The organism is Streptomyces sp. CRCS-T-1, from assembly GCF_024442335.1.
Classification (GTDB): Bacteria; Actinomycetota; Actinomycetes; order Streptomycetales; family Streptomycetaceae; genus Streptomyces; species Streptomyces koelreuteriae.
In genome coordinates this window covers 8,510,347-8,568,017 of sequence record NZ_CP101651.1, presented here as the reverse complement: position 1 = coordinate 8,568,017, position 57,671 = coordinate 8,510,347, and the positions used below count along the sequence as shown (strand labels likewise).

40 protein-coding genes (2 of these 40 only partly in view) are annotated in these 57,671 nt (G+C 71.6%); 7 read left to right on the top strand and 33 right to left on the bottom strand.

The window, feature by feature from the left end:
* Both yidD and NNW99_RS38715 read left to right on the top strand, forming a co-directional pair.
* On the top strand, nt 1–52 hold the end of the coding sequence (gene yidD / locus NNW99_RS38720) for a membrane protein insertion efficiency factor YidD (protein ID WP_215116509.1). It extends 194 nt beyond the left edge of the window; the window shows 52 of its 246 coding nt (coding positions 195–246); the start codon falls outside the window, past its left edge; it ends in the stop codon at nt 50–52.
* Between the two features lie 119 nt (nt 53–171).
* Nucleotides 172–783: a hypothetical protein gene (locus tag NNW99_RS38715; protein WP_215116510.1), complete on the top strand. Its 612-nt coding sequence runs from the start codon at nt 172–174 to the stop codon at nt 781–783.
* Between the two features lie 381 nt (nt 784–1,164).
* On the opposite strand, the gene NNW99_RS38710 is transcribed toward NNW99_RS38715, so the two are convergent.
* The 5 genes from NNW99_RS38710 to NNW99_RS38690 form a co-directional block, all read right to left on the bottom strand.
* Nucleotides 1,165–1,968, bottom strand: coding sequence for a hypothetical protein (locus NNW99_RS38710; RefSeq protein ID WP_215124074.1), 804 nt, complete (start codon nt 1,966–1,968; stop codon nt 1,165–1,167).
* Between the two features lie 855 nt (nt 1,969–2,823).
* Nucleotides 2,824–3,402, bottom strand: a complete 579-nt coding sequence (locus tag NNW99_RS38705) for a dihydrofolate reductase family protein (RefSeq protein WP_215124073.1) — start codon at nt 3,400–3,402, stop codon at nt 2,824–2,826.
* Between the two features lie 87 nt (nt 3,403–3,489).
* Nucleotides 3,490–4,077, bottom strand: coding sequence for a GtrA family protein (locus NNW99_RS38700; RefSeq protein ID WP_370869188.1), 588 nt, complete (start codon nt 4,075–4,077; stop codon nt 3,490–3,492).
* Nucleotides 4,078–4,309: 232 nt separating this feature from the next.
* Entirely contained in the window at nt 4,310–6,271 is a 1,962-nt protein-coding gene (locus tag NNW99_RS38695) for a spermidine synthase (protein WP_251058058.1), read from the bottom strand.
* A gap of 107 nt (nt 6,272–6,378) precedes the next feature.
* Nucleotides 6,379–7,257: an oxygenase MpaB family protein gene (locus tag NNW99_RS38690; RefSeq protein WP_215124071.1), complete on the bottom strand. Its 879-nt coding sequence runs from the start codon at nt 7,255–7,257 to the stop codon at nt 6,379–6,381.
* Between the two features lie 204 nt (nt 7,258–7,461).
* Between NNW99_RS38690 and NNW99_RS38685 the strand changes: the two genes are divergently transcribed.
* Together NNW99_RS38685 and NNW99_RS38680 are read left to right on the top strand one after the other, a co-directional pair.
* Entirely contained in the window at nt 7,462–9,990 is a 2,529-nt protein-coding gene (locus NNW99_RS38685) for a SpoIIE family protein phosphatase (protein ID WP_215124070.1), read from the top strand.
* Between the two features lie 123 nt (nt 9,991–10,113).
* Nucleotides 10,114–10,536: a DUF350 domain-containing protein gene (locus tag NNW99_RS38680; RefSeq protein WP_184598941.1), complete on the top strand. Its 423-nt coding sequence runs from the start codon at nt 10,114–10,116 to the stop codon at nt 10,534–10,536.
* A gap of 70 nt (nt 10,537–10,606) precedes the next feature.
* On the opposite strand, the gene NNW99_RS38675 is transcribed toward NNW99_RS38680, so the two are convergent.
* The 20 genes from NNW99_RS38675 to NNW99_RS38580 all read right to left on the bottom strand — a co-directional run bounded on the left by NNW99_RS38675 (nt 10,607) and on the right by NNW99_RS38580 (nt 47,181).
* Complete coding sequence (locus NNW99_RS38675; protein WP_215124069.1) at nt 10,607–11,662, bottom strand: NAD(P)/FAD-dependent oxidoreductase; 1,056 nt, start codon at nt 11,660–11,662, stop codon at nt 10,607–10,609.
* Between the two features lie 10 nt (nt 11,663–11,672).
* Complete coding sequence (locus tag NNW99_RS38670; RefSeq protein ID WP_215124068.1) at nt 11,673–12,191, bottom strand: isoprenylcysteine carboxyl methyltransferase family protein; 519 nt, start codon at nt 12,189–12,191, stop codon at nt 11,673–11,675.
* Nucleotides 12,188–13,276: a type III polyketide synthase gene (locus NNW99_RS38665; protein ID WP_215124067.1), complete on the bottom strand. Its 1,089-nt coding sequence runs from the start codon at nt 13,274–13,276 to the stop codon at nt 12,188–12,190. The genes NNW99_RS38670 and NNW99_RS38665 overlap by 4 nt, the downstream gene beginning before the upstream one ends.
* A 106-nt stretch (nt 13,277–13,382) precedes the next feature.
* Nucleotides 13,383–14,234 (bottom strand): UbiA family prenyltransferase, encoded by an 852-nt coding sequence (locus tag NNW99_RS38660; protein ID WP_251058057.1) that lies wholly within the window; start codon nt 14,232–14,234, stop codon nt 13,383–13,385.
* Nucleotides 14,231–14,401, bottom strand: coding sequence for a hypothetical protein (locus NNW99_RS38655; protein WP_215124066.1), 171 nt, complete (start codon nt 14,399–14,401; stop codon nt 14,231–14,233). Before NNW99_RS38655 ends, NNW99_RS38660 begins: the two co-directional genes overlap by 4 nt.
* Nucleotides 14,402–14,476: 75 nt before the next feature.
* Nucleotides 14,477–15,031 (bottom strand): hypothetical protein, encoded by a 555-nt coding sequence (locus NNW99_RS38650; protein ID WP_215124065.1) that lies wholly within the window; start codon nt 15,029–15,031, stop codon nt 14,477–14,479.
* Between the two features lie 46 nt (nt 15,032–15,077).
* Entirely contained in the window at nt 15,078–18,035 is a 2,958-nt protein-coding gene (locus NNW99_RS38645; protein WP_215124064.1) for a hypothetical protein, read from the bottom strand.
* A gap of 2 nt (nt 18,036–18,037) precedes the next feature.
* Nucleotides 18,038–19,876: an HSP90 family protein gene (locus NNW99_RS38640; protein WP_215124063.1), complete on the bottom strand. Its 1,839-nt coding sequence runs from the start codon at nt 19,874–19,876 to the stop codon at nt 18,038–18,040.
* An 87-nt stretch (nt 19,877–19,963) separates the two neighbouring features.
* Nucleotides 19,964–20,956 (bottom strand): hypothetical protein, encoded by a 993-nt coding sequence (locus NNW99_RS38635; RefSeq protein WP_215124062.1) that lies wholly within the window; start codon nt 20,954–20,956, stop codon nt 19,964–19,966.
* Nucleotides 20,957–21,109: 153 nt separating this feature from the next.
* A complete protein-coding gene (locus NNW99_RS38630) occupies nt 21,110–21,775 on the bottom strand; it encodes a hypothetical protein (RefSeq protein WP_251058055.1) in 666 nt (221 codons plus the stop codon).
* A 183-nt stretch (nt 21,776–21,958) separates the two neighbouring features.
* On the bottom strand, nt 21,959–23,164 hold the full coding sequence (locus NNW99_RS38625) for a glycoside hydrolase family 64 protein (protein WP_215124060.1): 1,206 nt from the start codon (nt 23,162–23,164) through the stop codon (nt 21,959–21,961).
* A 169-nt stretch (nt 23,165–23,333) separates the two neighbouring features.
* The gene (locus NNW99_RS38620; RefSeq protein WP_251058054.1) at nt 23,334–30,707 is read right to left on the bottom strand and encodes a MupA/Atu3671 family FMN-dependent luciferase-like monooxygenase; all 7,374 of its coding nucleotides are present in this window, start codon (nt 30,705–30,707) and stop codon (nt 23,334–23,336) included.
* Entirely contained in the window at nt 30,704–34,003 is a 3,300-nt protein-coding gene (locus tag NNW99_RS38615; RefSeq protein ID WP_215124059.1) for a type I polyketide synthase, read from the bottom strand. The genes NNW99_RS38620 and NNW99_RS38615 overlap by 4 nt, the downstream gene beginning before the upstream one ends.
* Entirely contained in the window at nt 34,003–35,265 is a 1,263-nt protein-coding gene (locus NNW99_RS38610) for an MFS transporter (RefSeq protein ID WP_215124058.1), read from the bottom strand. Before NNW99_RS38610 ends, NNW99_RS38615 begins: the two co-directional genes overlap by 1 nt.
* Nucleotides 35,266–35,603: 338 nt before the next feature.
* Nucleotides 35,604–37,775 carry a glycoside hydrolase family 127 protein gene (locus tag NNW99_RS38605; protein WP_215124057.1) on the bottom strand — a complete coding sequence of 724 codons (2,172 nt, stop codon included), beginning with the start codon at nt 37,773–37,775 and terminating at the stop codon, nt 35,604–35,606.
* Nucleotides 37,776–37,816: 41 nt separating this feature from the next.
* Complete coding sequence (locus tag NNW99_RS38600; RefSeq protein WP_215124056.1) at nt 37,817–41,986, bottom strand: Ig-like domain-containing protein; 4,170 nt, start codon at nt 41,984–41,986, stop codon at nt 37,817–37,819.
* Between the two features lie 2 nt (nt 41,987–41,988).
* A complete protein-coding gene (locus NNW99_RS38595; RefSeq protein WP_215124055.1) occupies nt 41,989–43,923 on the bottom strand; it encodes a glycoside hydrolase family 127 protein in 1,935 nt (644 codons plus the stop codon).
* Between the two features lie 76 nt (nt 43,924–43,999).
* Nucleotides 44,000–44,821 carry a carbohydrate ABC transporter permease gene (locus NNW99_RS38590; RefSeq protein ID WP_215124615.1) on the bottom strand — a complete coding sequence of 274 codons (822 nt, stop codon included), beginning with the start codon at nt 44,819–44,821 and terminating at the stop codon, nt 44,000–44,002.
* Between the two features lie 31 nt (nt 44,822–44,852).
* Nucleotides 44,853–45,806 (bottom strand): carbohydrate ABC transporter permease, encoded by a 954-nt coding sequence (locus NNW99_RS38585; RefSeq protein WP_215124054.1) that lies wholly within the window; start codon nt 45,804–45,806, stop codon nt 44,853–44,855.
* A gap of 52 nt (nt 45,807–45,858) precedes the next feature.
* The gene (locus tag NNW99_RS38580; RefSeq protein WP_215124053.1) at nt 45,859–47,181 is read right to left on the bottom strand and encodes a sugar ABC transporter substrate-binding protein; all 1,323 of its coding nucleotides are present in this window, start codon (nt 47,179–47,181) and stop codon (nt 45,859–45,861) included.
* A 267-nt stretch (nt 47,182–47,448) separates the two neighbouring features.
* Between NNW99_RS38580 and NNW99_RS38575 the strand changes: the two genes are divergently transcribed.
* Complete coding sequence (locus NNW99_RS38575) at nt 47,449–48,480, top strand: LacI family DNA-binding transcriptional regulator (RefSeq protein ID WP_215124052.1); 1,032 nt, start codon at nt 47,449–47,451, stop codon at nt 48,478–48,480.
* A gap of 21 nt (nt 48,481–48,501) precedes the next feature.
* Here NNW99_RS38575 and NNW99_RS38570 read toward each other — a convergent pair whose 3' ends face one another.
* Both NNW99_RS38570 and NNW99_RS38565 read right to left on the bottom strand, forming a co-directional pair.
* A complete protein-coding gene (locus NNW99_RS38570; protein ID WP_251058052.1) occupies nt 48,502–49,743 on the bottom strand; it encodes a glycosyltransferase in 1,242 nt (413 codons plus the stop codon).
* Between the two features lie 102 nt (nt 49,744–49,845).
* On the bottom strand, nt 49,846–51,348 hold the full coding sequence (locus NNW99_RS38565; protein WP_215124051.1) for a HEAT repeat domain-containing protein: 1,503 nt from the start codon (nt 51,346–51,348) through the stop codon (nt 49,846–49,848).
* Between the two features lie 143 nt (nt 51,349–51,491).
* Between NNW99_RS38565 and NNW99_RS38560 the strand changes: the two genes are divergently transcribed.
* On the top strand, nt 51,492–51,746 hold the full coding sequence (locus NNW99_RS38560) for an EF-hand domain-containing protein (RefSeq protein WP_215124050.1): 255 nt from the start codon (nt 51,492–51,494) through the stop codon (nt 51,744–51,746).
* 157 nt (nt 51,747–51,903) lie between these two features.
* Here the strand turns inward: NNW99_RS38560 and NNW99_RS38555 are convergent, their stop codons facing one another.
* From NNW99_RS38555 to NNW99_RS38535, 5 genes are all read right to left on the bottom strand, one after another.
* On the bottom strand, nt 51,904–52,911 hold the full coding sequence (locus tag NNW99_RS38555; protein WP_215124049.1) for a serine protease: 1,008 nt from the start codon (nt 52,909–52,911) through the stop codon (nt 51,904–51,906).
* 224 nt (nt 52,912–53,135) lie between these two features.
* Nucleotides 53,136–53,612 (bottom strand): SRPBCC family protein, encoded by a 477-nt coding sequence (locus NNW99_RS38550; RefSeq protein ID WP_215124048.1) that lies wholly within the window; start codon nt 53,610–53,612, stop codon nt 53,136–53,138.
* A gap of 127 nt (nt 53,613–53,739) precedes the next feature.
* Nucleotides 53,740–54,030, bottom strand: coding sequence for a zinc-ribbon domain-containing protein (locus NNW99_RS38545; protein ID WP_215124047.1), 291 nt, complete (start codon nt 54,028–54,030; stop codon nt 53,740–53,742).
* 122 nt (nt 54,031–54,152) lie between these two features.
* Entirely contained in the window at nt 54,153–55,793 is a 1,641-nt protein-coding gene (pgm, locus tag NNW99_RS38540; RefSeq protein WP_215124046.1) for a phosphoglucomutase (alpha-D-glucose-1,6-bisphosphate-dependent), read from the bottom strand.
* Nucleotides 55,794–56,041: 248 nt separating this feature from the next.
* A complete protein-coding gene (locus NNW99_RS38535) occupies nt 56,042–56,470 on the bottom strand; it encodes a hypothetical protein (protein ID WP_215124045.1) in 429 nt (142 codons plus the stop codon).
* A gap of 140 nt (nt 56,471–56,610) precedes the next feature.
* Between NNW99_RS38535 and NNW99_RS38530 the strand changes: the two genes are divergently transcribed.
* Nucleotides 56,611–56,757: a hypothetical protein gene (locus NNW99_RS38530; RefSeq protein WP_193482844.1), complete on the top strand. Its 147-nt coding sequence runs from the start codon at nt 56,611–56,613 to the stop codon at nt 56,755–56,757.
* A gap of 163 nt (nt 56,758–56,920) precedes the next feature.
* Here NNW99_RS38530 and NNW99_RS38525 read toward each other — a convergent pair whose 3' ends face one another.
* Nucleotides 56,921–57,671, bottom strand: partial view of a DUF1731 domain-containing protein gene (locus NNW99_RS38525; protein WP_215124044.1) — the 3' portion only. It continues 197 nt past the right edge of the window; the window shows 751 of its 948 coding nt (coding positions 198–948); its start codon lies beyond the right edge, outside the window; the stop codon is at nt 56,921–56,923.

Below are 57,671 nucleotides of genomic sequence, written 5' to 3'. Positions count from 1 at the left end.
CCCGGTGCCGCCGGGGCCGCAGCGGACTGCGCGCAGCCGCCCCGGAATCTGAGGCCCGAGAGCGCAGACGTCCCCGGTGGGCGCGGAACGGCTCGGGGGCCGGCGACGTCGCGGTGGTCGGGCCGCGGCCGCGCACAACGGGGCGCCCCCCGGTCCTGCTTGGATGAACGCGTGATCGACTCTGAAGACCGTGAGCAGCAGGCGGCGGTCAGCCGCCTGCTGCTGTACTACCTCAACGGCCCCCTGGCCGAGGGCTGCCGGCTTCGCGGGGTTCTGCCCGCGCCCGGCGCCGTCCGGATTGCCGTCCATGCCGGGGACGACGAGGACGGCGTCACCCTCCTGTACGAGATCCCCCACGACACCGTTGCCCCGTACTACATCCCGGGCATCCTGCGCACGGTGCTGGCGGGCACTCAGATCTACGGGACGAGCGACATCAGCGAAGCCATGGGGATGACCGTCATCCGCCTCCACCCCGAGGAGATCACCCCCGATCCGGAAAGCGAGTACGGCCAGACCCTCACCGTCGTACGCGCCCTGTCCGGCCCCGGCGACGAGGAGAACCCCTTCCTCATTGGATTCCTGATGCGGGGCCACCACCTGCTGCGCCTGTACGTGCAGCGTCCCGGCCGCCCAGGAGTCATCGGCGTCGACGTTCGCCTCACCGACATGACCACCGCCCTGATCGCTTCCCTTCCGAGCCTCATCGAAGAAACGCAGCACCAGAAGCCCTCTCCGGACGACCCACTCTGCGACCTCCTCGTGGACCTGACCAACTGGTAGAACACCTGCCTCCCAACCCGGTCGGCGAGGCGGGCGCGGAAAGACGGCGTCCCGCCGAGGAAGAACCCCGGCGGGACGCATCAGCCACCGGCTCGTGCCAGCTGCCGCCTGCGGTGGCCGACTTCAACACAGCGCACTCGGAATCCCACCACGGAATATCCTTGCGGATTTCTGTCAGCCGGCGGCCCGAACACACCTGAGGGGCGTCGGGCTCGCCGGCCTGGACTCGGACTCGGCTGGGCAACGTGACGTCGCTGTGCGATCACTCCCCCGCTGGCGGCGCCGTGGAAGGGGCCAGGTCGCGGTGCCAGGTCGTGCGTCGGCGTGAGTGGTGCTGGTTCTATCGGCGGCAGAATGATCGGATGCAGCAGCGCGCCGGCCTCACAGTGCGGCAACCACGTGAGCGACGAGGAGGATGCCCATCACCGCCACGAACGCCGGGATCGCCAGTAGGAAGACCATGATGAGCGTGTTCAGGAGGCTGACGCCCGCCCTTGCGTCCCCGGGCCGCGCAGGGTCGTAGGTGACCTCGATCGGGTCCGTGCCACTGCCGGCTGTCTGATACGTGTGGCTCTGGCCGGTGGCTGTCGCGTACGTGTACACCCGCCGCTTGTTGGTGTAGTGCGAGAACTGGGCCACTACCGTGATGCCACGCCGTTTCAGTCGCCAGTCGTCCACGTTCGCCCGGGCCCCGGCATAGACCATGAAACACCCGGCGTACAGCGCGACCGAACCGCCGAGCAGTGCGGCCACCTGTCCCCCGCCCCCGAAGACGCCCACGGCCGCCACCAGCCCGGCATAGAACAGGGCAGCCACCGCGGTGAGTGTTCTGCGCCCCGAGGCATGCCACCCCCTGTTCCGGCCGGGCAGCAAACGCACGTCCACCAGTGACGGACCGTCCACGGGTTCGGCGTCACCGTCAGGCTCCGGCAGCAGCCGGGCGACCGTCTGCCCGAACGCGGCAGCGCCAGCCTCGGAGACCCCCTCCAGACGGTAGACCACCGGCTCGGCACCGCCCAGCAGTTCGATCTCGACAGCGCGTCCCTCCGCCCGTACCGCCGCCATCGCTTCCACCGGTATACGCAGCTCTTCGGTGGGCCTCCGCAGCACCACGACCCGGCCCTCCAGGCGGAGCGCCGTACGACGCCTTCCCCGCAGAACCAGCGCGGCAGCCGTCGTCGCCATCCCCGTAACTCCCCACCCTCGACCGGCCAGTCCCGAAGCGCGGCACATCCTAGTCGGGCTGACCGGCCGTCGACCGGAAGGCGCATGGACGCGGCCGCGGGGGCGTTCGCCATCGCTGACCCAGCGCTGCGGGTGTGAGAGGGACGCCCCACCCACGCCCCGGCAGGACATTGACCAACCTGTCGGAGGGGCCAGGCGGGTCTCGTCTGCTCGGAGCACTCTGGCCGGACGGACTGCGGGATCGGGTCTGCGGCCCGTCTCCTGCAGCAGGCTTCTCTCACTTTCGCGTGGTGGCGCAGGAACCGGTCGTGGGGTACGGCGGGAGGCGGTGGCCGGGCCGGGGGTGTCTGGTCCGTGCTTGTCAGGGACAGGGCGGTGGCGGCTTGCGCCCTCAGCCGGGCGGCGTCCACCCGCTGGTGGGGCACGGGGGGCGAGTGGTCGTTGTCGGCGGGGGGCGGCTCGGCCATATCGTGGGGCCGGGTGTTGGGGTGGTTGGGGCCATGGACGCATGTCTGATCGGCCGGTACCTCCTGGAGCGCCACTGCTGCCCCAGAGCCAGATCACTCGCCTCCCCCACCAGTGCGCGAGGTCGGCGCGTGCGCTGAGAGCGCTGGGGTGGGTTGGGCTGAGATGGCTGCTTGGGGCCTCCGGCACGGCTCCCTGCTCGTCCGTACGACGCCCCCATCCACGAAGCGGGCCAGCGAGTCTGACTTCCCGGTTCAGGAACTGCTCGCTGTCCGGTGCGTGATCGGTGACGGGCGGACCGCTGCGCTGCTTTCTGGAGCTGCGCCGACCCCCGGCGCGTAGACCGAGGCCCGCCGCTGCTCGCCGCTCCGTGCCGTCCTGCCGTCGCGCTCAGGCATGCAGGGTGGGTCGGTAGGTGAGCTCTTGGATGTGGCCGTCGAGGGTGCGGCTCTCGATCAGTTCGAGGTCGAAGTCGGCGGCTTCCCGGAAGATCGGGTCCAGCCCAGTGCGGCCGGTGATCACGGGGAAGAGCGTCACCTGGAGGCGGTCGACCAGGCCGGCGGCCATCAGGGCCCGGTTCATCGACAGGCTGCCGTGGGAGCGCAACGGCAGGTCGGACTCCTTCTTGAGGCGGGCGACGATGTCGACGGCGTCGCCGCTCATGACGTTCGCGTTCGGCCAGTCGAGGGGGGCTTTCAGCGTCGTCGACACCACCGTTGTCGGCAGGTTCCGCATACGGGTGACCCATGGGTCACGCACGTCGGAATCCTCGGTGCTCTCGGCCAGCATGCGCGCGAACGCCCGGTACGTGTGGGCTCCGAAGACCATTCGCTGTTCCTCGTCGTACAGGGCGAGGCGGCGGTCGAGGAGTTCGGGGCCCTGCTTGCCCCAGTACCCCGTCCAGTCGCCGCCGGCGGCGCCGAAGCCGTCGAGGCTGGAGAAGACGTCGAACGTGTAGGCGGCGGTCATGATTCTCTCCTCGGGTGCGGTTTGAACGCGTGGTGGAGATATAGACCTGCGACCGCGCCGAGAATCATCGCCCCCGGGCGCTTGGAGTCAGGCGGTCCGGCAGAGCGCCTCCTGGTCGGCGGGTGCTGTGGGGCGGGCCACGGTGGCGTGCACGGGGCGGGCCGCTGCCGCGAGTTGCGGGGCGGGGCGGGCGAAGACAAGGAGGCGGAGCACCGCGAAACGCGCGACACCGGCGAGGGCGCAGGCGGAGAGGTAGACGAGCTGTTCGAGTACCGCGCCGGGGGTTGCCATCCAGTGGTGCAGGACGAGCATCGCCATGCAGGTCACCGCGTATGCGGCCGCCGCTGAGCCGGCCGACTGCGCGTGTTCGTGCCATGTCGTGCGACGGCCGATGCCGAAGGTGAAGCGGGCGTGCAGTTCGGTTGCGATGAGCGTGGAGATCGCGGTGATCAGGGCGTTGGCCAGAAGCCACGGAATGAGGGAGGCGAGCGCTGCCACGGCGAAGCTGGAGGCCAGCCCTACTCCGCCGCCGCAGAGTACGAAACGGGCGAAGGCGGTTAAGACGCCGGGGGCCGATTGTGGCCGGTTCTTCCCTGCCGTCCGACCCCCTTGATCGCATGCCCCTCGACCTTCGGATCTCTCTACCCGTGCAGCCTTCCACCCATGGTTTCTCATGCATGAAACGCTACGTTGCGTTTATATTTTAGGCAACGTCTCACCTGTGCACAGCTTTCATTTATGCAGGCTAGAGCCTCAATATTGTTGCAATGACTTGATTTTAATGCAACGACGCATATGTCATTCGTTGCAATGGGATGAATGTGAACGCTCCGGTAGCACGCCAACCTCGCCGAGGCGGCCGAGGTGGCCCACAGTTGCCGCAGGGCTCGTACGGATTCGGAGTGGTTCAGGTCTTGGGAGCGGGTGTGCCGGTGTCGGTCACGCGCATGGCGACGCCTGCTCCCAGGTACAGCAGGGCTACTACCAGCAGCAGGGTCTGATAGCCCGTCATCAGGGCCAGGTATTCGAGGGCGCCTCCGGTCAGGGCGCCCAGGAGGTTGGCGCCGAAGGCGGAGGTCGGGTCCGGGGCGAGTGCTAGGCGGTCCGAGAAGATGAGGTTGGCGCAGAAGATGGGGGCGAAGGCGAGGGCGATGGCGGAGGCGAGGCGGGCGGGGAACGGCAGGGCGAGGACGGCTTGGGCCGGGACCAGCCAGGCTGCCGCGAGGGAGCCGAAGAGGAGGAGCTGCAGCAGGATCTGGTTGACGTGGCGTAGTTTGCGGCGGACTTCGACAGCCGCCAGGACCGCCAGGAGTACGCCGATGAAGACGAGGGCGTTGACCAGCCAGGTGGTGCCGAAGTAGAGCGCGAATCCGATGACGTTCTTGGTTTCGAGGAGGAGGAAGGCCGCGCCCAGGAGGAACATGTCGGTGTAGCGGATCGTCTTTTTGATGCGTACGCCGGCCAGGCGGACCGACAGGAGTGTCACCAGCAGCATGGTGCCGAGCGCGCCCAGGTAGAGGGTGGGGATGCCGCGGTGGAGGAGGTAGGGGAAGGGGTGGTCGTCGGTCGCGGCCGCCGGGACCTTGCCGCTGGGGCGCCAGGTCTGGGCGCAGGACTGGTCTGCGGGGGTCATTCCGGTCACCAGTACGGCCGCGTTGCGTTTGAACGTCGTCAGGCAGGGGGCGTGGCCGTAGACGTCGTCGAGGGTGCCGGCGAAGCGGTCGACCAGCCAGCTTTTCCGGTAGTAGTTGTACATGGCGAAGGCGCCGTCGGGGGTGAGATGGTCGCGCGCGGCCTCGAATGCCTCCCGGGTGAACAGGTAGCTCTCCAGGCGCAGATTGCTCGCGCCGGCCACCAGGGTCAGGGAGTCCGGCAGGGCCAGGACGATGAGGTCGTATTTGGTGTCCGTCCGCTCCAGGAAGGCGCGGCCGTCGTCGATGTGGACGTGCACCCTGGGGTCGTCGTAGGGCTTCGCGGGGTGCAGTTGGGCGCCGATCTGCTGCAGTCGGGGGTCGATCTCGACCGCGTCCACGTGCTCCGCTCCGTATGCCAGTGCGACCGCGACGTCGTTGCCGTTGCCGGCCCCGATGACCAGCACGCGTTTGTGGGGGTTGTGGGGCGTCTGTTCGTAGGCCTCCCGGTAGGGGGAGTTCTCGCGCATCAGCACCGGGAGGGGTGCGGTGCTCTGGTGCGGGACGCCGTTGGCGGAGATGTAGTAGGTCCGGGTCGTGGTCGGTGAGCGTTCGAGCTGGATCTTGTAGTAGGGCGACCAGGTGATGCCGGTGGTCGTCGACTCCAGGAACAGCACGGCGACCATCGCCGTCAGGGGGATGCCGTACACCAGGGTGTTGCGGCGGCCGCCGAGGATCAGCAGGGCCACGGCGGCGAGGACGCCCCAGACGACCGAGGGGGCGCGCAGCCAGGACAGTACGGCGAAGGAGATCGAGCCGGTGAGGCTGCCGAGCAGGTCGTAGCGGTAGGCGTTGAGCGAGGGGAGCTGACGGAAGAGGTCGGCGGTGATCTTGCCGATGCCGGCCATGATCGCCGCGGTCAGCAAGAAGATGACGGGCAGCGTCACCCACTCAGGCAGGCCGGTGGTCTTCACGGCCGTGAAGTAGATGACCTGGCCGCTGCTCTGACGCACCTGCACCGGAAACTCGCGGACCAGGACGACGAGGAGCACCAGCGGGACCGGTGTCCAGCGTTTGAGCCATTGTCCGCGCTCGGCCGCGATCAGGAACCCGATGCCGATACCGAGGAACGATCCCAGCAGGATGAAGTTCGAGAAGTAGCTGAGGTGGACGACGTTGGCGCCCGCCCATCTGATCAGTGCCAGCTCGACGAAGAGCATGGTGCTGCTGGCCAGCATGAGCCTCAAGCGCACCGAGCTGCCCTTTTGCCCGGTTTCGTCCAGCTTCATGCGTATGCACAGTGCCAGCTTCGGAGCGGCGAGTCGAGGTGCCTTGCCGGTGAGTGCTAGGCCGCGTCGCGAGGCGGTGTCATGGCCCAGCGGATGCCCGCGGTCACGGCCGTGCCGAGCGGGCGGATGCAGGGGCCTTCGGCGGCGGGGAGGCGGGGCAGCCGTAGTTCGTGCGAGGCCCAGAGGGGCAGGAGGGAGACGGCGTTGGCGGCGATGACGCCGTACGGGAGGCGGGCGAGGAACGGGACGGGCGGGTTCAGCAGCAGGAAGCGGGCCGAGTCGCGTGCCTCGTCGGTGGCGCGCAGCTCGGCGCGGTAGGCGGCCAGGCGCGCGGCGAGTTCGGCGGCGTTCACCGGCGGGTCCGGGACGCCGAGCGCCCTGGCGATGCGGGCCATGTCGGCGACGTAGGCGTCTCGTCCCTCGTCGTCGAGCGGGTGCGCCCCGTAGCGCTGGTGGGCGCGCAGGAAGCTGTCGACCTCGGCGATGTGCACCCAGCACAGCAGGTGCGGGTCGGCGGCGGAGTAGGGCCGGCCGTCGGTGGTCGTGCCGCGCACCGTGTCGTGGACGGCTCGTACGCGGTCGCAGGCTTCCTGGGCGCTGCGGGCGGTTCCGTAGGTGGTGACGGCCAGAAAGGTGCTGGTCCGCTGCAGCCGTCCCCAGGGGTCCCCGCGGAAGCCCGAGTGCCCGGCCACGGCGGCCATGGCCAGGGGATGGAGCGACTGGAGCAGCAGGGCCGACAGACCGCCGATGAACATCGAGGCGTCCCCGTGCACCCTCCTGACGGGGCGCTCGGGGCCGAACCAGCGGGGGCCGGGTGTGCCGTGGATGCGGGCGCGGTTGTCCGGGCCCTCGGGGCCCGCCACGCGGGAGAAGATCTCCCTGCCGAGCCGGTCACGCAGCGAGAGCCCGCCTTCCGGGAGGAGTCTCCTGGGCATCGCGTCCTCCTGACCAGGGCGACGGACGGATCGGTTCCCCTATGACTTCTTCTGCCCCGGTTCCCCTTTCGGAGGCCTCTCGCGGGCGCGGCAGCCGGGTGCGGTGGGTGACCGGCTCTACTAGCCTGGACACTGCTCGACGAACGTTCTGCACGGAACCTGTGCGTCCACCGCCGGCGGTCGGACGACCTAGGTGGGCGGATCATGAGGACACGGCCCGGGGGCGGGAGCGGACGACTGGGGCTGACGAGCACCTCGGTCCTGGCGAGCGGCTTCCTGGCGGTGCTGATCGGTGTCGCGTTCGCCGTCCTGCTGCAGGTCATCGGTGACGCTCGCGGTTTCACGGCCGACGCGCGGGCCTCTCGCGAGGCCATCACCGACGCCAGCGTCCTGGAACAGCATCTGATCGACCTGGAGACCGGGCAGCGAGGCTTCGTCATCACCCGGGACGAGGCCTTCCTTCAACCCTGGCAAGCGGCGCGGGAGTCCTATCCGGCCGAGGCCAGGCGGTTCCTCGCGTCGGCGACCTCGCCGGAGCAGCGCCGTCTCGCGGGACAGATCAACAGGGACATCGGCTCCTTCATCACGGACTACTCGGTGCCGCTGGTCGAGGCGGTCCGGCGGGACGACCCCTCGGCCTCGAGTCCGGCGGAGACGGCTGAGGGAAAGCGGCGGGTGGACGCGCTGCGGGCCTCGTTCACCACGTACATCACCGATGAGCGGGCCAAGCTCCAGGATCGTCAGGACGCCACGGACTCCAGCGCCCAGCGTGCGGTGGTCGTGGCGTGCGCCGGGCTCGCCGGACTGACCGGGCTGATCGTCACGCTCACCGTGTTCCAGCACCGGGCCATCGTGCGTCCGCTGCGGCGCGCGGCAGCGGCGGCCGGGCGGCTGGCGAAGGGCGACCTGGAGGTACGGGTGCCCTCCAGCAGGGTGGAGGAGGTCGCGGCGCTGGCGGCGTCCTTCAACACCATGGCGGAATCGTTGCAGGACAGCCGTGCGCGAACCGAGGAAGCGCGTGAGCGTCTGGAGTTCCTCTACAAGCGGCTGGAGCTGCTGTACGGGGCGAGTGTGTCGGTGGGCACCGGGCTGGATGTGGAGCAGACGGCGCGCGAGCTGGCTCGGGTGGCGGTTCCCGGGTTCGCCGACTTCACCACCGTCGACCTGCTGGAACCGGTCCTGCGCGGCGACGAGCCGGCCGCCGGAGCCGGCGCGCGGCTGCGCCGGGTGGCCGCGGACGGCATCCGTGACGATGCGCCCTTGGCGGGTCCGGCCGACCTGCCCGACCTGTCCTCGCCCCCGCCCGCGGCGCGGGCGCCGCTCTCCGGGCAGGCCCGGCTCGACGCGGACCTGCGGCACAGCACCGAGTGGGCGGCGGAGCAGCCGGAGGCGGCGGCGCGTGTCCTCGCGTACGGCATCCACTCCAGGATCAGGACACCGTTGCAGGCCAGAGGGGTGACTCTGGGCACGGTGGACTTCTGGCGCCAACGGCCCGATCCGTTCGGGCCGGACGATGTCGCCTTCGCCGAGGAGCTGGCCGCCAAGGCGGCGGTCGCCGTCGACAACGCGCGCCGCTTCACCCGGGAGCGGTCCACCGCGCTGGCCCTGCAGCGTCACCTGCTGCCGCAGCGGCTGCCCTACCAGACGGCCGTGGAGGTGGCCTCCCGCTATCTGCCCGCCTGGACGCGGACCGGGGTCGGCGGTGACTGGTACGACGTGATCCCGCTGTCGGGCAGCCGGGTCGCCCTGGTCGTCGGGGACGTCGTCGGACACGGCCTGCAGGCCTCCGCGGCGATGGGCCGTCTGCGCACCGCCGTGCGCACGCTGGCCGATGTCGACCTGCCGCCGGATGAGCTGCTCACCCACCTCGACGACCTCATCCTGCACCTCTGCGAAGGCGAGCCCGTGTCCGGCGGCCCCGGAGACGACGAGGGGGCGGACGGCTGGTTCTCCTCGGCGGACCTCGGCGCCACCTGCCTGTACGCGGTGTACGACCCGGTCTCGCGCCGGTGCACGCTGGCCACGGCCGGGCACCCGATGCCCGCCGTCCTGGGTCCGGACGGCACGGCGCACATCGTCTCCGGCCATGTCGGACCCCCGCTGGGGGTCGGTGGTCTCCCCTTCGAGGCCACGGATCTGGACCTGGACGCCGGGAGTGTGCTCGCGCTGTACACCGACGGCCTCGTGGAGGCGCGTCACCGGGACATCGACGTCGGGCTGGCCGAGCTGTGCCTGGCCCTGGCGCGGCCCGCGGACTCGCTCGAAGAGGCCTGTGACACCGTGATCGGCTCCCTGCTCACCGACCGTGCGGCCGACGACGTGGCCCTGCTGCTGGCCCGTACCCGCGCGCTGCCGGCCGGCCATGTCGCGACGTGGCAGATCCCGGCGGAAACGGTCCAGGTGGAGCGTGCTCGCAAGCTGGTCGTCGAGCAGCTCGACGCGTGGGGGCTGACGGAGGCGACGTTCGTCATCGAGCTGGTGGTGAGCGAGCTGGTCACCAACGCCATCCGGTACGGGCAACCGCCGATCCAGCTGCGGCTCATCCGCGATCACACGCTGATCTGCGAGGTGTCCGACACCAGCAGCACCGCGCCGCACCTCAGGCGTGCCCGGGCCTTCGACGAGGGCGGGCGCGGGCTGCTCCTCGTCGCCCAGCTCACCCAGGGCTGGGGCACCCGGCAGACGACCACGGGCAAGACCATCTGGTGCGAGCAGGCGCTGCCCGCGTCGTGACGGCCCCTTGGGCCGGCGGTCCGGGCGAGGGGGGCCGGTCGGGGCGCCCAACTGGTGCGTTACATTTTGCTGTTCCTTGACCGCGATCATTCACGATCTCTCACGCTACGGAGCCGCCCACCCATGAGCGACATCGTCAACGGACTTGGCAGGGCCACCGCTTACGGCGGACTGGGACTGGTTCTGCTGGTCCTCGGCATCGTCCTGGTCGACGTGCTCACGCCCGGCAAGCTCGGCCGGCAGATCTGGGAGCAGCGCAACCGCAACGCCGCGATGGTGCTCAGCTCCGCGCTGCTCGGTATCGGCGGCATCGTGTTCACGTCCATCTGGACGACCTACGAGGACTTCGGCAAGGGCCTGGTCTCGACCGCCGCGTTCGGCCTGCTGGGTCTGGTGATGATGGCCGTGGCGTTCCTGGTGGTGGACCTGATCACGCCGGGGCGCCTGGGCGCGGCGCTGGTCGAGCCGGAGCCGCACCCCGCGGTCTGGGTGACGGCGTCCTGCAACCTCGCCGTGTCGGCCATCCTGTCGGCGTCCATAGCCTGACCCGGATTTCCTGACGAGTGGTTCTGTCGGCCCCCTGCCGGACGTCGAGCGTCCGGCAGGGGGCCGACCGCTATCCGGTCGGACGGCCGGATCCGGGCCGCTCCCCCGCCGGACGCGCCAGTGTGCCGACGGCGGCCGAGAACAGCCACGGCAGGCGCTGGGCGAGGGGTACCAGCGCCGCGCGGGCCGGGGGCGGTCGCGTAGCGCCGAGGAGCGCGTGCGTCAGCCACCGGTAGCGCCGGGTGAGCCGGCGCCACTCCCGCTCGTAGGCCGTCAGGTCGCCGTCGGTGACGGCCCGGACGGCGGCGGACGCCTGCGCGAGCGCCAGGGCGATGCCCTCGCCGGTCAGCGCGTCGACGTAGCCGGAGGCGTCGCCGACGAGCAGCACTCGGCCGGCGATGCGCGTGCTCGCGGTCTGGCGGAAGGGGCCCGCGCCCCGTACCGGTCCGGCGGGGCCGGCCCCGGCCAGCCGTTCCCGCAGCTCGGGGAAGGCGGCGAGGTGGTCGTCGTAGGGGCGGCGGGTGGTGGTGAGGATCGCGACGCCCACGAGGTCGTCGGCCACCGGGGTCACGTAGGCCTCGGCTTCGCGGGACCAGTGCACCTCGACGTGGTCGCTCCAGGGGGCGAGTGTGTAGTGGCGCCGCAGCCCGTGCCGGGGACGGGTCCGGTGCGGCCGGTTGAGCCCGAGGGCGCGGCGGATCGGTGAGTGCAGGCCGTCGGCCGCCACGAGGTGGTGGGCGCGGGTGCCGTCGACCAGCACCCCGTCCCGGTCCTGCTCGACGTGGCGGGCGGTGCGCTGCTCCACGCGTACGCCCGCCGCCAGCACGGCCTCGCGCAGCAGCGCGTGCAGCGTCGTACGGCGTACTCCGCGCCCGGGGGCGGAGGTGAAGTCGGCGTCGATGCGGCGGGGGCCCGCGACGTAGCGGATTCCGCGCAGGTCGCGCCCGGGCGGGTGTACGCCCAGTGCCGCCAGGGCGGCGACGGCGCCCGGCATCAAGCCCTCGCCGCACGCCTTGTCGACGATGCCGGCGCGCTGCTCCCAGACGCGGACGTCGAGCCCCGCCCGGGCCGCGTGCAGGGCCGTGGCGAGGCCCGCGGGTCCGCCGCCGACGACGAGCAGATCCATGGGTGCCTCCTCAGGCCAGCCGTGCCAGGGCGGCGTCCTCGGCGCGGATGCGGGTGGCGAGCAGGGTGGCGTTCAGCGCGGTGAAGACGATCGCCGTGGCCCAGGCCGCGTGGACGAGGGGCAGCGCGAGCCCTTCGAGGACGACGGCGACGTAGTTCGGGTGCGGGATCCAGCGGTAGGGTCCGCCGGTCACGCGCGCGGCGCCCGGTACGACGATCACCCGGGTGTTCCACTGCCGGCCGAGGGTGGCGACGCACCACCAGCGCAGCCCCTGCGAGACCGTGACGAGGGCGAGCATGGCCCACGTCAGGACGGGGACGACGTCCGGGCGGCGGATCCACACCTCCGCGAGCGCGCCGATGAGCAGGCCCGTGTGCAGCACCACCATGAACGGGTAGTGCCCCCGGCCGGACTCCACGCCGCCGCGCGCGAGGCTCCAGGCGGCGTTGCGGCGGGAGACGGCCAGTTCGGCCACCCGCTCCAGGCCTACGGCCAGCACCAGGATCGTGAACAGGATCTCGCCGGTCACCGCCCACCGCCCGGGGCGCGCAGGAGCACGAGTTCGGAGCAGAAGCCCGGGCCCATGGCGAGCATGAGTCCGTAGGAGCCGGGCGGGGGCGGCCGGTTCGCGAGTGTGTCCGCCATGACGTGCAGCACCGAGGAGGAGGACAGATTGCCGATCCGGCGCAGCGAGTCCCAGGTCACGCTCAACGCCTCGCGCTCGACGCCGAGGGCGTCCTGCAAAGCTTCGAGGACTTTGGGGCCGCCGGGGTGCGCGACGTACCAGTCGATGTCGCCGCGGGTCAGGCCGTGATCGGCGAGGAAGCCGCGGACGTCGTCGCCGACGTACCGGCGCACCAGGTCGGGGACCGCGGAGTCGAGCACGACTCTGAAGCCGCCGGAGCCGATCTCCCAGCCCATCATGTGTTCCGAGTCGGGGTAGAGGCGGCTGCGTGAGGCGAGTACTTCGGGGGCGGCCGGGTCGTCGGACTGAGCGAGGGGGTGCTCGTGCCCGACGGCGACGACGGCAGCGGCGCCGTCCCCGAACAGGCCGCTGGCCACGAAGTTGGCGACCGAGGTGTCGTCGCGCTGCAGCGTGAGGGAGCACAGCTCGACCGACATCAGGACCGCCACCGCGTCCGGGCGGCCGCGCAGCAGGTCGTGCAGTCGGGCGATGCCGGCCGCGCCGGCGACGCAGCCGAGGCCGACGAGGGGCAGGCGCACCACGTCGGGGCGCAGGCCGATCTCCGCCGCGACGCGGGCCTCCAGGGAGGGCACGGCCAGGCCGGTCACCGTGCAGGAGACGATGAAGTCGACGTCGGCGGGTGTGAGGTCGACGCTCTTGAGCGCGTCGACGACCGCGCGGCCGCCGAGTTCGACGCCGGCCCGGATGAAGACGTCGTTCGACTGGCCGAAGTCCTCGATCCGGCCGTACTCCTCCAGCGGGAGCACGGTGTGCCGGGTCTCTACGCCCACGTTGCGGTGGAACCGTTCGACGACGCGGCGATCGACGGTGTCCCCGACCAGGGTGGTGGTGACGGACTCGGTGATCTCCTCCTGGCGGTGGCAGTGCTCGGGCAGGGCGCCGCGGACGCTGAGGACGCGCATGGTCATGCTGGCTCCAGGGATCGGGCGGTGAGGGGCGACGGGCACCCGGCTGACGCGGTCGAGCGGGGCGGCCGGGGCGCTCGCGCTGTCTGCCACGACGTCTGGCGTGCCATCAGCCGGCCGTCAGCAGCGCGACGTCGAGCAGGGCGATGGTCACCGCGGCGCGGAAGGGAGCGCGTCCGCGGGCGCACAGCGTGAGCACCGCGAGTACGGCCACCAGGGCCAGGGCCATCCAGGTCCACGCGGGAGGGGATCCCGCGGGACCGGCCACGGCGAGCACCGAGGCGGCGGTGAGCAGCACGGCGGCCAGGACGCGTGAGCGGTGTTCGCCGATCCGGTGCGGCAGGCCGCGGACACCGGTGCGTTCGTCGTCGGCGAGGTCGGGCAGCACGTTGAGCAGATGCGCTCCGACGCCGAGCGCGGCGCCGGCACCGGTCATCCACCACGGTGCCCAGCCCGGGGCCGGGCCGGCGAGGGTGACGACCGAGGGCAGCGTCCCGAAGCCGCACGCGTACGGCGCCCAGGACCACCGGGTCGCCTTGAGCCCGTGGTTGTAGGCGTGGCCCGCGCCGGTGGCGAGGACGATGTTGACCAGCGCGCTGCGCCAGCCGACGAGCGCGGACAGTACGAAGCAGGAGACCGCCGCCACGGCCAGGGCGCGTGCCACCCATCCGGCCGGGAGGGAGCCGACGGCCAGCGGCTTGTCGGCTCGGCCCACGGCGCGGTCGCGCGCGAGGTCGAGCAGGTCGTTGCCCCAGCCGATCGTGAGCTGGCCGGTGAACACCGCCGCCGTGACGGCGATGGCATGGAACGGCTGCAGGCCGCCGCGGAGCGCCAGCAGGGCCGTGATGACGGTGACCGCCAGGGCGGGCCCGCCGTGGGCGGCAGTGAGCAGCGCGAGCGTCCGGGGCGGTCTGCGGCCCGCCGGGGTCGGATCGGCCGTGTCGGTGGCGTCGGCGGTCACCGGAATCGCCGTGCCGCTTCAGGTACCTGAGGCGTCTGGCAGGTCGCCGCGTCGAATGCGTCGGGCAGCCGCCGCGCCCCCGCGCCGAGGGTGTGTGTGCCCTCGGCGCGGGGGCGGTGTCCGGCGGAGTCGGCGTGTCCGGTCGGCCCGGTGAGCACGATGCGCATGGAGCATCGGTCCCACATTGCCCGTCCGCTCACACGAAGCGGTCCGGCATCCGGTGGAATCGGCGTGCCCGGGCGCTAGGCGGCATCGTGGATGACGAGCTTGAACTCGGCGAGGGTCAGGAGGCGGGAGGCGGCGTCGTTGTGCGTGACGCGGAGCGCGACCGGGGTGCCCGGGGCGACGAAGATGCCGTGGCTCTTGACGTAGTACTGGCCTCCGGGTGTCGGGGTGCGGTGCTCGGTCGCCGTGGTGTCGTTGGGGTTGGGCGTCAGGCCCAGCGGGTCACGGACGTACTGGTCGCGCAGTTCGGTGTAGCCGCCCGAGCCACTGGCGGCTTCCCACTGGATCATCGCGTACAGATGGCCCCAGCCGGCTTTGGACGGCCAGATCAGACCGCTGCGGTCGTCCGTCGCCCAGTTGCTCACCACGTAGCCGTCCGGCTGGGTGGCCTGGTGCATCTGGAATGTGTCCGTCGGCTCCGCCGCGCCGAAGGGGAACCGCACTATCTTGTACGTGGTTCCCGGCGCGATGAGCTGAGGGGTGTCGACCTTGAGTGAGCAGACGTGAACTCCGGGCACAACGCCACCTTTCCTAGATCTGGTTGAGCACTGCCCGCCGTCGGCGGACAGCATGCCCGCGCGTGCGGCCCGCCCGGGGCCGCACGCTCTTCCTGTTGGGTCACTCCTCGTCGCGCAGTCGGGCCGCCAGCGACGCCAGCGACTCGGCCTCCTCGGTGTGGCCCAGGGCGGTCAGGCGGGAGACCGCCGCGTCGAGGCGGGTGAGGGCGGGAGCGGGGCGTTCCAGGTAGAGGCCTTCCACGGCACCCGCGAGGCGGACGCACTCGGCCCATTCCCCGGCGCGGTCGTCCTCCGGCCCCGGCTCGCCGAGCAGGGCGAGCGCCTTGTCCAGGGCGGCCAGTGCGTCCTCGTACTCGCCGGCGTAGGCGTTGACCCGTCCGTATTCGTAGGCCAGGGCGGTGTCCAGGGAGCGGCCGCCCGACTCGTACCCGGCGGTGCGGGCCTCCTCGGCGATCCGGCCCGCGTCGGTGAGCAGGGCGAGGGCGTCGGCGAGGCCGTCGGGGCCCTGCTGCTGGGCCTGGAGGCGGGCGAGTTCGCGCAGGCAGTTGCTGAGCTGCTCGTAGCGCGGGGCCCGGGCATGGGCGGCGCGTGCCTGGTCGGCGGCTTCGCGGGCCCGGCCGAACTCGCCGGACTCGCCGAGGAGTACGGCGGTCTCGGCGGCGATCATGGCGTGGCTGCCGGGGTCGTCGTCCCAGCCCGCCGACTCGGCCGCGAGGGCGACGAACTCCGCCGTGGCGGCCTTGAGGTCCTCCCCCGCGTGCAGTGCGCGGGCGCGGGTCAGGCGGAGCTGGGCGAGGAGGCGGTCGTCCAGCTCTCCGGCGGCGGACTCCGGGTCGGCGAGCAGGGAGTCGAGGAGGGCGATGCAGTCCTCGACGCGGCCCAGGTCGAGGCTGAGCTGGGCCGCGTTGCCGTAGGCGCAGAAGGCGTCCGTGCGGTTGCCGCGGCGGAGCTCCAGTTCCGCGGAGCGCGTCAGGTGCCGCAGTGCCTCCTCGGGGCGGCCCAGGTGCATGCACACCTCGGCCAGATCGCCGTGGAGGCGGGTGGTGTCGACCGTGTCGGCCGGCCAGTCGGCGGCCCGTCGCAGGCCCTCGGTCAGGTCCGCGTGCGCGGCCTGGGTGTCCTGGAGGCCGAGTTGGAGCCGGCCGCGCAGTCCGAGGGTGCGGGGCAGGTGCCAGGCGGGGCCCTGCGCCTTCAGCCGGTCGAGGAGCGCGTCGATCTCGGTGACCGCGGTGGGCAGGTCGCCGGAGATGGCGTGTGCGCTGACCCGCAGCAGCAGGGCGCCGGAGATCTGCCCGGCGAGGTCGTGCCGGGTGGCGAACGCGTGCAGCAGCTCCACCTCGGCGAAGACCGGTGCGATGTGCTCGTCGCTTCTCGAGGTCTGCAGCCGCAGGGCGAGGGCGGTGGCCCGCAGTCGCAGCAGGCGGGCCTCCAGGTACGGGGTGAGGCCGGGGGTCTCCTCGTGCAGGCGGACCATGGAGGTGTGGGCGGCGGTGAGCGCGGCGGCCTTCGCCGCCGCTCCGTCGGCGTCTTCCGCGTCCTCGGTGTTTTCCGCGGGGAGTTCGGCCGTGGCGAGCAGGGCACAGGCGCGGGCGAGCGCCGCGTGGTCCGGCGCTCCGGCGTCGTCGTACAGGGCCGCGGCCTCCTCGTGGAGGGCGGCGGCGTCGGCGAACTCGTCCTTCTCGCCCGCCAGGTTGGCCTCTTCGGCGAGCAGGTCCGCGCGCAGCCGTACGAGCGGGCCCACGGCCGGGTCTTCGGGGTGGGTGTAGTCGCGGGCAGCGACGAGCGTACGCAGTCGCGCCCAGCAGGCGTGGGCGTCCGGGTGCCCCTGCTCGTCCAACGTCCGTGCCCGGAGGATGAGTTCGGGCAGCGAGTCGGGGACGGCGGCGGCCGTGCGGGCGGTGGGCTCGGTCGCCGGGGCGGCCGGGGCGACGTCGTCGAGGCTGCGGGGGCGCAGGGTCAGTTCCAGCGACTCCAGCAGCGGGGCACGGTCGAGGCGGGCCCGGCGGCGGTCGGTGTGGGCCGTGGTTCCGTTGCGGGTGTCGAAGCGGGCGGCGAGGTCATCGGCGCGGCTCCGCACCTCGGCGCGCAGGCCGGTCACCGTCCAGGTGCGGCCCGCGTAGCCGGGGGCGGGCAGTTCGCCGTGGCCGATGAGTTCGACCCGCTGGAGGAGGACCTCCACGCCGGTGAGGAAGCCGAGCAGGTCCAGCGGCGAGTCCACCTCGTCGAACAGGCCCCGGTTCTCGGCGAGCAGTTCCAGGCCGCGTGCCTCGTTGCCGGTCAGGGCGCAGAACTCCAGGTGTCTGCCGACCTCCTGGGCCATCGAGGGGTTGCGGCGGCAGCCGCGGTAGCCCGCGAGGTGCAGTTCGCGGGCCCGGTCGGTGCGGCCGGTGCGCAGCAGGGGCAGCAGGGCGTAGGAGACGGAGCGGGCCGGTTCCTCCTGGCAGGACTCCTTCCCGGCGAGGACGGGTTCCCAGGCGCGCAGCGCCCGCTCGTCGTCGCCGGCCGTGAGGTGGTACAGGGCGCGCTCGCAGGTTTCGCAGGCCTCGCAGTCGCTGAGCGGGGTGCGGGTGCGGCTCGCCCACAGCTCGTGGGCGAGGGCGGTGTCCTCACCGACGTGGACCGCGAGCTGGTAGGCCTGTCCGTAGTAGGGCTGCAGGCCGAGCCCGGCCTTCTCGTACCGGTCGCGCATCTCCTGCTGCCACTGGCGCAGGCTGGCCAGGGGAATCTCGGGCAGTGCGCGCAGGGCGTTGGCGACCCACTTGAACCGCCAGAACAGCATGTGGCGCAGGCGTTCGTCGAAGACGTCGGGCTGCTCGTCGAACAGGGTGAGCAGCCGGGCGAAGACGACGGGGGACTTCCGGGGTTCGGAGCCGTAGGTGTACGCCTCCTGCAGTTCGAGGAGCGCGTGGACGAGGGGGACGGGCTCGGCGAACTGCTCGGCGGCGTCGACGAGTTCCTCGGCGGTGACGGTGCGGGTGCGGCCGTAGGGGCGCCGGTCGTTCTCCTGGAGCGCCTGGTAGAGCTCGTCCGTGTTCTGGGGGTGGGGTGCGGTCGGCATCGTCAGCTGTCCTTGCGGAGGGCGTGGGCGAGGAGGTCGAGGAAGGAGCGGTTGATGAGGCTCGACTCGGCGGGCCTGAGCGGGCGCCGGGACAGCATCGCGGCCTGCCCGTAGAGGGCTTCGGCGCTGGTGCGGGCCAGTTCGGGCTCGTCGATGGTGACGGCGGTGCGCACCAGCGGGTTGAGCTGGTTGAGGATCAGCTGGGCTCGCGGGGCCTCCTGGCGCAGGGCGCCGAGGATGTCGCCCCACACTCCGCCTTCCTGCTCGCGGGCGAGCTGGGAGCGGGTGCGTTCGTGCCGGGCCTCGCGGCTGTCGACGAGGAGGGCGGGGGCGGAGGCGGGCTGGAAGGTGCGCAGCGCGACATCGCAGTCGAAGACGGCGAGGGCGTCACGGGCCCGGGCGAGGTAGGCCGCGGCGGCCAGTTCCGTCTCCCGGTCTACAGGGTCGAGGTGGGCGGTGAGGGTCGCCGGGTCGAGGTCGGCTACGGCGGCCTCGGGCCTGATCTCGGGCAGTCGGTGGACCAGCTCGCGGTCGTAGGTGTAGCCGCCGTTGACGACGCCGAGCCCGGCGGCCGAGGCGATCGCGGCGACCTGACGGAACTCCTCCACGCTCGAGGTCACGAGCACCGTGCGGTGGGTGCGGGCGAACTCGTCGAGGGTGGTGTGACCGTCGGTGGTCTCGAACGGCAGCCAGGGCAGCAGCATCCGAAGGATCTCGTCGTCGTGCACGGCGAGGGACTTCACGGCCAGGTGGTGGGCCTGGAGGAAGCGGCCGAGCAGGTCCGGGTCGCTGGCGGCGGCCCGGGCGATCCAGGCGCGCAGCCGCTCGGCGAGGGCGTCGCGGACGGCGGCGAGGGTGTCGTCCTCGTACAGGGATTCGCGGGACGCGGTCGGGCGCAGGCTCTCGGCGTCGACGACGCAGCGGACGAAGAACGCCCACTCGGGCAGGATCTCCTCGGCCTGCTCGGACAGCAGCATGCCCTTGACGTGCACGCGGTGGCCGTGGCGGCGTCCGGCCGGGACCGTCTCGGGCAGCACGCAGGCGATGCCCTTCAGGCCCACGGCCGGCAGGTCGAGTTCGATGGTGTCCAGCGGGGTGAATCCGAAGACCTCTTCGCCGTACGCGGCGAGCGCGCGGGAGCGGGCTCCCGGGGTGGGGTACGTCCGCGACCAGGGCGCGGGCTCGGGGTTGACCGGCGCGCCCGGGCCGCCGGTGCCGTCGTCGAAGGTCACGGGATGGCGCAGCAGGGAGCCGAAGTGCCGGGCCAGGGAGTGCACCTGTGCCGGGCGGGTCCACTCGCCGGCGTCGGCGCGCGGTGTCAGGGTGACGGTGGTGCCGGGGCGGGAGCGGGCGGAGGCGGGCAGGGTGCGGACGGTGTAGCTGCCGTCGCCGCGGCCGCGCCATTCCACGGCGGGGGCGTCGGGGGTGCGTGCGGAGCGGCTGAGGACGTGGATCTCGTCCGCGACGAGGAAGCAGGAGAGCAGGCCGATGCCGAACTGGCCGATGAAGTCGGCGCGTTGTTCGGCGACCTGCTCGGCGCGCTTGCTGCTGCGGCCGATGGTGGCGAGGAAGGTGTGCACATCGGCCTCGGTGAGACCGACGCCGTCGTCCTCGACGCGGACGATCGAGCCGTCGGCGTACAGGCGGATGCCGAAGGCGCCGTGAGGCTCGACGGCGTGCCGTGCGGTGAGGGCGTCGACCGCGTTCTGCATGAGTTCGCGCAGGTAGACGCGGGGGCTGGAGTAGAGGTGGTGGGAGAGGAGGTCCACCAGGCCGCGGAGGTCGACCTGGAAGGTGCGGTCGGCGGCGGCGTGGTCGGCGGTGTTGTCGCGCAGGGGCATGGGTCAGTCCGGGGTGAAGAGAACGGCAGGAGTGGGCGGTGGTCCGCGGGACCGGCCGAAGACGGGTGGGACGGTGCGGCCGGTGGCTCAGAAGGCCTTACGGAAGCGCGCGTACGCTTTGTCCGGGTCCGCCATGAAGGTCCACGGCCACTCGGTGATCACACCGTCCAGCTCGCGGAAGACGTTGGAAGCCGTGCTGCTGCCCGCCAGCGAGAGGGCCATGGCGAACATGTTGTAGTCGCCCTGCCAGCCCAGACGGCGCTCGTAGGCGTGGTGCAGGATGCTGCGCTCCGCGGCCTCTCTCAACTCGGCGCGGATCTGCGGCTGCTGGAGGCAGTCGCGCTCGTCGGACTCCACCCAGTCCTCGATGTGCGCCATGGCGACGACACAGCCGAGCGGGTGTCCGTCGGGTGCGGCGGCGAAGGCCTTCCGGGCGAACTCCAGGGCCTGGCCCCGCTCTCCGCCCCAGCGCGGCTGGAGGTGGGACACCCACTCCAGATGGATGTCCGGGTTCAGCGGATCACGGCGCAGACCCGCCGCGAGCCGGGCGTCCTGGACGCTGTCGTCGACGGACATGCCGCGTCCCGAGGTGAGCAGATGACGCCAGGGCGTGACCCAGTCGGGCCGCAGCTCTGCGGCCTCGAGCAGGTGCTCCTCGGCGATGCGCAGCCGCTCGTAGAAGGTCTGCCACTGGTCCCGGCTGACGTCCACGGCACGGGCGGAGGTGCGCGCCTCCCAGCCCCAGGAGACATGGCGCGCACCCGATATCAGCAGTGCGGTCGCCCGGAGTTCCTTGTCGTCCTTGTCCTCCTCGGCGGCCCGGACGGCCCACTCCTCCACGCCGTCCACATCGGTGAGCTGCCCCAGGATCGCCTGCTCCCGGCCGAGGTCGAAGGGGGCCAGCGCCGCCTTGACGGCCCCCCAGTCCCCCGCGTCGGCCGCCTCCATCAGAGCGAGCACACGCGCGTCCCCGAGCGCGCGCAGCCTGTACGTGCCGTTCTTCTGTCTGCGCGGGACGGGAAGGGCGTGCGGATCCGCCCCCGGTCTCTCCGCACCCCTCCCGAACAGCTTGCCGAACATGCCGCGCCCTCCCCTGGTCCCGCGTGATCGTCCGGAGCAGCATAGACCGCACCACTGACACCGCTTCCACAGGGTTTTCACCGGTACTTCACGAGGCCGGTGCACCGCACGGAGGGCGATCGCGTCATGGACCCGCGAGCGACGCCGGCACACTCATGACCTGGTGAAGACCTTGTCCTCGGTATCGCCGGTGGAGCACAGTTTCTTCTCGTCGGTCGTCATCTTGCGGGACTTGACCACGACCGCGCTGTGTTTGCCGTCCGTGCCGTTCGGGGCGGGGCCGGTGACCACGTCGGGGACGAACCAGTAGTAGTGGTCCCACTTGGGGTCGTCGTAATGGGTCTGCCAGGTGCCGGATATGCGCTGCATCACCTGGGCGCGGGAGATCCAGCCGACTTCTCCCGGCTTCACGTTCACGGTGAAGGAACTCGTCTCCGTGTGGGAGCTCTGCCAGGTGTAGTTGTACGTCGCGGTGACGCTTGCCGTGATGATGCCCTCGATTCCGCCGCCCACGGTGACCGAGCCTCCCACCGAGTGGGAGGAACCGACGGTGTCGGCCCAGGACATCGACTGGGAGGCGGGCGAGTCGGTGCAGTTGAAGAGCAGTTCGGACACCTGGCGCGGCTCACCCAGGTAGGCCTTGCCGAGTTCCGGGGAGTTGAAGGAGCACTTGCCCTCTCCGGAAGCGCAGTCGGCCATGATCTGTTCCGCGGTGGGCTGTTCCTCGGCCGCGGCGGGCACGGCCGCCGTCGCGATCACCCCGAGGGCCGTCGCGGTCAAGGCCATGGTGCGGCCGCTGTACCGCAGGGTGCGATTCATCGTCATTTCGTTGGTGCCTCTCACCATCGCATGGGGGACAGTGACCAGACCCCTCCTGTGACGGGAGGGGCCTGCAGTCACCGCGTGGTGTCAATGAGGCTCACGTAAACCGCAGTTCATCTACACCAAGGAACAGTAAAGTTGTATTTGATTTTCAGAATTGCTGAACCGTCAACTTCGCTGTCAGTTGAACGGGTCGAGGGTGAGATAGGCCTGGCGCGGATTGCCGTCGTGGACGAGTGACTCGTGGTGGCCCACGTCGTCGAAGGCGAACGCGTAGGCCTTGCCGTCGACCGTCTGCGCGTGGATCTTGCGGGCGTAGTGGTTGGTGACGCCGTCCTTGTAGAAGGCGTCGGCGCCGGAGTCCGGCTGGTTGGGGTTGACCAGCAGCGTGGAGCGGTTGAAGCCGGCGCACAGGGTGCGTGAGATCGGACCGCGGACCAGGTCGTTCGGCGCGTCCAGTTTCCGGTGGCAGCCGAAGACCGAGGAGGCGTCCGGCTTCTCGAAGCGGGTGACGGTGGCACCGGCGCTGTTGGTGAAGTTCATGACGCCGCCGGAGACCCGGCCGTAGTATTTGGTGCCGGGCTGGTCGGCGAACGGCGTGACCGTCAGGGTCGAGGTGGAGTACTTCTGCCAGACGCGGTTGATGTAGTCGTCCATGACGCCGGCCGGCAGCGCGCCGGTCTCCAGTCCGTACAGCGGCGACAGGGCGCGCAGGACGGTGCCGTCGGAGCGGGTCTGGATCAGGTTGGCCCAGCCTCCGGGCTGTCCCCTGAGGGCGCTGAAGAAGCCGTTGTATCCGCCGGGCTTGAGCCGGCCGGTGCTCGCGGTGCTGCCGTCGGCTCGCTGCACTCCCACCGCGTAGGGCGCGGAGAACATGTCGACCTGTGTGCTGTTGATCCACAGGCCCGAGTCGTTGAGGGTGTACTCCGACCAGTTGAAGAGGATGTTGCGGTTGGGGTCGGTCGGGTTCTGCACGGCGGGCTGGACCAGGCCGCCGGTGGTCAGCTTGAACACCAACTTCTGGCCGTAGGAGAAGTACACGCGGCCGGAGAACTTCGGCATCCGGACCGTCGTCGACTGCCCCGCGGCCGGGCCCGGGATCGACGCGTCGGGGGCGGGGGTCGGCGGGTTGCCGCCGGCCGGCCAGGGGTGGAAGGTGCCGTTCGCGTCGGCCCAGCCCTGCCGTCCGGTCGACAGCTCCGTGCCGAGGTTGTAGATGTACACCTGCTCGCCACGGGCCGAGTTGTTGGTGATCTTCAGGGGGATCGTCGCCGGGACTGCGGCCTGGGCCGGAGCGGCGGCCCCGGTGGCGAGCAGTGAGCCGCCGAGGAGCGCCGCGAGGGACAGTCCGACGGCCGTGGCCCGGCGTCTGAGGGTCCGTAACATGCTCATTCTCCGTTCGGGCAGGGGACCGATGCGGGAAGCTTTGAGAGCGCTCTCAGAGCGTGGCGTGTTGGTACGGACCTGTCAATGAGTCGGGACGCACGGGTCTGGCGCGCGTGGTCGACGGGGTGGTCCGTGCCGCCGCCCCGAGGGGCGGCGGCACGGACCGGGGTCAGTCCCCGAGCGCGCTGCCGGTCTCGTCGCGCAGGAGGGCGACGTAGTCCCGGGTCCAGCCCTCGATCGTGGTGCGGTCCCAGAGGTCGGCCGAGTACTCGACGAAGCCCTGGAGCCGGTCCCCGGCCGGGACGAGGCCGAAGGTGAGTTCCGTGCGGGACGCGGCGGGAGCGAGATCCTCGATGGCCGTGGTCAGGCCGGGCAGTTCGATCTCGGCGTCCAGGGAGCTCTGGTAGGCGAAGCCGACGTCCAGCCGGTCCGGCACGGCCACGCCCGTGTGTTCCTGCAGCGCGGGGGCGATCAGACGTACCGGCATGGCCCGGTCCATGCACTCCACCGCCGTGCGGGCGATACGGTCCGTCAGGCCGGTGAAGGAACCCGCCGCTCCGTCGTGCACGGGCAGCGCGAAGCCGGTGATCGTGCAGGCCAGCAGGGATTCGAACGCGCGGCGTTCACGGTTGGCGTAGGAGATGTTGAACACGACGTCGCTCTGCCCGGACGTGCGCGCGAGCAGCCGGCCCAGGGCCGCCGCCGTGACCACGAAGGGCGTGGTGCCCCGCTGTCGCGCCAGACGTTCGACGGCGTTCCGCACCTCGGCCGGCACGGTGAACATCACGGCACCGCCCCGGCCGCTCGGCTTCTCGGGCCGGGGCCGGTCCAGGGGCAGGTCGACGCTGAACGGCACTCCGTCGAGTTCGCGCAGCCAGAACCGCAGGTTGCGTTCATCGGCGGCCTTGTCCGCCTGACCCTGCTGCCAGTGGGCGTACTCCGCCGGCTGGCACTCCACGGGAGGCAGGGCGTGGGGTTCGCCCCGTACGGCGGCGCCGTAGAGCGCGGCCAGTTCCTTCAGCAGCAGGCTGACGGACCAGCCGTCGCAGGCGGAGTGGTGCAGGACGAGGAGCAGGACCCAGGTGCTCTCCCCGGTGCGCAGGAGACGTACGGCCATCGGCGCGTCGTGGGCGGGGTCGATCGGTGTCTCGGTGGCCTCCGTGCTCGCCCGGTCCAGGGCCGGCTGCCGCTCCCCTGCGGGGCGGGCGGTGAGGTCCTCGACCGGCAGCTCCACCGCGCCGGGCCGGAGCACGTGCTGCTCCCAGCCGTCGCCGCTCGGGACCAGACGGGTCCGCAGTCCCTCGTGCCGCTCGACGAGACCGGTCAGCGCTGTGCGCAGGGCAGCCGCGTCCAGGTCTCCGGAGAGGGTGATGCGCAGGGCGACGTTGAAGACCTGGGGCAGGAGGTGTTCGGCGTGCACCTTGGCGAAACGGGACTGCTGGGCGGAGGCGGGTGCGCGGCGTACCACCGGGCCGGGGCCTGCGTCGGACGAGCCGGGCCCTTCGTCGGACGAGCCGGTTCTTTCGTCGGACCCGGATCCCGAGGCTGACGGCATCTCGCCGATGTCCAGGGTCAGTTGGGCCGTCATGGCCCGCAGGGTCGGCTCCTGGTAGAAGTTCAGCATCGGGTAGTCGGTGCCGAACTCCTCCCGGACCTGGTTGACCAGCCGCATCGCGGTGATGGAGTGGCCGCCCAGGTCGAAGAACGAGGCGTCGGCCGCGATGCCGTCCGCGTCGATGCCGAACTCGTCCGCCCACAGCTGCCGTACGCGCCGTTCGACGTCCGTGCGGTGACCGGCCTCCGGGGTATCGCCGAGGGTGGTGACCGGCCTGGAGGCCGGGGCCGTGGTGACGAGGTCGGGCGCCAGCAGCGCGGAACGGTCCAGCTTGCCGTTGCCCGTCAGGGGAAGGTCCGGCAGGACCCGCCAGGCACGCGGTACCAGGTACTCCGGCAGCCGGTCCGCCAGTTCCTCTGCCACGAGGTCGGCGAACGCCTGCCGGTCGTCGGCTTCCGTGCCGATCGGGTCGGCGGGGACGGCGTAGGCCGCGAGGTAGGCATCGCCGCGGTCGTTGCGTCGGGCCAGCACGGCCGCCTCGCGCACTCCGTCCAGGGCGTTGAGCACGCGGGAGACCTCCTCCGGCTCGACCCGGAAGCCCCGGATCTTCACCTGGTCGTCGGCCCGGCCGCAGAACTCCAGCGTCCCGTCAGCCCTGAAGCGGACCACGTCGCCGGTGCGGTAGCGGCGGGCGTCGGGGCCGCCGAGCGGGTCCGGCAGGAAGCGCTCCTCGGTGAGTTCGGCGCGGTGCAGATAGCCGAGGGCCACGCCGGGGCCGCCGACGTACAACTCCCCCGCCGTGCCGACGGGCACCGGGGTGCCGGACGCGTCGAGGACGCTCAGCGTCACGTTGTCGACCGGGCGCCCGAGCGCGATCGCGGCGGTGGGGTCCTCGTCCTGTGCGGGCACGGTGTGCGTGGTGCACAGCACGGTGACCTCGGTGGGCCCGTACACGTTCACCGTCTCGTACGGCGCCTCCGGGCGCGGCCGGGTGCGCAGCACATCGCCGCCGAGCAGCAGGTGCCGCAGGGGCGGCTGGTCGGCCGGGGGCAGGCGGAGCACTTGCTCGCCGAGGGCGGTGGGCAGGATGGAGAAGGTGATGCCCTGCTCGGCGTACCAACGGGCCAGGGACCGCGGGTCCCTGCGCAGTTCCTCGTCGGCGATGACGACCGACGCTCCCGCGGTCAGCGCCGGCCAGATCTCCAGGAGCGAGGCGTCGAAGCTCTGGCTGCACACGACGGCACTGCGATCGGCCGGGGTGAAGGCGAAGCGGCGGTGCTGCCACGCGCAGAGGTCGACGACGCCGCGGTGGGCCACCACGACGCCCTTGGGGGTGCCGGTGCTGCCCGAGGTGTAGAGGACGCAGCACGGGGACCGGTCGTCGGGGGCGGACGGAGCTATGCCTTGGCCGCGTTGTGCGGTCGCGTCCGGCGGCACGACGGTCACGTGCCCGGGGAGCTTCAGGGCCGACGCTTCCTCGCGCGTCGACACCAGCGTCCGGGCCCCACACTCGGCGATGATCTGCTCGGCGCGTGCCCGGCCGAGGGAGGGGTCGAGCGGGACGTAGGCGCGGCCCGTCTTCAGGACGGCGAGCATGGCGACGACGAGGTCGACGGAGCGCGGCAGCCAGAGGGCCACCGTCCCCGCCTCGTCGGCGCCCGTCGAGTGCCGCGCCTGCAGGGCGGAGGCCAACTGCTGGGCGCGGTCGTCCAGTTCACGGTAGGTGAGCCGGGAGTCGCCGCTGATCACCGCCGTGCTGTTCGGCTGCGCGGCTGCCTGCCGGGCGAAGAGGGCGTGGACGGTGGTGTCCGCGGGCGGGCGGGAGGGGCCGTGCTGCCAGGACCGCGGTACGGGGTCGCCCTCGGCCGCTGTGGCGACGGCGGTGACGGCGAGCCGTGACAGCGGTGCCCCGGGGGTGTCGACCGCGGCCGTGAGCAGGTCCTGGAAGGTGGCGAAGAACCGGTCGACGGTGTGCTGGTCGAACAGGTCGGTGTTGTACTCCAGATGGCAGCGGATGCCGTGCGGCTGGTCGGTGAAGTAGACGGTGAGGTCGGTGAGGGACTTGTCGGGGCCGGCGTCCAGCGGGGTCGCCTCGACGCCGGGCAGGTCGAAGCGGAACGGTTCGGCGCGCTGGAACTCGGCGAAGGCCTGGAACACCGGCGTCCGGTCGACCGCCCTGGTCGGGGCGAGTTCGCGCACCACCGTCTCGAAGGGCACCCGCGCGTGGTCGTACGCGTCCAGGGCGACCGTGCGCACGCGCTCCAGCAGTGTGGAGAACGCGGGGTCTCCGGAGAGGTCGAGGCGCAGCGCGAGGGTGTTCACGAAGAAGCCGAGCAGGTGCTCGGCCCGCTCGGGGCGGTCCGAGATCGGGGTGCCGACGACGAGGTCCGTCTGGCCGGTGATCCGGTGCAGCATCGTCGCGTATCCGGCGAGCAGGGTCATGAACAGGGTGCTGCGGCTCGTGCGGCTCAACTCGCGCAGGTGGCCGGAGAGTTCCGGGTCGAGGGTGCGGAAGACGGCCCGGCCGTTGGAGGTCATCGTCGCGGGGCGCGGCCGGTCGGTGGGCAGGGCGAGGACGGGCAGCTCGCCGCCGAGGGTGCGGCGCCAGTAGGCCAGGTCCTCCTCGGCCTCGGGGCTGTTCGCGGACGCCGCCAGTTCCCGGGCGTGGTCGGCGTAGCTCCAGGTCAGGGCCGGGAGGTCAGGGGTGGTGGACTCGCGTGCGGCCCGGTAGAGGGCGGACAGGTCGCGGGCGAGAACGGTGGCGGAGGCCGCGTCGACCACGATGTGGTGCAGGGACAGCACGAGGACGTGCTCCGCCTCGGCGAGCCTGACCAGGCGGGTGACGAACAGCGGGCCGTCCGCCAGGTCGAAGCGGCGTGCGCTCTCGGCCGACAGGATCTGCCGCAGGGTGCTCTGAGGACTGCCGGTGGCGTCCACGAGCTCGAAGTCGGGCTCGGCGGAGGCCCGTACCATCTGCCGGGGCTCGCCGCCGCTCTCCCGGAAGACCGTGCGCAGGCCCTCGTGGCGGGCGACGAGACCGCGCAGCGCCGTACGCAGGGCGGGGACGTCGAGGCGGCCGTCGAGGCGGATCGCCTTGATCTCGTTGTACGCGGTGCGGCCCGGGAGCAGGCGCTCCAGGAACCAGATGCGTTCCTGGCCGGGCGACAAGGGTGCGTCGGCGAGGGTGGGTTCGGTGGCTGAAGAGGGGGCCGGGGTGTCCGGCGCCGGGTCGGGTGCGGCGGTCGACCGACCGTACGCGCGGCGCAGGGCGTCCAGGCGCGGCAGACCCCCGCGCAGCGCGTCCTCCGTGACGCCGAAGTCGACGAGGGCGACGATCTCGTCGGCGCCGGACTCGGTCACCGCGTCCACCACCGGCCGTACGGTGTCCGCCGTGCCGATCAGGGCGCGCTGGTCGCAGTAGCGGCCGTAGGCGCGGCGGAACACGGCGTCCAGGTCGTCCTCGCTGAGTTCGGCCAGGTCGATGCTGTGCCCGAGGCTGTTGGTGACGCCGCTGAACACGGACAGGGACGCGCGCATATAGCGGGACAGCGGTTCGTACGCCTCGGTCCGCGCGGTGTCGTGATCGTCCGCGAGGTAGGTGTGCAGCAGGACGGCCACTCGCCCGGCGTCGGGGTCCAGGCCGTGTGCGGCCCGGGTGCGGCGGTAGAGGGCGATGTTGTCCCGGAGCTGTTCGACGGTCTGGGTCATCAGGTTGGTGACGATGCCCAGGTCGTGGCGGGCGGCGAGTTCGTACGAGGCGGGGTTGCCGACCACCGCGGTGTACAGGGGCGGGGCGTCCTGTACCGGCCGGGGGAAGAGCCGTACCTCGGCCTCGCCGTCCCCGCTGGTCCGGCGCAGGGCATCCCCGCGCCAGAACTTCCGTACCTCTTCGAGCTGTTCGTACATCAGCTCTCTGTGCCGGCCGAAGCGGTCGGGGAAGAAGACGAAGTCGTTGGCGCTCCAGCCGCTGGCGACACCGATGCCGACGCGGCCGCCGGAGAGGTTGTCGACCATCGACCACTCCTCGGCGACCCGGATGGGGTCGTGGAGGGGCAGGACGACGGAGCCCGCGTTGAGCCGGATGCGTTCGGTCTCGCGGGACAGCGCGGCGGCGAGCACCGCCGGGTTGGGGAAGAGGCCGCCGAAGGAGTGGAAGTGCCGCTCGGGCATCCACAGCGAGTGGAAGCCGTGCCGGTCGGCGAACCGGGCGACGTCCATGAGGAGTTCGTACTGACCCTGGCGGGGTGCGGAGATGTCCTGCGGGTAGTCGCCGAAGAAGTAGACGCTGAAGTCGGGCGTGCGTGGGGCTACTTCTTTCGCGGGTGCCGTGCGAGGTGCGGTGACCGCGGCGGTGTTCCAGGCCATGGAGGCGACGGGGGCGGGAGCGGGTGCGGGAGTGGCCGGTGCCGGTTTCGGGGGTTCCGTCTTCGGCGGTGTCGTCCTCGGCGCCGTGGGCCGGGTTCCCGGGAAGAAGCCCGCCGACCGCAGTTCGCGCAGCGAATCCCGTACGGCGTCGGCGATGAACTCGATGTCGCCGTCCGAGTGGGCGGTGGACAGGAAGAAGTTGCGCCACTCCCAGACGTGCACACCGCGCAGCATCAGGTGGTGGTAGAGCAGCTCCATGTCGGCGCGGTGTTCGAAGCGGAACTGGGAGCCGAAGTGGCTCATCCGCAGCGGGTACTCCTCGGCCTCGAAGAAGCCGTTCAGTGTCGCGGCCAGTTCGGCGGTACGCGCGTTGAGCCGCTCCTGGAGGTGCGGGCTGTTCTCCTTGAGGTGGGTCAGGACGGCGCGGGCGGCGACCATCGACACCGGGTGCTGGATGTACGTACCGCCGAAGAAGGTGGTGTCGGCGGGCGGGTAGCTGTCGTCGCCGTAGGACCAGTGGCCGCCGTCGACGCCGTCCATGATGTCGGCGCGGCCCGCGATGGCGCCGATGGGGAAGCCGCCGCCGAGGAGCTTGCCGTAGGTGGCGAGGTCCGGGGTCACGCCGTACAGCTCCTGCGCGCCGCGCGGGGCGGGGCGGAAGCCGGTGAGCATCTCGTCGAAGAGCAGCACGATGCCGTGGCGGCGGGTCAGCTCCCTGAGGCGGCGCACGAACTCGACGGGCTGGAGCTCGGGGTGCCGGCTCTGCACCGGCTCCACGACGACCGCGGCGATGTCGCCGGCGTTCCGGGCGATCGCCTCCAGGGCGGCCTCGCTGCCGTAGTCGAGGACCATCAGGTCGGAGACGGCGGCCTGCGGGATGCCCCGGGAGACGGGCACGGTGATCTGGCCGGTGGCGCTGTGCGAGGACCGGCCGAGGACGTTGTCGGCGTGGCCGTGGTAGGCGCCCAGGAACGAGACGATCTTGTCGCGGCCGGTGGCGGCGCGGGCGAGGCGGATGGCCGCCGAGTTCGCCTCCGTGCCGGAGTTGGCGAAGGCCACCCGCTCCAGTCCGGTGAGACCGGCGAGGAGTTCCGCCGCCTCGCCGGTCTCGATGGTGCGGGGGCCGAGCTGGATACCACGGGACAGGTGCTCGCGCACGGCCTCGGAGACGAAGTCGGGCTCGTGGCCGAAGAGCAGGACGCCGAAGCCCATCGTGATGTCGACGTACTCGTTGCCGTCGACGTCCTCGAGCCGTGCCCCGCTCGCCCGGCGGCCGGCGATGGGGTACAGCATCTCCTTCGTGGCGCTGCGGAAGCCGACGACGGCGCGGCTGTCGGCCAGGACACGGCGGTAGCGCTGGGCGATCCGCTTGGACGTCGGCGTCTTGGCGGTGTAGCGGCGAACCAGGTCGGTCAGGTGCTCCTGCTGGGTGTGCGGCGAGACGTCCTGGACCATGCCGGAGGATTTCGCGACCGTCACGCGGGGTCCGTGGACCCGAGGCGACTGTTGCGGGGCTTCCGGAGTGGGGGCTTCGCCCATCTGCTCGGCGATGCGCCGCGACAGTTCGGTCATCGCCGCCAGGTCCTGGTCCAGCGCCGCGGAGATGCCGTTCAGCCCGGTCACTTGGCCACCTTGCCGTTGAGCCGGTCCGGCACCGAGGCGGTCTGGAGGGCGAGGAGCTGGGAGAGCTGGGACATCATCTGCAGCTGTATCTGGGACATCTGCTGGATCTTGTGGGCGAGGTCCTCCAGTTCCTCGCGGGTCGCGTACTCGGGTGCGGAGGGAGCGGGGGGCGTGGGGGCGGGAGGCGTGGGAGCGGGAGCGGGCTCCGGAGTCGGTGCCGGTGCTACGGGAGTGGGTGCCGGTGCCGGTGCCACAGGCTGCGTCGGTTCGGCCCTCTGGACCGGGGACTCGGTCGGTGATGTCCCGGTCGCGTCTTCCGGCATGCGGGCGACGATGAACTCCGCCAGCCGGCGCGGCGTGCCCGTCTCCTCGAGCAGCTGTCTCATCGTCACCTTGACGTGATGGGCCTGCTCCAGCTCCCGCAGCACGCTGATCATCTGCAGCGAGTCGGCGCCGAGGTCGAAGAAGTTCGCGTCGCCGACGATCGCCGACGGTTCCGCTCCGAGGTGCCGGGCGGTGGCCTCGACGATGCTCTGGAGTACCCGTGCGACCGCTGCTTCTTGCTGCACCACTTCGGTTCCCTTTCTCGCTGCTGTTCTCGTACTCAGGGGCGTCGAGCGTTGCCCCGTCCAGTGGTCCTTGTGCTGGAATCGGTATCCGGGAAGCGGGACGCGTCGGCCGCCGCTGCCCGCCAGGAGGGCGTCCCAGCCGACGTCCGCTCCGGCGCAGTGCAGTCCCGCCGCCGCACCCCACAGGGCGCCGAGTCCGGTGCCGCGCCGCAGGGACGGCAGCGCCGGTACGTCGGGCAGGGCCCGGCGGGCCAGACCGCTGAGGGTGGTGTGCGGCCCGATCTCGAGCAGGACACCGGGCGACTCGGTGCCGATGCCGCGCAACGCCTCGTCGTAGCGGACGGGTTCGCGGGTATGGCGGAGGAAGTAGTCCGTATCGGGCGTCCAGCCGGGCGGGCGGGTCGCGCCGTCCAGGGCGCTGACGAAGGGGACGCGCACCGGCCGGAGGTCCACGTCGTCGAGGACCTTCTCGAACTCGGCCAGCATCGGTTCCATCAAGGCGGTGTGGAAGGCGCGGTTCACCGGCAGCCGCTGCCCCGGTGTGCCGCGTTCGTCCAGCAGCGCGTACGCCCGCTCGACGGCGGCGACGGGTCCGGCGAGCACCTGGGTCCGTTCGCCGTTGGTCACGGCCGGCTCCAGTCCGGGGATCTCGGCGGCCAGGGCGAGGGCGGCGGCCCGGTCGATGGGCGCCGCGACCATCGCGCCGGGTGTGCAGCGCTGCTGCATCAGCCGGCCTCGTTCGGTGGTGAGGCGCAGCCCGTCCTCCAGGGACAGGGCTCCGGCCGCGTACAGCGCGGCGTACTCCCCGACGCTGTGGCCGGTCACGGCGTACGGTTCGACGCCCGCGTCGCGCCACAGCCGGACGAGGGCGCACTGCAGGGCGAACAGCGCGGGCTGCGCGGTGTCCGTGTCCCCGAGCGGCCCCTCCCCCGGTGCGTCCGCCGGGTCCGGCGTGCGCAGTGCGTGGAGCAGGGAGTCGCCGGTGAGGTCGCGGTAGTGCCGCTCGCAGGTGTCGAGCACGTCGCGTACCGCCGGGTAACGCGCGTAGAGGGCGTCGGCCATTCCGGGGTATTGGCTGCCCTGACCGGTGAACTGGAACGCCACGCGCGGGGTGCCCTGCCCGGATGCCGTCCCCGTGGTGACCGCCGCCGGGGCGGTGCCGGCGAGCCAGGTGTCGAGGGCGTCGGCCAGGGCTGTCGGGGTGGTGCCTCGGACCGCGAGGCGGTGACGGCCGTGGGCGCGGCCGAGGGCGGCGGTGGTGACGAGGTCCGCGAGGTGCGGTGCGGGCGGCTGGCGTAACCGGTCGCGGAAGGCGCGGGCGTTGTCCGCGAGGGCCTCCCGGCTGCTCCCCGAGACCAGCAGCACGTCCGGGGGCGTGGCGTCGCCGGTCCTGGGCGCCGGGTCGGGGGCCTGTTCCAGGATCAGATGGACGTTGGTGCCGCCCACGCCGAGTGAGGTGAGGCCCGCGCGCCGGGGTACGTCGCTCTCCGGCCAGGGCCGGGCGGCCCGGGGAACGTAGAAGGGGCTGTGGTCGAAGTCGATGAGGGGGTTGGGTTCGCTGAAGTTCGCCATCGGCGGGATGACGCCGTGGCGCAGGACCAGCAGGGCCTTGACGAGGCCGGCCAGTCCGGAGGCGGCGTCGAGGTGGCCGATGTTGGCCTTGGTCGAGCCGAGGGCGCAGTAGCCTTCGCGGTCGGTGTCCTCGCGGTAGGCGCTGGTCGCGCCGTCGAACTCGATCGGGTCGCCCTTGAGTGTGCCGGTGCCGTGGGTCTCCAGGTAGCCGATGGTGTCGGCGCCGACCCCGGCGCGTCGCAGGGCCTGACGGACGGCCGCGCGCTGGCCCCGGGCACTCGGGGCGGTGAACGCCTTCTTGTCGGCACCGTCGTTGCTGATGCCCCAGCCTCGGACGACGCCGTGAATGGTGTCGCCGTCGGCTTCCGCACGCGCCAGCCGCTTCAGGACCACGGCCAGGACGCCCGTGCCTCCCACGGTGCCGTCGGCGCCGGCGTCGAAGGCCCGCAGGCGGCCGGTACGGGACAGGATCGAGCCCTTGACGTAGCGGTAGCCCAGGACCTGCGGTACGTGGACGGCGGTGGCGCCGACGAGGGCGATGTCGCAGTCCCCCATGATCAGTGACTGCGCGGCCGACTGCACGCCGACCAGGGAACTGGAGCAGCCCGTCTGGACGTTGACGGCGGGGCCGGTCAGGCCCAGCCGGTAGGCGACCCGGGTGGCGGTGAAGTCGGCGTAGTTGCCGACGGTGACCTGCATGCCCGAGGTCCAGTCGGGCACCGGCCCGCTGGGCAGGACGTTGTTGAGCAGGTAGTTCTGCATCGTGTAGAGGTGGTAACCGGTGCTGGCCCAGACGCCGACGCGGGTGCCGTCCCGTTCGCCCGGGTAGCCGGCGTTCTCCAGGGCGTGCTGGGCGCATTCGAGGAACATGCGGTGCTGCGGGTCGGTGAGCTGGGCCTCGCGGGGGCTCATCGCGAAGTGCTGGGCGTCGAAGCCGGCGATGTCGTCGAGGAGCCCGGAGGCGCCGACGAAGTCCTCCGCCTCGTACTCCTCGGCGGGCACACCGGCGGCGGCGAGTTCCTCGTCGGTGAAGCGGGTGATGCGGTCGGTGCCGTCGTGGATGATCCGCCAGAAGTCCTCGGGCGTGTCGGCGCCGGGCAGCCGGAAGGCCATGCCGATGACGGCCATTCGCGGGTCGGGCTCGCTGGTGCTCATCAGCCGCGTCCCTCCGTCACCGTCGGCTGGTCACGGCCGGCCGGTTCCTCCGCGGGCGGGTCGGGTTCCATTCTGCCCCGGCGCAGCAGCCAGCCGAGCAGGATCAGGCACAGGACGATCGCGAGGCCGTGGAAGGCGCCCACCACCTGCAGTGGCGAGAAGGCCTCCAGGAGCGCGCCGCTGACGAGCATGCCGAGCCCGAACCCGAAGTTCTCCACCGAGGCGGTGAGCCCGAAGAGGCGGCCGCGCTGCTCGTCGGGGGCGGTCTGCAGCCTCGACACGTAGACGATCTCGGTGAATCCGTCGGCGGCTCCGGCGACGAGCGCGGCGATGACGGCGGGCACGGTCGGCAGTCCGCTGAAGACCACGATGAAGCCTGCCGACATCACTACGGCGCCGAGCGCGAAGGCCCGCTCCCCCGGTGTCCGTCCGGACTTCTTGGTGACCCGGCCGATGACCTGTTGGGCGACGATGTTGCCGATGGCCCAGGTGGCCCAGAACTGGCTGATGAACGTGGCCGGATGGTCGGGGTCCAGGCCGCTGGAGTAGATGGGCAGGGCGACGTTGTGGGAAGAGGAGCCCAGCCCGTCGACGGCCCGGATGGCGACCATCGCCATGAGGACCGGTGCGGTGCCCAGCAGCATCCGGGCCGTCCAGCGCGCGGCACCGGAGTCCTTCGCCGAGCCGGGGCCCGTGGCGGCCGGGGCCGACCGGGTGCGGACGGGCAGCAGGAAGAGCATGGTCGCGGAGACCAGGAAGGTCGCGGCGTCCAGCGCGAACGCCGCGGAGTAGCCGAATTTCGCCACGATCACGCCCGATGAGGCGAAGCCGGCGATCATGGCGAGCGAACGCCCCGTCACGAGCAGCCCGTTGGCCCGGACGCGGTGCTCAGCGCCGACGATCTCGGGGATGCTGCTGCGCAGGGCCACCTGGGAGAGCGTCGAGCAGCCGCCCGTGACCACGGCCAGGACGTACAGGAGCCCGGGGCGTATCCCGTCGGGGGCGAGCAGCAGCGACAGCAGGGCCACGGCCTGGCACAGGTCGGCGCCGACCATCAGGCGCTTGCGGTCGTAGGCCGAGACGAGCCGGCCGCTGACCCAGCCCGACACGACACTGGTCGCCAGGCGTACGGCCATGAAGAGGCCGGCGGCCAGCGCGCTGCCGGTGGCGTCGTAGACGAAGACGTTCAGCGCCACCATGTTCAGGTAACTGCCGTACGCCGAGATGCCGTTGCCCAGAACGAGCAGACGGAAGTACCTCATGCACCTTCCTCAGGTCTGCATCAAGGGGTGTGAAGGGTGTGAGACCGGGAGCGCCTGGCCCGCCCGCTCAGCGGCGGTGCGGGATCCAGGCGGACGGAAGGGGCCGGTGAGGTCGCCCGTCGTACGGCGTTGTCATGCCCCGCTGCCGGCCCAGCACAGAACCATTCCCCCCAATAGGCCACCGGATGGCGGCCATTGAGTCGTCACCCAAGCAGATCCGGACAGGCGTGTTCAAGACTCGGAAGTGGTCCAGACGACTTCCGGTCCGACTTTGGCGATTTCGGAGCGTTCTGGAGCGGAGCGGCTATTCCGGTCGTCCGCTCCGCGTGAGGTGCCGTTCAGCGTCTCAGGTCCGCGTTGTTCGCTGCCGTGATGACGCGGTCGCGTTCGGCGCGGGTGAGCAGGTTTTCGGACAGCCAGCGGTCCGCGAGGGTGCGTACGGCGCGTACGAACTGGGCGGAGGCCGGGAAGGGGGCCTGTTGCCACAGGACGTCGAGGAAGGTCTGGCCGTCGGGGCGGGCGCGGTTGGGGACGCCCGAGTCGGCCGCGCCGAACACGATGACGGGTTCGGCGCGCTTGAAGTAGGCGTGGTAGGGGGCGTCGTTGCCCAGGTGGAAGGGGGCGAGGGTGAGGTTGTGGGTGGTGAAGTGCAGGGGGCGGGAGGCGGGTTTGATCGCGTCGACCAGGTCGCCGCGGAGCGTGAAGTCCTTGTAGAAGGAGAAGGCGCGGAACTGCTGCTCCGGGCTCTGGGCCGTCAGGAGGAGCGGGCCGTGGAAGAGTGCTTGGACGGTCCGGTCGTCCAGGGCTCGTTCGATGTGCAGCCGGTAGGGCGTCGAGACGCGGATGCGGTCGCCTCGGCTCCAGTCCCTGTCCAGGGTGAGGTAGGTGCCGGGCGCGGCCTTCGCCCGGTGCGGGGTTCCGTTGACCGTGACCGTGACGCCTGTCGTGGCCCAGGACGGGATGCGCAGTTTGACGGCGAGTCGGCCACCGCCCTCGCGGAAGGTCAGGGTGCGGACGCCCTCGGCCGGGTAGTCGCTCGTCTGCTCGATGACGAGGCCGCGCTCCGGCCAGCGCAGGGTGGAGGCCAGGTACAGGTTGACGTACAGGGTGTCGCCGTCGGCGGAGCGGAAGTAGACCGAGTCCTGGTATTTGGTGTGGTTCTCCATGCCGGTGCCGCCGCAGCAGGTGCCGGTGTTGCCGAATCCGCGTCGTACGCCCGGGCCCATGCCCACGAAGTAGGTGACCTCGGGGCTGTCGGTGCTGGGGGTGTCCCGGCGGGAGGCGAGGATGTGGTTGGTCAGGCCCCGCTCGTAGTAGTCCATGTAGGCGGGGTCCGGCTCGTGGAAGTAGAGCTGCCGGCTCAGTTTGAGCATGTTGTACGTGGCGCAGGTCTCGGCGTTCTTGTCGTCGAGGGTCGCCGCGATGGCGCCGCGGGCGCGGAACATCTCGCCCTGGCCGGTGCCGCCCAGGGCGTAGGTGCGGGAGCTCTGGACCATGCCCCAGAAGTTGCGGGCCGCGGCGGCGTAGGTCTCCTCGCCGGTGTGGTCGAACAGGCGGAGGTAGCCGGTGAACTGCGGGATGTGCTGGTTGGCGTGCTTGCCTTCCAGGACGTCCCGGTTCTCCGCGCAGGCGTTGAGCAGTGTGGTGTTGTCGAAGCAGCGGGCGGCGGCGAGGTGTTCCGGCCGTCCGGTGAGGGCGTACAGGTCCGTCATGACCTCGTTCATGCCGCCGTACTCACCGGCGATGTAGATCGACCACATGCGCTCCAGCTGCGCCTTCGGCAGCCGGCCCAGACGGCTGTGCACCCAGTCGCCCATCTTCGCGGCGATGGTCAGCGCCTGCTGGTGGCCGGCCAGGGTGTGCGCGTCCAGGAGCCCGCGCATGATCTTGTGGCAGGTGTAGTACGGCGCCCAGATGGTGGGGTAGGTCGTGTAGCTCTCCAGGAGGATGAACTGCGTCTCCGGGTAGGCGGCCAGGTAGCCGGGGTGGCTCGGTTTCGGGTCGCCGCGTTCGGCGAGGGCCTGCTGGCACTCGCCGAGGGCCGTGACCAGGTAGTCGAGCTTGGACTTGAGAGCGGCCTCGCGGGTGTCGGCGTACGCCTGCGCGATGAGGGTGAGGAAGTGGCCGCCGTAGTGGCCGCGCAGGTTTCCGTCGGCGGTCTCCCAGCCGCCCGGGGGCCGTGCGCCGAGCGTGTCCAGTCCGGCGTTGGCGCGGAAGACGGCCAGGATGCGGTCGGCCGGGTAGGCGCGGGCGTAGTCGAGCATCAGGTCGCGCTTGGCCTTGAAGACGCCCCCGCCGAGGGTGACCTGGTCCAGGCCGAAGGGCCGAACCGCCCAGGTCGGCTGGGCGGGCAGCGCTCTCCCCGCGACGACAGCTGCCTCGGCTGCCTCGGTTGTGGGCCCGGCGGGTGCGGCTTGGGCCGGTGGGCCGGAGGCGATGAGCGGGGTCGCTGTGGCCGCGGCGCCGGCGGTCAGGCTCAGCACGCGGCGGCGGGTGGGTGGCTGGGACATGGCGCACTCCGATCGTCGTCGATCGTCGGTCGTCGGCTGGGTCATCGGCGGGCGGGAGACGTCCCACCCGGGTCGCGCGGGGGTGTCACGGTGATCGTGGCCGTGGCGCGGTGCGAGGTGTCCGGCACGGTTCCCCTGACCTCGAAGGTTCCGGGCCCGGCGTACTGGTCCGGATCGACCGGGTCCCAGGTCACTCGTGTCCGGCTGTCCCTGGAGCCGTCGTTGTAGGTGGCGACCACCGTGGCGGGGAGCGTCGGGGCCCTGCCGGGACGGGTGGTGAGGCGCTCCTCGGCGACGCTGGTGATCTCGACCGCGTCGGTGTGCCGTACCCACACGGTGGCGGTGACCGGCTGGGCGGTGCGGTCGGCGAGGCCGGTGACCGTGACGCTGGTGCCGCCCTCGGCGACCTGGTCCTCGGTCAGGGCGGGCCAGGCCACGGGTGAGCGGGCCGTGGAGCCGTCGGCGTATACGAGCGTGACCTGATCGGGCAGCTCGGGGACGGTGCCACGGAGGGTGGGGATGTGGGTCTCGCGCACCGACTCCGGTGCCTCGGCGTAGACCTTCCACTCCTGGACGCCGAGGGCGAGATTCGGGTGGCCGGTGAGCTTAGCCCGCAGTGCGGTGGTGGTGACCGGGGTGAACGTGGTCCGGTTGTAGCGGTTCTCTGCGGTGCCGTAGCCGCTGGGGGCGGGGACCTCGCGCCAGGTGTCGCCGTCGCGGTACTCGATGACCCAGGAGGCCGGCACGCCCACCCCGTCGGCCGCGCCCGGCTGCGCGTCGCGGAAGAAGTACAGGTCCGAGCCGTCCACGCGGACCGGGTCCTCCCAGGTGTACTGGATCCACTGGGTGTCCTTCTGGGGCCAGCTACCCCAGCGCGGGGCGTCGGACGACGAGGCCGGTTCGCGGCCGTCGTTGATCGCGGCCACCGACTCCCAGCCGGAGGTGTAGGACGCGGTGGGGGTCGCGGACGGTGCCAGGTTCACCCGGCCGTCACCGAGCTCCTCGACCTTCACCACGACCCGTTTCGACGACGTCAACGCCCCGTCGGTGGCGGTCAGTTCGAGGGTGTAGGTGCCTGCCTTGGTGAACCGGGCGACAGTGGTGGGGGTTCGGGGGTCGTCGAAGATGACGGTGCCGCCGTCGGGGGCTTCGGCCGTCTTCCAGGAGGCGGAGAGTTCCCTCTTCGGCAGTCCGTCGTCCTCGGTGATGCCCGTGAGCCTGACCTGGCCCGGCCGGGTGTACGTCGGGTCCCGCCAGGCCTCGACGTAGGGAGGCCGGTTGCGGGCCGTCGGCGGTCGCCCGCCGGTGTCGTAGGCCTGGATCTCCTTCAGGCCGCTGGTGTGGCCGTCGCGGTGGCGCATGAGGACGCGCAGCTTGGCCGTGGTCACCTCCTGGAAGCGCACCCGGTTGAGGTTGGCGCGCGGGTAGGCCGGGGACTTGGCGGGCCGGGCCACGTCCTTCCACTGGCCCGACCGGTCCTGGTGCTGCACGGTGTAGAGGGCCGGTTCGGCGTATCCGCCGGGCTTCTTGTCGCTGGAGAAGTGCAGCCGGACGTCGTCGACCGTGCGGGTGCGGCCGAAGTCGATCTCGTACCAGTCCTCGGCGTTGCCGGAGCCGCGGGCGCCCCAGGAGGGCTCGTTGACGGTGAAGCCGTCGACGGCGCCGGCGATGCCCCGGCCCTCGGCCTCGTGGGAGGCGCGGGCGGTGGCCCCGGCAGCGAGGTTGTTCCCGGCTTTGCCCGTGAGGTCCCGGCCTGCCTTGGCGAACAGGTCGGTGACGCGCTCCTTCGGGCCGTAGGTCACGTCCTGCGGCTCGGCGACATGCGTGCGCAGGCCGGTGGTCCTCACCTTGGCTCCGCCACCGTCGGGGAAGGTGACCTTGCGGGTCGTGGGGTCGTAGACGAGGTGGGTGAGGCGGTCGGCAGTGAAGGCGAGCTTCCCGTCGAGGTAGAGGGAGTACCCCTCGGGGACCCGCTTGCCGTACGGGCGTTTCCCGTCGCCGGGTTCGTCCCACAGGACGGCCGCGTCCGTGCCCCGGTAGTTGATGTCGGTGACCGCGAAGTGCGGCCAGTCGACGTCGATCGGCCACAGCTCGATCTTCCGGTCGGCGCGCGGCCTGAACCCCATCGCGTCCTCGATGACGGTCCAGTTGGTGGTGCCGAGGACGGTGTGGTGGATCCAGGAGCGGTAGCCGATCTTCTGCGGGTCGGCACGGCCGTCGGACCAGAACTCGTTCTGGTCGGGATACCGGTTGTCGCCGTCGATGTAGTGGGCCCAGGCGTTCCAGGACAGCAGCTTCTTGTACCAGGTGCGGTCGATGTACTTGCTGGGGTACTTCCGCAGCACCGAGGAGAGGAAGCGGAAGGTGACCGTGGAGTTGATGACGGAGAAGTTGTTGCTCCCGGGGTGGCCCTGCTCCGCCGCCTCCGCCTTGTCGGCCTGGTTGGCCGTGAAGAAAGGGAAGACGGGGTACTGCTTCGCGTCCGCCCACAGCCGCAGCGCCTCCAGGTACTGCGGGTCCTCTTGCGGCGTGGGCATCAGGCCCACGCTGTACGGGTAGTAGTTGTTGATCTCCTTCCAGGGCACGAGGGTGTCGCTGGCGACGTGCCGGTGCTTGAGCAGTTTGTCCTTCGGGTCCCAGAGGTGGTCAAGGACCGCCTTCTTCACCCGGTTCGCCGTCCCGCGCATCTCCTCGGCCTTCGCCTTCTCGCCGAGCAGGTCGTAGGCGCGGGCGGCCGCCGTCGCGTTGCTGTAGACGTAGGCGGATTCGGCGCGGTCCAGGTTGCCGGGCTTCCAGTCGAAGGAGACCGCGTCGGCGTCGTTGCCGGTCATCGCGCCCCAGTCGTACTCGATCAGCCCGTTGCCGTCCTCGTCGTAGTTCTCGAGCTGGCCCCGGACGTCCTTCTCCGCGTACCGGGCGAGGTTGCGCACGATGCCGTCGGGGCCGCCGTGCACCTGGTAGGAGCGCCAGGCCGCCTCGGAGATGTACTGGGTGTAGCTGTTGGACCAGTTCTCCGGGTCGCCCGGGTTGTCGGTGTACTTGCCGTTCTTCGAGACCTCACCGGCCGACACCCACGGGCCGTACGAGTAGCTCGGGTCGCGCAGGTACTTGAGGTCGTCGACGAACATGCCGACCGTGAGGGCGATGGCGTTGTTGTAGCCGAGGACGCCCTCCATGGAGGTGGGGAACTGGTAGTCGCTGCCCGGGATGTCGGCGTCGAGGTAGTTGTAGCGCAGCAGCCACCAGCGGTAGTACAGCGTCTTCTCGATGTTGTCGTCGGGGACGTCGAGGTAGGGCAGGTTCTCGGCCCACCAACGGTTGTACCTCTGGACGTGCCGACGGAAGGCGGTGGCCGGGGACGCGGTGCGCAGGGAGTCGTACTCCGGGCGGGAGTCGGTGATCTCCTCGGTGACGAAGCCGAGTTGGACCTTGGTGGTGAGGGTGCGTCCGGCCGGCAGGGTCAGCGTGCGGGTCAGCGACTCGCCCTCGGCGGTGAAGCCATCGCCGCTGAGGCGGGGGAAGACGGTCGTGAGGTTGTTCTTCGCGGGCACCGCTCCGGTGAGCTCACGGCCCTCGATGGTCGTGGTGTACGGGGAGGTGGCGCGCAGCCGGACCTCACGACGCTCGGCGCCGGTGTTGGTGAGGGCCAGGTTCGTGACGGCGGTGTTCGCTTCGGTGATGAACTTGGTCTGTGTCACCTTCAGGCCGGTGGCCTCGTGGGTGAACTCGCTGCGCCAGTAGCTGGGGGTCTGGGTGCGGGCGCCGGTGTTCTCCCGGAGGGTGAGGTTCTCGCCGTCGACGTTCAGGGTGATGGTGTACGCGGACCGGTTGTCGATGCTCTCCCAATAGGCGACCTTGCCGGCGAAGCCCAGCTGGGACGGTGTGTGTTCCTTCATGAACAGGGCGCGTCCCCGGGTGAACAGCCAGTCCCCCGCCGGGTCCTCGCCCTTGCGGGCCAGCATGCGGTCCATCCAGAAGTCGGTGCCGTCCCCGGCCTCGCGGTCGGCCTCGTACTGGGCGCGCAGAGTGCGGTGGACGGTGAAGCCGGCCGGGAGCGTGGGAACGGGGCGGTCGGATCCGGAGTAGACCGGGTAGCCGATCGCCGCGTTGTCCGCCGCTGCCGGGGCGGTGGCGGCGAGCGGGGCCAGCAGTCCCAGGGTCAGCGCCCCGGCCAGGATGCCGCGGCGGTGTCGTCTTCGCTGTGCGGGCACGGCTACCTCTCGGTGGGCGTTGTCGGGGGCGGGGTCGTCGGCAGCCAGACGCGCATGGTCGAGGGGCCGCGGTTCGCCCAGGAGTGGTAGGGGACGAGGCTGATCGCCTCGGGGTCGGCCGTGGGTGCGGTGGCTTCGTCCACCGGCCGGTACGGCCAGGCGGTGTCATGTGGTTCGGCGAGTTCACCGGGCGCGAGGACCGTGCCGTCCGGCCCGTCCTCCGGTGCGGCGGACGGGTCCACGCGGAGCGCGTCGACGTCGTGTCCGTCCGGTAGGTCGGTGGATTCGGCGCAGTAGACGAGGGGGCCGCGTTGGACGGCCACCGTGCCGCGTGTCGCGTCGATGCGGGAGTCGGAACGGATCCAGCGCGGGGTGACGGGCAGTTCGAGGCGTATCTCGTCGCCGGGGCGGAAGACGCGGGTGAGCTGCACCGTGCCCGTTGCGACCGTACGGCGATTGCCGTCCGGGTCGACCAGCGAGGCCGTCTCCCCGGCCGTCCACGCGGGGACGCGCAGGGACAGGGTCCAGGGGCGGGCCGGGGAGCGGCTGATCCGCACGGCCACGGTCCCGTCGGACGGGTAGTCGGTACGGACCCGCAGCGCCACGCCCTGGCCGTCGCCCAGGGAGGTGGCGAGTTCCGCGTCGGCGTACTGGTGCAGTTGCAGGCCGTCGTCGTCCGCCGTCGCCAGGTACGCCGGGAGCTGGGCGAGGGTGCGCGCCACGTTGGTCGGGCAGCACGACACCGCGAACCAGGGGGCGCGCAGGCCCGAGTCGGCGCGCGGGCTGACGCGGTCCGCCGGGGGCACGGTGCCCCGGTGACGGCGGTGCAGGGTGTTGGCGTAGAAGAAAGACCGGCCGTCCTCGGACGGGGAGGCGGCGATCACGTTGAACAGGGTCCGTTCGGCCAGGTCGGCGAAGCGCGGCTCGCCGGTGGCCAGCAGCAGCCGCCAGGCGAGCATCACGGAGGCGACACCGGCGCAGGTCTCCGAGTAGGCGCGGTCCGGTGGCAGCACGAAGTCGTCGCCGAAGGCCTCGTCACGGTGGTGCGAGCCCATCCCGCCGGTCAGATAGGTCCGCCGGGCGACCGTCGCCTCCCACTGCCGTACGACGGCGGCGAGCAGCTCGTCGTCCCCGGTCTCCACGGCCACGTCGACCGCCCCGGCCGCGAGGTAGAGGGCGCGCACGGCGTGGCCGCGCAGGGCGGTGGCCCGGCGTACGGGCAGGTCGTCCTGGAAGTAGGCGCGGCCGAACTCGATGTCGGCCAGACGGCCGTGGCCGCGCCGGTCGAGGAACAGGGCGGCCTGGTCGAGGTAGCGCTGCTCCCCTGTGAGCCTGGCGAGTTCCACCAGGGCCGTCTCGATCTCCGGGTGCCCGCAGACGCCCTGGTTGCCGCCCGGTCCGAAGGCTGTGCAGAGGTGATCGGCGGCCCGCCGGGCGATCTTCGTCAGCTCGCCCTCGCCCCGGGCGCGGGCCTGGGCCACACCCGCCTGGATGAGGTGCCCATGGCAGTAGAGTTCGTGGCCCCATTCGAGGTCGCTGTAGCGGGGCTGCTGGCCAGGGTGGCCGAAGGCGGTGTTCAGATAGCCGTCCGGGTGCTGGGCGGGGGCGATGACATCGGTGAGCGCGGCGACGTCCCCGTCGTACGAAGGACCCGCCCAGGCCATGGCCTCCAGGAGCTTGTAGATCTCGGAGTCGGCGAACTCCCGGCCGCGCCGGTCGGTGTGGATCCGGCCCTCGGCGGCGGCCCGGAAGTTGCCGGTCCAGCCCTCGCGTTCCATCCAGTCGCGGCAGTGGCCGAGCGTCGCGGTCGCGTTGATGTGGCGGCGCCGGGCCCAGAAGCCGCCGGTGATCCGGACCTCGTCCAGGCCGAGCGGGCGCAGCCGGCCCCGGGTCGGCGCCACCGGCAGCACGAGCGGGCGTGCCGTGTTCTCCGTCACCAGTCCATGCCTTCGTCCACGTCCTTCCGGTGGTCCGTCTGGTCCGTCTGGTCTGTCGAAAGGGCTCTGCGGTGGCTCAGCCCTTGAGGGCGCCGGACATGAAGCCCCTGATGTAGTGCCGTTGCAGCAGCAGGAAGAGCAGCAGACAGGGCACGGCCAGGACCACCACGCCCGCCTCGGTGGCGCCGTAGTCGACGGCGCCCATGCTCTGCTGGCGCAGGTTCGCGACGGCCAGGGGCAGCGGTGCCTTCTCGCTGTCGGAGATGAGGATCAGGGGTGCGATGAAGTCGTTCCAGGCGGCGAGGAACGCGAACAGTCCCACGGTGATCAGCCCCGGCCGCACCGCGGGCAGAAGCACCCGGCGCAGGGCGCCCGCGGTGCCGCAGCCGTCGACGAGGGCCGACTCCTCCAGTTCGCGGGGCACCGCCTCGAAGGAGATCCGCATCATGAAGGTGGCGAACGGCAGTTGGAACATCGCCAGGACGAGGCTCAGCCCGATCAGCGAGTTCTGCAGATGGAGCCGGCCCAGCAGGACGTAGAGCGGGATGAGGAGGGTGGCGTAGGGGACCATGAGGATGGCCAGGGTCAGCAGGAACAGCAGGTTCTTGCCGGGGAAGTCGAAGCGGGCGAAGGCATAGCCGCCCAGCAGGGACACCCCGAGGGTCAGGGCGACGGTCAGTGCCGAGACGACCGTGCTGTTGAGCAGGTATCGCCACAGGCCGGCGTCGTACTCCAGCAGTGTCCGGTAGTTGCCGAGGCCGTAGCCGGACTGCTGGGCGGTGCCGGGCTGGCCGCTCACCGACGCCCAGGCGTTCCACAGCAGAGGAAAGAGGAAGATGACGGCCAGGGAGCCGGCGACGACGTAGTGGGGCGTCCGGCCCAGGGCGCGGGTGAGCACCGGGGTGTCCCTTCTCATGAGGCGGCGGGTGTCATGACTCGTCGGCGCGGCGCAGGCCCCGGAACTGCAGGGCGTTCAGCAGGAGCAGCGCGGCCAGCACGAGGTTCGAAAGGGCCGCCGCGGTACCGAGGTTCAGCCGCTGGAACGCCTCCCGGTAGATCAGCTGGACGACGGTGACCGTGCTGTTGTCCGGGCCGCCCTTGGTGAGGATGAAGAACTGGTCGAAGGCGAGCAGGGAGCCGGTCACGCACAGCAGCAGGCACAGCGCGAGGGAGGGCCGCAGCAGCGGCAGGGTGATGGAGCGGAAGATCTGGGCGCGGCTCGCGCCGTCCATCCGTGCCGCCTCGTACACCTCGTGCGGGATGCGCTGCAGGCCCACGAGCAGGATCAGCATGTAGAAGCCGGCGAACTTCCAGACGATCAGGAACACCGTCGACCACAGGGCCGACGTCGGTGAGCCGAGGAAGGACACCGGGTCGTCGACGAGGCCGAGGCCTTCGAGGATGCGGCTGAGCGGGCCGGTGGTCGGGCTGTACAGGCCCCAGAACAGCAGGGACGCGGAGGCCAGTCCGAGGGCGCCGGGCAGGAAGTAGACCGTGCGGAAGAAGCCCGCGCCCGGGCGGGACTCCTGCACCAGCAGGGCCAGGAGCAGCGCCAGGGCGAGCAGGACGACCGTGACGATCACGGTGTAGAGGAGGGTGAAGCGGATCGCCGGCCAGAACAGGGTGCTGTCGGTGATGTCGGAGTAGTTCTCGGGCGCGTTGACTCCCCGGTCTCCCCCGAGCAGCGGCCAGTCGCTGAGCGACATCTGACCGACCAGCAGCAGGGGCAGCAGGAAGAAGACCGTGACGAACACCGCCGTGGGGGCCGCGTAGGCCAGGCCTTTGGCCTTGCGGGAGCGCCAGCGGGGCGGGGGTGTGCCGCCCCGCGGCTGCGGCGAGGTCACGTGCGCGGCCGTCGCCCGGACTGCCACTTTCACCGGCATGGCTCTCCTTGGCCGTAGGACGTCATGGCCTTAGGTCGTCGGGAGGGTCGGTTCAGTCGGCCAGTGAGGCGGTGACGGCGTCGTTGTCCTTCTCGACCGACTTGCCGTCGCCGAAGACGGCGTGGCGCATCAGCTCCAGCCAGGGCCCGTTGGGGTCGTTGAAGGTCTGGCCGAACTTCATCGCGTACGGGGTGCGGCCCTCGGCGACAAGTTCGTTGATGGTGACCAGGCGTGGGTCGGCCTCGGAGTGCTTGTTGGACGCGAGGTCGGTGCGGGCCACCACGTCCTTGTGCGCGGCGACCACGTCGACCTGTGCCTTGTCTCCGAGGGACCAGGCGAGGAAGTTCCAGGCCTGGTCGGCGGACTCGCTGGTGGCGGAGATGCCGATGGCGTCGCCGCCGACGAAGGTGGACTTGCCGCCGTCGGGACCGGGGATGGGCGCCACGCCGAGGTCGAGGTCCTTGGGCATCAGCCCGAGCGTGGTCGACGGCATGGGCATCACGCCGACCTTGCCCTTGGGGAAGATGCCGGTCCAGGTCGTGCCCGTCTCCTCGCGGGCGCCGGGCGCCACGATGTCGTCCCGCACCCAGCCTCGGTAGGTGTCGTAGACCTTCTTCGAGGCGGTGGAGGCGAGATTCGCCTCGGTGCCCTCCTCGTTGAGGACGTCCTCCCCCGCCGCCCAGACGGACGGCCACCAGGTGAAGACGCCGCAGCCGCCGCAGTTGCCGCCGAAGAAGGTGCCGTCGACACCGCCGCCGAGCGCGTCCACGGCCCGGGCCTGCCGGTCCCACTCGCGCAGAGTGGTGGGCGGCTTCTCGGGGTCGAGCTTCGCCTTGCGGTAGAGCTCCTTGTTGTAGAAGAGCACCGACAGGTCGAGGGTGTGCGGGACGACGTACTTCTTGTCCTCGTACGTGCCGGCCTTGATGTGGGACTGGGCCAGGTGCTCGGCGAAGGGCAGGGCGTCGACGCGTTCGGTGAGGTCGGCGAAGAGGCCGCTGGAGGTGTAGTTGGGCACGAACACGACGTCGGAGGCGAACAGGTCGGGCAGGTCGCGGGAGCCGGCCGCCGCGCCGACCTTGGCCTGGTAGTCGTCGGTGGGGACGACGGTCAGCTCGATCTTGTTCTTGTGGCTCGCGTTGTAGGCCTTGACCAGGGCCTCGCTCTGCGGCCGGGTCGCCGCCCGCGTCCACATCGTCAGTTCGGTGCCGTCGTCGACGCCGCCGGCGCTCGCCGCCCTGTCCCCTCCCCCGCCGGAGCCGTCGTTGTCCGAGCCGCATGCGGTGACCAGGCTCGCGGTGGCGAGCAGGGCGATGGCACCTGTGACGAGGCGGCGTCTGTGTCCACGCGGTCCGGCCGTGCTCCCCGTGCTCCCCATGGTCGATTCCCCTTGTGTCGCGGCGGGCCGTGCGCGGGCCTGCCGGTCGGGACAATGATGTGGTGGCACTGAACTGAGTGGCGGAAACGGGCCGAAAAGGCTTTCTGAGACGCTAAGGACGCATCCCACTACCCGTCAATCCCCTTGCGTGAAGCGGTTTCTGAGTTGAACTCGAAAACGCGGACCAGCACAGGACCGAAAATTTCCGCGTACTGTTCGGGGTGCCCTCGACGGCGTCGGCAGACGACGCGAGACAGGAGAAGACCCATGGCACAGGCCACCGGCCCCTCGCGTTCGCAGCCCGCCACCCTCAGCGATGTCGCCCGGCTGGCGGGCGTGTCGATCGCCACGGCGTCCAAGGCCCTCAACGGCCGCAGCCAGGTGCGGGCGGAGACCAGGACACGCGTGATCGAGGCGGCCGAGCGCCTCGCGTTCCGTCCCAATCAGGTGGCCCGGGGGCTGCTGGCCGGCCGGACGGGCACCGTGGGTCTGCTGACCAGCGACCTGGAGGGCCGGTTCAGCATCCCGATACTGATGGGCGCCGAGGACGCGTTCGGAGCGGGCGAGGTCGCGGTGTTCCTGTGCGATGCCCGCGGGGACGCGATCCGCGAGCAGCACCATGTCCGCGCGCTGCTGGGCCGCCGGGTCGACGGTCTCATCGTGGTCGGCAGCCGGACCGACCCGCGTCCGTCCCTGGGACGGGAGTTGCCGGTCCCCGTGGTATACGCGTACGCGCCGTCGGAGAATCCGGAGGATCTGTCCATCGTCCCGGACAGCGTCGGCGCGGGCCGGATCGCCGTGGAGCACCTGCTGGCCTGCGGCCGCACCCGGATCGCGCACATCACCGGCGACCCCGGGTACGCCGCGGCGCAGGAGCGTGCCGAGGGTGCCCGGGCCGCGCTAGGCGGCGCGGGGCTGACCCTGGTGGGCGAGCCGCGGTTCGGGGCTTGGTCGGAGGGCTGGGGGCGGGCTGCCACAGCGATGCTGCTGGACCAGCACCCGGAGGTGGACGCGGTGCTGTGCGGCAGCGACCAGATCGCCCGGGGCGTCATCGACGTGCTGCGCGAGCGCGGGCGGCGGGTGCCGGAGGATGTGGCGGTCATGGGCTTCGACAACTGGCGGGTCCTGACGTCCGCGTCCCGCCCACCGCTGACCAGTGTCGACATGAACCTCGAACAGGTCGGACGGGCCGCCGCGCACGCCCTGTTCACGGCGATCTCCGGCGGTACGCGTCGCTCCGGGATCGAGACCCTGCCCTGCCGGGTGGTGATCAGGGGGTCGACAGTGCCGCTGTCATGAGTCGCGGCGCCCGGTCGCGGCTCACTTCGCGAGTCGGTCGAGTGCCGCCAGGACGGGTGCCACACCGTCCTCCTCGGCCAGGCGGCGCGCCACGTCCTGGGCACGGTCGCGGTGCGCCGGGTCGCCCACGGCCCGGCGCAGGGCGGGGGCGAGCGCGCCGGCGGTGAGGCGGCGCAGCGGGACGGCGCAGGGGGCGGTGCCCAGCGCGACGAGACGGGCCGCCCAGAAACCGGCGTCGAACTGCACCGGCACCGGCACGGCCGGGACACCCGCGCGCAGGACGGCGGCGGTGGTCCCGGCTCCGGCATGGTGGACGACGGCGGCCGTCCGGGGAAAGAGCGACGCGTGCGGCACATCGCCGACGGTGATCATGTCGTCGGTGCGGGCGGCCAGGCCCGCCCAGCCCTGCTGGATGATGCCGCGCAGTCCGGCCGCGCGCAGGGCGCGCACGATCTCGCCGCTCAGGCGCTCCGGGTCCGGCACGGTGGCGCTGCCCAGACCGACGAAGACGGGGGCGGGCCCGGCGGCGAGGAACTCCTCCACCTCCGGGGGCAGGGTCCGGGTGTCGTACGGCCACCAGTACCCGGCGATCTCCAGCCCGGGCCGCCAGTCCCGTGGCCGGGGCACGACCGCCTCGCTGAAGCCGTGCAGCACCGGCCAGCGCGCCCGCTCATGGGCCCGGCGGATCGCGGTGAGGCCGGGGAGGGTCATGCCGTGCCGGGTGTGCAGTCGGCGCAGGGCCCGGGTGAAGACCTGGTCGACGGCGGTGGTGACGGCCAGTCCGCCCAGGTGGTTGCCCACGGTGCCGAGGGAGCGTCCGCCGAGCATGGGTGCCCCGAACTCCCTTGTCGGGTGCTGGGGTTGGAGGAACAGTCCGAGGCTGGGCAGGGTCAGGCCCTCGGCGATGGCGCGGCCCAGGGGGGCCACGGCTCCGGCGGCCAGCACGGCGTCGGCGCCTCGTGCCGCCCGGACGAGGTCGTCGGTCATCTCCTCGGCCGCCGACCGGGCCATCGAGACGACGCGCAGCAGTTTGCCGAGCCCCGTGGTGCTGGTGTGCAGGCCGCGGCCGCGCTCGGAGTGCAACTCGGCGTGCGGGTCGACCGGGGTCGGGTGGAAGCGCACCCCGGAGCCGGCGGTCAGCGGCTCGAACAGGGCGTGGGTGACGAGCGTGACCTCGTGCCCGCCGCGCGCCAGCGCCGCGCCCAACCCGGTGTACGGCGCTACGTCGCCGCGCGATCCCGCCGTCATGATCACCAGCCGCACGGGATCCAGTGTGGCCCGGCGGGGCGGATGGCACACTGCGTACGGCGGCAGGGGTCCGAGAATCGCCGGTGCGAGGGATGCGCGGAGTGACGGGGTGCTGGTTCAGGGCTGTGGGCCGGAGCCCAGCGTCTCGACGAGTCTGGTGGCGGCCTGGCGCAGCCGTGGGGACGCGTCCGCGGTGAGGGCGGTGAGCCGGGTGTGCGCCTCCTCGCTTCCGGGTGGCAGCGCCCCGGTCGCCGTCACCCGGCGTTCGAGACCGAGGACGGCCTCGTAGCGGACCGCTTCGTGCGGGTCGTCCAGGCCGCGCAGGAAGCGTCGGACGTCGTGGCGGGTGTGCTCGTCGGTCCCGTCGGTGTCGTCGTCCGTGGCGAGGAGCGAGAGGGCCGCGGCCCGGACCTCGGCGGACGGGGCTTCGTCCGCGAGGCGCCGTACGGCGGGCAGGGCCTGGGTGAGGCCGTCGAGGGCGTTGCGGGTGCGCCAGGTGTGCTTCCCGCCGGCCTCCAGTCGCTCGACCAGGGCCCAGGCCACGGGGTGGCGCTCCCAGAGGCGGAGCCCGTTGTCGACGAGTGCGTCCAGTCCGTCGATCACGCCCGCGCGTATGTCGTCGTCGGGATCGTCCAGGAGCGACAGCAGGAGCCACACGGCGTCCCATCGGGCCCCGGCTCCTACGGCTGTGGCCGCCGCGGCCCGAGTGCGGGCGGGGTACGTCTCGTCGGTCAGGGCCGTGCGCAGGTGCGCGGCGGCCGTTCCCGTGTCCACAGCGCCCAGGGCATGCGCGGCGGACGCTCCGGCCTGGGGATCGCGCAGCCACCGCACCGCCGGTCCGATCACCCGCTCGTCGCCGAGCCGTCCGAGGCCGCACAGCAGCCGTGCGGCGGCCTCGGGATCCCGCTCGGTCCGTAGTGCCACGGCCAGTGCGTCCTGTGTCCACGGCGCTGGCATGTCGAACAGCCGCCGGGCCACGGCGATGCGCACCTCGGGGGACGGGTCGCCGAGGCCCGTGAGCAAGGAGTCCAGGAGCTGCTCGGAGCAGCCCTTCGGCAGCGCGTCCAGGGCCCCCGCGCGGGCGGCGCCCGCGCCCTGCCGGGCGGTGCGGATCACTGCCGCCCGCACCGCCGCGTCGTCCTTCCACCGGTACACCAGGGTCCGGGCCCGTCCCCACACGGCGGGGTCCGGGTCGCCGAGCAGCCCGACCAGGGCCGTGGCATCCCCAGGTGCGCCCAGTGCGGCCAGCCCTTCCAGGGCGTTGATCCGCACGTGGTGTTCCGGGTCGGACAGCCTCCGTGCGAAGGCCTCCGTGACCACAGGTCCCCGGAGTCCCAGCCGGGTGGCGGCGACCGACGCCCTGCGCCGTACGCCCGGGTTCTCGTCGTCCATGAGCAGGGGCAGCACCTCACCGCCCGCCCCGGGGACACCGAGTCGGCCCAGGGCCAGGGCGGCGGCCGCGCGCACCGAGGGGGCGGGGTCGTCGGCCGCGGCGACGAGGACGCGAACGTATGCGGCCCCGCCCGTCCTCCCCAGCCCTTTCACCGCCGCCGTGCGCCGCTCCGGGTCCGCCGCCGCCGTCTCACGCAGGAAGAACGCGATCTGCTGGTCCGCCCCCATGGACACCTCCGAGGAGGAAGACCTGCGAGCGGGACAATGGTTGTGGTGCCGGTCGCGGGGCAACCCGGTCACCCCGCGAGGCGTCCTCCCCGGTGAGCGGGATTGGATTCGCCGGCCTGCCCGACTTGTGGATGGGGACAAGGATGAGTGACAAGGCCCGCAGACTGTTCGAGGCCCTAGACCTCGACCATGACGGGGTTCTCACCCGGGTGGAGGTCATCGTCGCTCTGCGGACGAACGGACCGTCTCTGGCGGCCTCCGGCGTCCTGCCGTTCTGGGGAGTGCAGGACGTCGACGCGTCCTCCGCGCTGTTCGACACCGCCGACCAGAACGGGGACGCGGTGCTGACCCTGGACGAGTTCACCGCGGTGGTGGACCGTCGGTTCGGCTGGAGCTGACAAGCACACTCGCCGAAGCGGTGCGGGAGTTCGACGACGTCGGGGGAACGCTCATGGCCGGTTTCGCTCGGGCGGGCTCCTGATACCGACGCCGGGAGCCGGGGCCTCCTCCCGCGGTTCGGCGGTGGAGGGCCCGGCTCCCGGCTGGTGCGGTGGTTCAGGACGACTGGGCGCTCTGGTACAGGTTCTGCGCGTCCGCGCCGAAGTACGGGCCGTACATGGCGTTCGGCAGGAAGTTGTACTTGAAGCTGTTCACCGAGGACTGCAGGCCGGTGCCGGAGGCCTCGTCGAACTGGGTGAACCACGGGCCTCCGCTGGAGCCTCCGGTCATGTTGCAGGTCAGACCGTGGTCGCTGGAGAACAGGAAGTCGCGGAAGGTGGTTCCGCTGCAGTAGATGAACTTCTCGCCGTCGTAGGGGGCGGCGGCCGGGAATCCGAAGGAGTACATGGGCTTGTTGTAGCCCGTGTTGAAGGCCAGCCCCTGGCCGCCGACGACATCGGTCAGGTTCTTTCCGTCCAGCGGGGCGACGACGGCCGCGCCGATGTCGTGGTTGATGTCCTCACTGGCCGTCCACTGCGGCGTGGACAGGGTCTTCGACGCGGCCCAGGTGCCGTACGGGCGCTGGCCGTCGTGATAGCCGGGCACGAACACCCAGTTGGTGTGCCAGGCCCCCTGCATCTTCACGCAGTGCCCGGCGGTGAGGACGGTGCTCTTGTTGGCGCTGGTGACGGCGTTGCCGGAGCAGGAGGCGGTGCGCCCCTGGTAGGTGAAGAACACCCGCCCCGCGGTCTTGACCACCGCTCCCCCGCCGGACCAGGGGCCGCCGCCGTGCGGGATGGCCAGGGGTCCGACGTCGGAGGCGGGTGCGCTGGGTGCCACGACGGTCGCCTTGCCCTTGCGCGGCGCGGGGGCCCGTACGTCGGAGGGGTCCACGGACAGGGTGTCGAGCGGGGTGGCCGCGCGCATCCGCTGCGGGGTCCAGAAGTCGAGGGCCCGTTCCTGCGCCGAGGGTGCCACGGCTCCGGGTTCGGGCGCGGCGCTCGCGGGTGCGGTGGTGACACCGGTCGCCAGGAGTGCGGCGATGCCGGCGAGTGTGCCGAGGACGGTGTGGCGAGCGCGGGTGGTGCCGCCGGACGGGCGAAGGCTGCGGGGTCTGCCTATCACGCGGTCTCCTTCTGCTGCGGGGGCCGGGCGGCGGGGAACCGTCCGCCCGGTCAGGCAGGGGTGTCACTGCGGACAGTCAGAGGGCAGCGTGCCACCAGGAGACCCAGATGGACAGGTGCATGTCATAACGATGGCCGAATCATCACCTTCTCTCCGCGTGCGCGGACACGGAAGGACCCGGCCTGCGCTGTGGAGGCCGGGTCCTTCGTGGCGGAGCGGGAAGGTCAGAGGGCGGGGCCGGCGCCGCCGGGCTGGATGCGGCCGCGCCAGGCGCCGGACTCGGTTCCGCGCTCCTCGATGAACTGCTTGAAGCGCTTCATGTCGCCCTTGACCCGGCGGTCGATCGTGCCCGTCATGTCCGCCGCCTTCTCCGCGGCTCCGCTGGGCTGGATGTCCATCACCAGCTCGACCCTGGTGTGGGTGTCGTCGACGCGCTCGAAGCGGACAGAGCCCCTCTGATCGACGTCACCGCTGGTCGTGCGCCAGGTGACGCGCTCGTCGGCCAGCTGGTCGACGATCTCGGTATCGAACTCGCGCCGCACCCCGCTGATCTTGGTTGTCCAGTGGTTGTGGCGGTCGTCCAGTTGCCTGACCTCCTCGACGCCCTCCATGAAGTTCGGGAACTCCTCGAACTGCGTCCACTGGTTGTAGGCGGTGTGGACGGGAACGTCGACTTCCACGGTTTCCTTGATGGTGCTCATCTCGGTATGCCTCCGTTCTCACTGGTCGACTGCAGGAGGCCCGTCGACCCGCTTCACCGGTCCGGGCCCGTGGCGGGGCGGGTACCCGAGATCTTGGGATTACCACACGGATCTGTGCCGTCGGTGCCTAGAACCGGTGTTGCTGCTGCTCCTGGTTCCCGTACGCCTGGCCGCCCTGGCCGCCCGCGCTCTGCGTCTGCAGTTGGTCCGCCTGCTCCTTGGTCACCTTCTGTTCCGCGCCGCAGAAGGTGCACTGCGTCAGGTACTTCGTCGAGATCGGGAACAGCGGCACGAAGAACAGCGTGAACTTCGTGACGCGCTTCCTGAGCGTGTGCGCGGCAGGGTTGCCGCACTGGGCGCACACCAGCGTCAGTATCGCGAGCTGGTAGAGGTACCCCTTGGTGCCGAAGATGATCACGTGTCGGTCCTTCCCGGATCGGAACTGCTCCCAGTGTCCTGTATCGCGGCCCACCAGGACGAACCGGTGGCCCACGCGGCCCGGGCCAGGTCGTCGTGGCCCGGGCCGTGTGGCGGGGGTGCTCAGCCCGACAGCGCCGTGAGCACCACGCTCTTGGCCTCCTCCTGGACCCGGCCGAGATGGTCGGGGCCGAGGAAGGACTCGGCGTAGATCTTGTAGACGTCCTCGGTGCCCGAGGGGCGGGCCGCGAACCAGGCGTTGTCCGTGGTCACCTTGATGCCGCCGATGGGGGCGCCGTTGCCCGGGGCCTCGGTGAGGACGGCGGTGACCGCGTCGCCGGCCAGGGTGTCCGCGCTGACCTGGGCCGGGGAGAGTTTCGCGAGCAGTGCCTTCTCCTCGCGGGTCGCCGGGGCGTCGATCCGGGCGTAGGCGGGCTCGCCGAAGCGGGCGGCCAGCGTGGCGTAGTGCTCCGACGGGGTCCTGCCGGTGACGGCCGTGATCTCGGAGGCGAGCAGCGCCAGGATGATGCCGTCCTTGTCGGTGGTCCACACGGAGCCGTCCCGGCGCAGGAAGGAGGCCCCGGCCGACTCCTCCCCGCCGAAGCCGATGGTGCCGCCGGCCAGCCCGTCCACGAACCACTTGAACCCGACGGGCACCTCGACCAGTTCGCGGCCGAGGTCGGCGGCGACGCGGTCGATCATGGCGGAGGAAACCAGGGTCTTGCCGATGCCGGTGGTGGCCGGCCAGCGGTCGCGGTGGGCGTACAGGTAGGAGATGGCGACGGCCAGGTAGTGGTTGGGGTTCATCAGGCCCGCGTCCGGGGTGACGATGCCGTGCCGGTCGGCGTCGGCGTCGTTGCCGGTGGAGATCTGGAAGCGGTCGCGCTGCTCGATGAGCGAGGCCATCGCGTACGGCGACGAGCAGTCCATGCGGATCTTGCCGTCCCAGTCCAGCGTCATGAACCGCCAGGTGGGGTCGGTGTGCGGGTTGACCACGGTGAGGTCGATGCCGTGCTGTTCGGCGATGCGGCCCCAGTAGGCGACGGACGCCCCGCCCAACGGGTCCGCCCCGATCCGCACCCCGGCCGCCCGGATCGCGTCCAGGTCGAGCACGCCGGGCAGGTCGGCGACGTAGGTGCCGAGGAAGTCGTAGCGGCCGGTGGTGGGGGCGGCGAGGGCCCGGGCGTACGGGATGCGCCGTACGTCCTTCAGGCCGCCCCGGATGATGTCGTTGGCCCGGTCCTGGATCCAGGAGGTGGCGTCGGAGGCGGCGGGGCCGCCGCTGGGCGGGTTGTACTTGAACCCTCCGTCGGCGGGCGGGTTGTGGGAGGGCGTGACCACGACGCCGTCCGCGAGACCCGTGGTGCGGCCGCGGTTGTGCGCGAGGATGGCGTGCGAGACGGCCGGGGTCGGTGTGTAGCCGTCCGCGTCGTCGATCAGCACCGTCACGTCGTTGGCGGCGAACACCTCCAGGGCGGTGACGCGCGCGGGTTCCGACAGGGCGTGGGTGTCGGCGCCCAGGAAGAGCGGCCCGTCGATGCCCTGCCCGGCGCGGTACTCGCAGATGGCCTGGCTGGTCGCGGCGATGTGGTCGTCGTTGAACGCGCTCGCCAGGGACGATCCGCGGTGTCCCGAGGTGCCGAACGTGACACGCTGCCCCGGGTCGTCCAGGTCGGGGCGGAGCGCGTAGTACGCGGTCACCAGCCGGGCCACATCGACGAGATCCTCGAAACCGGCCGGATCGCCCGCTCGCTCGTGCTGCATGGGCCCGCTCCTCCGCATGGGTTGATCCTTCGCTTGCGGTCTCATCCTTCCTCGTCAGGGCGGTGCCGCGCGAGGGGGACACCACATCGAGGGCCGGATGTGGGCCAAGCCACGAGAAGAGGACACCGCGGAGTTCGTGAGCTGCTACGGACCACAAGGAGGCGGCGCTGCGGACCACCGGGAAGTCCGGTGATGCGCGGCGCCGCCTGTCCTCCTCGTGGCCGTCCCGTCGAACGCCCTCGCCGTGGTCAGATCCGTCCGCCGGTGAACCGGGTGACGGGGCCGTGGCCGCCGCGTTCCGCGCGGCGTCCCACCGCGTACGACGCGGCGCTCAGGGCGGTCAGACCGGCTCCGACGCCCGCGGCGACGAGCTTGCGGTGGGCGATGACCGTCCAGGCCGTCTTGGCCGTGGCCGCGACGTGGCCGGAGGCCGTGACGACCGCCTGGCGGCCGACCTCGACGCCCTTGGCGGCGGTCTGCATGGCCGCCGTCGTCGCCTCGGCGGAGCGCTCGGCGCCGGCCTTGAGGGCGGACCCCGCCTCATCGGCCTTGGCCGCCGTACGCTTGGCCGCCTGGGACGCCGGCGCGGTCGCCTTGTCCGCCGCGCCCCGCGCCTTGGACTCCGTGGCCCGGATGGTGGTCGGCTTCTGATTCGTGCGCTTGTTCTGTTCAGTCATGGACACCGACTTGCCTCTTGCTCCGTCGGCAAACACGTTCGGTCGCGCACCGTCTGGGCCGGCGAGGGCTGAGCACCACGTCACGGGGGTAGGCGGGCTACAGACAACAAGCACGTCAGAACACGAGTGGAAGGTGCCTCATGGCCAACATCCTGGATCGCATCAAGCAGTTCGCCCGGAGTCCGCAGGGGCGGCGGGCCGTCGAGCAGGCACGGCGGGCCGCGGCCGACCCCCGCAAGCGGGCGCAGGCCCAGCGCCTGCTGGGTAAGCTCCGCGGCCGCCGCTGACCGGCCCCGGCGCCCGGACGGGCCGCGTCACGGAACCTCCCGATGACCAACTGCTCGTACCGGCAAGTGTGTTCATATCCGATTCGGGCACTTGGGTCGCACCACACCTGAGACATGACAGGCAAGGCCCTGGGGCAGGGCGAGGGGCCGAGCTGACACCAGCTCAGCTCAGGTCGCGGCCGCGGACCCGGCGTACGAGGTCGTCCGCGGCCTCCGGCCAGCCGGGGCGCTCGAAGGTGAAGCCCGCTTCGAGCAGGCGGCCGGGGACGACACGGCGGCTCTTCAGCAGCAGTTCGGTGTCCGAGCGCAGCCCGAACGCGCCGAGCTCGGCCATCCAGCGGGTCGCGGGCAGGCCCACCGGCATGCCCCAGGCGCCGCGCAGGGCGCGCATGAAGGCGCGCTGCGGCAGGGGCGTGGGAGCGGCGAGATTGACCGGGCCCGTGATGTCGTCGCGGGCGACGAGGAACTCCACCGCCCGGACGAAGTCCTGGTCGTGGATCCAGGACACGTACTGCGCGCCGCCGGCGACCGGGCCGCCGAGGCCGAGCCGGGCCAGCCGCAGCAGGACGTCGAAGACACCGCCCCGGTCCGGGCTCATCACCATGGCGGCGCGCATGGCCACCTTCCGGGTGTCCGGCGTGTCGGCCCTCTCCTGCTCCCGCTCCCAGGCCTTGGCGATGTCGACGCTGTAGGCCCAGTAGCCGGGGATGCCGGGTTCGGCTCCGCCGATGACGCCGGTCGCCTCGTCGTTGGGCGCGTCGAAGCGGTGGGCGTAGATCGTCGCGGTGCTCATCTGGAGCCAGACCCGGGGCGGCCGGGCGGCCTTGGCGATGGCCTCACCCACGACCCGGGCGGAGTCGACCCGCGAGTCCATCATCTCGCGGAGGTTGGCCGGGGTGTAGCGGCAGCTCACG

Excerpts from the sequence above, each read along its gene's own strand:
- NNW99_RS38710 (WP_215124074.1), bottom strand. The coding sequence starts at position 1,968 with ATGGCGACGACGGCTGCCGCGCTGGTTCTGCGGGGAAGGCGTCGTACG.
- NNW99_RS38705 (WP_215124073.1), bottom strand. The coding sequence starts at position 3,402 with ATGACCGCCGCCTACACGTTCGACGTCTTCTCCAGCCTCGACGGCTTC.
- NNW99_RS38700 (WP_370869188.1), bottom strand. The coding sequence starts at position 4,077 with ATGAGAAACCATGGGTGGAAGGCTGCACGGGTAGAGAGATCCGAAGGT.
- NNW99_RS38695 (WP_251058058.1), bottom strand. The coding sequence starts at position 6,271 with ATGCTGGCCAGCAGCACCATGCTCTTCGTCGAGCTGGCACTGATCAGA.
- NNW99_RS38690 (WP_215124071.1), bottom strand. The coding sequence starts at position 7,257 with ATGCCCAGGAGACTCCTCCCGGAAGGCGGGCTCTCGCTGCGTGACCGG.
- NNW99_RS38685 (WP_215124070.1), top strand. The coding sequence starts at position 7,462 with ATGAGGACACGGCCCGGGGGCGGGAGCGGACGACTGGGGCTGACGAGC.
- NNW99_RS38680 (WP_184598941.1), top strand. The coding sequence starts at position 10,114 with ATGAGCGACATCGTCAACGGACTTGGCAGGGCCACCGCTTACGGCGGA.
- NNW99_RS38675 (WP_215124069.1), bottom strand. The coding sequence starts at position 11,662 with ATGGATCTGCTCGTCGTCGGCGGCGGACCCGCGGGCCTCGCCACGGCC.
- NNW99_RS38665 (WP_215124067.1), bottom strand. The coding sequence starts at position 13,276 with ATGACCATGCGCGTCCTCAGCGTCCGCGGCGCCCTGCCCGAGCACTGC.
- NNW99_RS38655 (WP_215124066.1), bottom strand. The coding sequence starts at position 14,401 with ATGCGCATCGTGCTCACCGGGCCGACCGGACACGCCGACTCCGCCGGA.
- NNW99_RS38650 (WP_215124065.1), bottom strand. The coding sequence starts at position 15,031 with ATGCTGTCCGCCGACGGCGGGCAGTGCTCAACCAGATCTAGGAAAGGT.
- NNW99_RS38645 (WP_215124064.1), bottom strand. The coding sequence starts at position 18,035 with ATGCCGACCGCACCCCACCCCCAGAACACGGACGAGCTCTACCAGGCG.
- NNW99_RS38640 (WP_215124063.1), bottom strand. The coding sequence starts at position 19,876 with ATGCCCCTGCGCGACAACACCGCCGACCACGCCGCCGCCGACCGCACC.
- NNW99_RS38635 (WP_215124062.1), bottom strand. The coding sequence starts at position 20,956 with ATGTTCGGCAAGCTGTTCGGGAGGGGTGCGGAGAGACCGGGGGCGGAT.
- NNW99_RS38630 (WP_251058055.1), bottom strand. The coding sequence starts at position 21,775 with ATGAATCGCACCCTGCGGTACAGCGGCCGCACCATGGCCTTGACCGCG.
- NNW99_RS38625 (WP_215124060.1), bottom strand. The coding sequence starts at position 23,164 with ATGTTACGGACCCTCAGACGCCGGGCCACGGCCGTCGGACTGTCCCTC.
- NNW99_RS38615 (WP_215124059.1), bottom strand. The coding sequence starts at position 34,003 with ATGAGCACCAGCGAGCCCGACCCGCGAATGGCCGTCATCGGCATGGCC.
- NNW99_RS38610 (WP_215124058.1), bottom strand. The coding sequence starts at position 35,265 with ATGAGGTACTTCCGTCTGCTCGTTCTGGGCAACGGCATCTCGGCGTAC.
- NNW99_RS38605 (WP_215124057.1), bottom strand. The coding sequence starts at position 37,775 with ATGTCCCAGCCACCCACCCGCCGCCGCGTGCTGAGCCTGACCGCCGGC.
- NNW99_RS38585 (WP_215124054.1), bottom strand. The coding sequence starts at position 45,806 with ATGCCGGTGAAAGTGGCAGTCCGGGCGACGGCCGCGCACGTGACCTCG.
- NNW99_RS38580 (WP_215124053.1), bottom strand. The coding sequence starts at position 47,181 with ATGGGGAGCACGGGGAGCACGGCCGGACCGCGTGGACACAGACGCCGC.
- NNW99_RS38575 (WP_215124052.1), top strand. The coding sequence starts at position 47,449 with ATGGCACAGGCCACCGGCCCCTCGCGTTCGCAGCCCGCCACCCTCAGC.
- NNW99_RS38565 (WP_215124051.1), bottom strand. The coding sequence starts at position 51,348 with ATGGGGGCGGACCAGCAGATCGCGTTCTTCCTGCGTGAGACGGCGGCG.
- NNW99_RS38560 (WP_215124050.1), top strand. The coding sequence starts at position 51,492 with ATGAGTGACAAGGCCCGCAGACTGTTCGAGGCCCTAGACCTCGACCAT.
- NNW99_RS38550 (WP_215124048.1), bottom strand. The coding sequence starts at position 53,612 with ATGAGCACCATCAAGGAAACCGTGGAAGTCGACGTTCCCGTCCACACC.
- pgm (WP_215124046.1), bottom strand. The coding sequence starts at position 55,793 with ATGCAGCACGAGCGAGCGGGCGATCCGGCCGGTTTCGAGGATCTCGTC.
- NNW99_RS38535 (WP_215124045.1), bottom strand. The coding sequence starts at position 56,470 with ATGACTGAACAGAACAAGCGCACGAATCAGAAGCCGACCACCATCCGG.
- NNW99_RS38530 (WP_193482844.1), top strand. The coding sequence starts at position 56,611 with ATGGCCAACATCCTGGATCGCATCAAGCAGTTCGCCCGGAGTCCGCAG.